The 57,671-nt window shown below is 72.2% G+C and carries 41 protein-coding genes, 1 tRNA gene, 1 rRNA gene and 3 pseudogenes; 14 read left to right on the top strand and 32 right to left on the bottom strand.

The window, feature by feature from the left end:
- Window positions 1-368 precede the first annotated feature (368 nt).
- Window positions 369-605: pseudogene (locus tag RM590_RS36115) on the top strand (glycosyltransferase); the annotation flags it as partial.
- Window positions 606-820: 215 nt separating this feature from the next.
- Here RM590_RS36115 and RM590_RS32870 read toward each other — a convergent pair.
- The 3 genes from RM590_RS32870 to RM590_RS32860 all read right to left on the bottom strand — a co-directional run bounded on the left by RM590_RS32870 (window position 821) and on the right by RM590_RS32860 (window position 2,508).
- Window positions 821-1,600, bottom strand: a complete 780-nt coding sequence (locus RM590_RS32870) for a thioesterase II family protein (RefSeq protein ID WP_311708454.1) — start codon at window positions 1,598-1,600, stop codon at window positions 821-823.
- Between the two features lie 108 nt (window positions 1,601-1,708).
- Complete coding sequence (locus RM590_RS32865; RefSeq protein ID WP_311708453.1) at window positions 1,709-2,206, bottom strand: allene oxide cyclase barrel-like domain-containing protein; 498 nt, start codon at window positions 2,204-2,206, stop codon at window positions 1,709-1,711.
- Window positions 2,207-2,295: 89 nt separating this feature from the next.
- Complete coding sequence (locus RM590_RS32860; RefSeq protein WP_311708452.1) at window positions 2,296-2,508, bottom strand: DUF5988 family protein; 213 nt, start codon at window positions 2,506-2,508, stop codon at window positions 2,296-2,298.
- 460 nt (window positions 2,509-2,968) lie between these two features.
- Here RM590_RS32860 and RM590_RS32855 point away from each other — a divergent pair, with 460 nt between their 5' ends.
- The gene (locus RM590_RS32855; RefSeq protein ID WP_311708451.1) at window positions 2,969-3,724 is read left to right on the top strand and encodes an AfsR/SARP family transcriptional regulator; all 756 of its coding nucleotides are present in this window, start codon (window positions 2,969-2,971) and stop codon (window positions 3,722-3,724) included.
- Window positions 3,725-3,744: 20 nt separating this feature from the next.
- On the opposite strand, the gene RM590_RS32850 is transcribed toward RM590_RS32855, so the two are convergent.
- From RM590_RS32850 to RM590_RS32835, 4 genes and pseudogenes are all read right to left on the bottom strand, one after another.
- The gene (locus RM590_RS32850) at window positions 3,745-6,042 is read right to left on the bottom strand and encodes a helix-turn-helix transcriptional regulator (protein ID WP_311708450.1); all 2,298 of its coding nucleotides are present in this window, start codon (window positions 6,040-6,042) and stop codon (window positions 3,745-3,747) included.
- A 78-nt stretch (window positions 6,043-6,120) separates the two neighbouring features.
- A pseudogene (locus RM590_RS36110) lies at window positions 6,121-6,426 on the bottom strand (hypothetical protein); the annotation flags it as partial.
- A 383-nt stretch (window positions 6,427-6,809) separates the two neighbouring features.
- A complete protein-coding gene (locus RM590_RS32840) occupies window positions 6,810-8,996 on the bottom strand; it encodes an MMPL family transporter (RefSeq protein WP_311708448.1) in 2,187 nt (728 codons plus the stop codon).
- 96 nt (window positions 8,997-9,092) lie between these two features.
- Window positions 9,093-9,935, bottom strand: a complete 843-nt coding sequence (locus RM590_RS32835; protein WP_311708447.1) for an SDR family NAD(P)-dependent oxidoreductase — start codon at window positions 9,933-9,935, stop codon at window positions 9,093-9,095.
- Between the two features lie 79 nt (window positions 9,936-10,014).
- Here RM590_RS32835 and RM590_RS32830 point away from each other — a divergent pair, with 79 nt between their 5' ends.
- Window positions 10,015-10,641, top strand: a complete 627-nt coding sequence (locus RM590_RS32830) for a TetR/AcrR family transcriptional regulator (RefSeq protein ID WP_394814020.1) — start codon at window positions 10,015-10,017, stop codon at window positions 10,639-10,641.
- A 103-nt stretch (window positions 10,642-10,744) separates the two neighbouring features.
- Here the strand turns inward: RM590_RS32830 and hflX are convergent, their stop codons facing one another.
- The 5 genes from hflX to miaA all read right to left on the bottom strand — a co-directional run bounded on the left by hflX (window position 10,745) and on the right by miaA (window position 17,181).
- Entirely contained in the window at window positions 10,745-12,229 is a 1,485-nt protein-coding gene (gene hflX / locus RM590_RS32825) for a GTPase HflX (protein WP_311708445.1), read from the bottom strand.
- A gap of 175 nt (window positions 12,230-12,404) precedes the next feature.
- The gene (locus RM590_RS32820; RefSeq protein ID WP_311708444.1) at window positions 12,405-14,534 is read right to left on the bottom strand and encodes a RelA/SpoT family protein; all 2,130 of its coding nucleotides are present in this window, start codon (window positions 14,532-14,534) and stop codon (window positions 12,405-12,407) included.
- 203 nt (window positions 14,535-14,737) lie between these two features.
- On the bottom strand, window positions 14,738-15,598 hold the full coding sequence (dapF, locus tag RM590_RS32815) for a diaminopimelate epimerase (RefSeq protein WP_394814021.1): 861 nt from the start codon (window positions 15,596-15,598) through the stop codon (window positions 14,738-14,740).
- 36 nt (window positions 15,599-15,634) lie between these two features.
- On the bottom strand, window positions 15,635-16,126 hold the full coding sequence (locus RM590_RS32810; protein WP_311708462.1) for a hypothetical protein: 492 nt from the start codon (window positions 16,124-16,126) through the stop codon (window positions 15,635-15,637).
- A 107-nt stretch (window positions 16,127-16,233) separates the two neighbouring features.
- Window positions 16,234-17,181 carry a tRNA (adenosine(37)-N6)-dimethylallyltransferase MiaA gene (miaA, locus tag RM590_RS32805; RefSeq protein ID WP_311708442.1) on the bottom strand — a complete coding sequence of 316 codons (948 nt, stop codon included), beginning with the start codon at window positions 17,179-17,181 and terminating at the stop codon, window positions 16,234-16,236.
- A 141-nt stretch (window positions 17,182-17,322) separates the two neighbouring features.
- Between miaA and RM590_RS32800 the strand changes: the two genes are divergently transcribed.
- Complete coding sequence (locus tag RM590_RS32800) at window positions 17,323-17,529, top strand: hypothetical protein (RefSeq protein WP_311708441.1); 207 nt, start codon at window positions 17,323-17,325, stop codon at window positions 17,527-17,529.
- A gap of 21 nt (window positions 17,530-17,550) precedes the next feature.
- The gene (locus RM590_RS32795) at window positions 17,551-17,787 is read left to right on the top strand and encodes an antitoxin (RefSeq protein ID WP_311708440.1); all 237 of its coding nucleotides are present in this window, start codon (window positions 17,551-17,553) and stop codon (window positions 17,785-17,787) included.
- Window positions 17,788-17,811: 24 nt separating this feature from the next.
- Here RM590_RS32795 and RM590_RS32790 read toward each other — a convergent pair whose 3' ends face one another.
- Window positions 17,812-18,519: a class III extradiol dioxygenase subunit B-like domain-containing protein gene (locus tag RM590_RS32790; RefSeq protein ID WP_311708439.1), complete on the bottom strand. Its 708-nt coding sequence runs from the start codon at window positions 18,517-18,519 to the stop codon at window positions 17,812-17,814.
- An 84-nt stretch (window positions 18,520-18,603) separates the two neighbouring features.
- A complete protein-coding gene (gene miaB / locus RM590_RS32785; protein ID WP_311708438.1) occupies window positions 18,604-20,094 on the bottom strand; it encodes a tRNA (N6-isopentenyl adenosine(37)-C2)-methylthiotransferase MiaB in 1,491 nt (496 codons plus the stop codon).
- Between the two features lie 87 nt (window positions 20,095-20,181).
- Between miaB and RM590_RS32780 the strand changes: the two genes are divergently transcribed.
- Window positions 20,182-21,171, top strand: a complete 990-nt coding sequence (locus RM590_RS32780) for a TAXI family TRAP transporter solute-binding subunit (protein ID WP_311708437.1) — start codon at window positions 20,182-20,184, stop codon at window positions 21,169-21,171.
- 79 nt (window positions 21,172-21,250) lie between these two features.
- The gene (locus RM590_RS32775) at window positions 21,251-24,298 is read left to right on the top strand and encodes an alpha-mannosidase (RefSeq protein ID WP_311708436.1); all 3,048 of its coding nucleotides are present in this window, start codon (window positions 21,251-21,253) and stop codon (window positions 24,296-24,298) included.
- Here the strand turns inward: RM590_RS32775 and RM590_RS32770 are convergent.
- Together RM590_RS32770 and RM590_RS32765 are read right to left on the bottom strand one after the other, a co-directional pair.
- Window positions 24,261-25,712 (bottom strand): sensor histidine kinase, encoded by a 1,452-nt coding sequence (locus RM590_RS32770; protein ID WP_311708435.1) that lies wholly within the window; start codon window positions 25,710-25,712, stop codon window positions 24,261-24,263. The genes RM590_RS32775 and RM590_RS32770 overlap by 38 nt on opposite strands.
- A 21-nt stretch (window positions 25,713-25,733) precedes the next feature.
- Window positions 25,734-26,420, bottom strand: coding sequence for a response regulator transcription factor (locus tag RM590_RS32765; RefSeq protein WP_311708434.1), 687 nt, complete (start codon window positions 26,418-26,420; stop codon window positions 25,734-25,736).
- A gap of 236 nt (window positions 26,421-26,656) precedes the next feature.
- Here RM590_RS32765 and RM590_RS32760 point away from each other — a divergent pair, with 236 nt between their 5' ends.
- The 5 genes from RM590_RS32760 to RM590_RS32740 all read left to right on the top strand — a co-directional run bounded on the left by RM590_RS32760 (window position 26,657) and on the right by RM590_RS32740 (window position 31,677).
- Window positions 26,657-27,442 carry an amino acid ABC transporter ATP-binding protein gene (locus RM590_RS32760; protein ID WP_311708433.1) on the top strand — a complete coding sequence of 262 codons (786 nt, stop codon included), beginning with the start codon at window positions 26,657-26,659 and terminating at the stop codon, window positions 27,440-27,442.
- A gap of 66 nt (window positions 27,443-27,508) precedes the next feature.
- Window positions 27,509-28,342 carry a glutamate ABC transporter substrate-binding protein gene (locus RM590_RS32755; RefSeq protein ID WP_311708432.1) on the top strand — a complete coding sequence of 278 codons (834 nt, stop codon included), beginning with the start codon at window positions 27,509-27,511 and terminating at the stop codon, window positions 28,340-28,342.
- A gap of 87 nt (window positions 28,343-28,429) precedes the next feature.
- The gene (locus RM590_RS32750; RefSeq protein WP_311708431.1) at window positions 28,430-29,104 is read left to right on the top strand and encodes an amino acid ABC transporter permease; all 675 of its coding nucleotides are present in this window, start codon (window positions 28,430-28,432) and stop codon (window positions 29,102-29,104) included.
- Window positions 29,101-30,036, top strand: coding sequence for an amino acid ABC transporter permease (locus tag RM590_RS32745; RefSeq protein ID WP_311708430.1), 936 nt, complete (start codon window positions 29,101-29,103; stop codon window positions 30,034-30,036). The genes RM590_RS32750 and RM590_RS32745 overlap by 4 nt, the downstream gene beginning before the upstream one ends.
- Window positions 30,037-30,099: 63 nt before the next feature.
- Window positions 30,100-31,677, top strand: coding sequence for an FAD-dependent monooxygenase (locus tag RM590_RS32740; RefSeq protein WP_311708429.1), 1,578 nt, complete (start codon window positions 30,100-30,102; stop codon window positions 31,675-31,677).
- Here RM590_RS32740 and recX read toward each other — a convergent pair.
- The 6 genes and pseudogenes from recX to RM590_RS32710 form a co-directional block, all read right to left on the bottom strand.
- Window positions 31,674-32,405 (bottom strand): annotated as a pseudogene (gene recX / locus RM590_RS32735) (recombination regulator RecX); the annotation flags it as partial. The gene RM590_RS32740 and the pseudogene recX sit on opposite strands and share 4 nt — an antisense overlap.
- Window positions 32,315-33,451, bottom strand: a complete 1,137-nt coding sequence (recA, locus tag RM590_RS32730; RefSeq protein ID WP_311708428.1) for a recombinase RecA — start codon at window positions 33,449-33,451, stop codon at window positions 32,315-32,317. The pseudogene recX and the gene recA, both read right to left, overlap by 91 nt.
- A 160-nt stretch (window positions 33,452-33,611) precedes the next feature.
- Window positions 33,612-33,806, bottom strand: a complete 195-nt coding sequence (locus RM590_RS32725; protein ID WP_311708427.1) for a DUF3046 domain-containing protein — start codon at window positions 33,804-33,806, stop codon at window positions 33,612-33,614.
- A 35-nt stretch (window positions 33,807-33,841) separates the two neighbouring features.
- Window positions 33,842-34,150, bottom strand: a complete 309-nt coding sequence (locus RM590_RS32720; protein WP_311708461.1) for an AzlD domain-containing protein — start codon at window positions 34,148-34,150, stop codon at window positions 33,842-33,844.
- The gene (locus RM590_RS32715) at window positions 34,147-34,836 is read right to left on the bottom strand and encodes an AzlC family ABC transporter permease (RefSeq protein WP_311708426.1); all 690 of its coding nucleotides are present in this window, start codon (window positions 34,834-34,836) and stop codon (window positions 34,147-34,149) included. Before RM590_RS32715 ends, RM590_RS32720 begins: the two co-directional genes overlap by 4 nt.
- Before the next feature lie 42 nt (window positions 34,837-34,878).
- A complete protein-coding gene (locus RM590_RS32710) occupies window positions 34,879-35,742 on the bottom strand; it encodes an AraC family transcriptional regulator (protein WP_394814019.1) in 864 nt (287 codons plus the stop codon).
- 71 nt (window positions 35,743-35,813) lie between these two features.
- Between RM590_RS32710 and RM590_RS32705 the strand changes: the two genes are divergently transcribed.
- A complete protein-coding gene (locus RM590_RS32705; RefSeq protein WP_311708425.1) occupies window positions 35,814-40,520 on the top strand; it encodes an Lhr family helicase in 4,707 nt (1,568 codons plus the stop codon).
- A gap of 27 nt (window positions 40,521-40,547) precedes the next feature.
- On the opposite strand, the gene RM590_RS32700 is transcribed toward RM590_RS32705, so the two are convergent.
- The 8 genes from RM590_RS32700 to RM590_RS32665 form a co-directional block, all read right to left on the bottom strand.
- Window positions 40,548-40,955, bottom strand: coding sequence for a helix-turn-helix domain-containing protein (locus tag RM590_RS32700; protein WP_311708424.1), 408 nt, complete (start codon window positions 40,953-40,955; stop codon window positions 40,548-40,550).
- 95 nt (window positions 40,956-41,050) lie between these two features.
- Entirely contained in the window at window positions 41,051-41,632 is a 582-nt protein-coding gene (locus tag RM590_RS32695; protein WP_311708423.1) for a CinA family protein, read from the bottom strand.
- A complete protein-coding gene (gene pgsA / locus RM590_RS32690; RefSeq protein ID WP_311708422.1) occupies window positions 41,622-42,272 on the bottom strand; it encodes a CDP-diacylglycerol--glycerol-3-phosphate 3-phosphatidyltransferase in 651 nt (216 codons plus the stop codon). The genes RM590_RS32695 and pgsA overlap by 11 nt, the downstream gene beginning before the upstream one ends.
- The gene (gene rimO, locus RM590_RS32685) at window positions 42,269-43,795 is read right to left on the bottom strand and encodes a 30S ribosomal protein S12 methylthiotransferase RimO (protein ID WP_311708421.1); all 1,527 of its coding nucleotides are present in this window, start codon (window positions 43,793-43,795) and stop codon (window positions 42,269-42,271) included. The genes pgsA and rimO overlap by 4 nt, the downstream gene beginning before the upstream one ends.
- 51 nt (window positions 43,796-43,846) lie before the next feature.
- On the bottom strand, window positions 43,847-44,659 hold the full coding sequence (locus RM590_RS32680) for a helix-turn-helix domain-containing protein (RefSeq protein WP_311708420.1): 813 nt from the start codon (window positions 44,657-44,659) through the stop codon (window positions 43,847-43,849).
- Window positions 44,660-45,018: 359 nt separating this feature from the next.
- Window positions 45,019-47,721, bottom strand: coding sequence for a DNA translocase FtsK (locus tag RM590_RS32675; protein ID WP_311708419.1), 2,703 nt, complete (start codon window positions 47,719-47,721; stop codon window positions 45,019-45,021).
- A gap of 241 nt (window positions 47,722-47,962) precedes the next feature.
- Window positions 47,963-48,640 carry a response regulator gene (locus tag RM590_RS32670; RefSeq protein ID WP_311708418.1) on the bottom strand — a complete coding sequence of 226 codons (678 nt, stop codon included), beginning with the start codon at window positions 48,638-48,640 and terminating at the stop codon, window positions 47,963-47,965.
- A 384-nt stretch (window positions 48,641-49,024) separates the two neighbouring features.
- Window positions 49,025-54,475, bottom strand: coding sequence for a HAMP domain-containing protein (locus RM590_RS32665; RefSeq protein ID WP_311708417.1), 5,451 nt, complete (start codon window positions 54,473-54,475; stop codon window positions 49,025-49,027).
- A 312-nt stretch (window positions 54,476-54,787) separates the two neighbouring features.
- Here RM590_RS32665 and RM590_RS32660 point away from each other — a divergent pair, with 312 nt between their 5' ends.
- Entirely contained in the window at window positions 54,788-57,397 is a 2,610-nt protein-coding gene (locus RM590_RS32660; RefSeq protein WP_311708416.1) for a SpoIIE family protein phosphatase, read from the top strand.
- 74 nt (window positions 57,398-57,471) lie between these two features.
- Here the strand turns inward: RM590_RS32660 and RM590_RS32655 are convergent.
- Window positions 57,472-57,544 (bottom strand) — tRNA-Thr (locus RM590_RS32655).
- Window positions 57,545-57,549: 5 nt separating this feature from the next.
- Window positions 57,550-57,666, bottom strand: a 5S ribosomal RNA gene (rrf, locus tag RM590_RS32650).
- Window positions 57,667-57,671 lie beyond the last annotated feature (5 nt).

Genomic DNA, 57,671 nt, shown 5'->3' with positions numbered 1-57,671 from the left:
GTGCGACGTCGGCTTCGTCGGCGGCAACCTGGTGCGGGAGGCCGGAAGGTTCCGCCGGCGATCTGCGGCGTCACCCTGGTCGCGTTCATGACGCCGCAGATCCCGCCGCCCGGCCTGTCCCTGAAGCCGCGCACCGGCCCGCTGGGCCGGCTGCGCGACCGCACGCTCAACGCGCCGCTGCGCCGCACCGTCTTCGCCGGCACCATCCGCGAATACGCCAAGCGGCGCGCCGAGATGGACCAGCCGCCGGTCAAGGGCACCCTCTTCGACCCCGAGGTGCTGAAGCCCGACCTGCTCATCCAGTTCTCCTCGCCGGGCGCCGAGCAGCGCGCACCGACCTGCCGCGCACCGTGCGCTTCATCGGCTCGATGCCGCTGCCGCTGGCCTCGGCCTTCGTCACCAATGGCGGCTTCGGCAGCGTCCAGACCAGCATCGGCACCGGCGTGCCGCCGGTCGTCGCCGGCAAGGTGGACGACAAGGGCGATGTGGCCGCCCGCGTCGCCTACTCCGGCTGCGGCATCGCCCTGCGCACCGACCGGCCCCGCCCGAACGCGGTCACCGACGCCGTGCGGCGGCTGGTGTCCGAGCCGTCCTTCCGGGCCGGGGCCGAGGCCATCCGGGGTCAGCGCCCGCCGGAGGAGGCCCCCAAGCGCGCGGTGTCGCTGCTGGAGCCGCTTGCCGTCACCGGCGAGCCGGTGCTCAGCAAGGAGGCGATCTGGGCCTGTTCCCGTTCACGGCACACGCGCCGGGGCCGGAGGACGTCGGAAGACGTCCTCCGGCCCCGGCGATTTCCCTTCGGGCGCGGGCGCGGGCCCGGGCGTCAGGCCACGGACGCGCGGCGCGTGCCGGTGTGCGCGATGGCGGAGCCCAGCAGCTCCAGGAAGAGCGCGGGCGAGTCCCAGGGGAAGAAGTGGCCGCCGGGGACGCGCTGGATGGAGAACGAGGCGCGGGTGTGCTGGGCCCACTCGTCGATGTCGTTCTCCCGCATCAGGGGGTCCCGGTCGCCGGTGAACACATCCACCGGGCACGGCAGCGGCTCGAACGCCTCGATGCCGTGGTTCAGGCCCAGCGCCAGGTCGTCGCGGGCCAGCGAGGCGGCGGCGCGCAGCCAGTCCGGGTAGGCGCGCAGCGTCGGGGAGATGCCGCCGAGGTCCACCAGCCGGCGGGCGAACTCCTCGTCGTCCAGCCGGTCCGCGTCCACCAGGGCGTGCCGGCGGTGCGGAGCCGGGAAGGCGCCGACCATCAGCCGCTCGGGGATCGAGCGGCCGGCGGCGGCGCGCTGGCGGGTCAGGGCGTAGGAGACGAGGCCGCCCAGGCTGTGGCCGTAGGTGACGAACGGCTGGCGCAGCCACGGGTCGAGCTGCGCGTCGAGGGCGTTCACCAGCTCGGGCAGGTGCCGGATCCGCGGCTCGTCGAAGCGGCGTTCGCGGCCCGGCAGTTGGACGGGGACGACGGATACGGCGTCGCCCAGGGCCCGCTGCCAGCCGGAGAACACGGAGGCGGAGCCGCCCGCGTGGTGGAAGCAGAACAGGCGCAGCGGCGCGGCGAGGTCGGGTTCCTGCGGGAGGTAGGGGGTTCGGTCGGCCTTGGTCGCAGTCATGGTCTGTCGTTCTCCGGCGTGTGGGCAGCAGGCCGGGAAGGGCGCCTTTGCCGTTGCCCTTCCCGGCCTGCTGTGGTCGGGGTCTACGCGGTTGTTACGCGTGGGCCCTCAGAGGCCGCACAGGTAAATGTGGGTGGCCCAGTTGACGGGGCCCTGGACGATCTCGAACTGCCGGCCGCCGACCTTGCCCGCGTAGTCGCCGCTGACGCCCCAAGCGGTGGCGTACGGGGTCAGTCCGTCGTAGGTCACGGCGTCGTGGTCGAAGACACCGGCAGTCCTGATGGTGCCGTCGGGCAGCTCGATCGTCTCAGAGATCCAGTAGTAGAAGTGCTGGTTGGACGGGTCCTGCCAGACGACGCGCACGTCGGCGTCAACGGTGCCGATCTGCTCGCCGCTGGCGTCGAAGAGGAGGCTCTGATACCAGGCGACGTCCCCGACGTCAACGCCGTCCTCGGTGCCGCCGCCCGCGACGACGAGTTCCGTCACATCGTCGTAGGACACGCAGTCCGCCCCGCGGCCCCGGGCTTCGGCGGCGGACGCCGAGGCGGGAGCCAGGAACGCGGCGACACTGCCCGCCGCGACCAGCGCGGCGGCGGTGGCGGTCATACGCCGCTTCCTCGGCGTGCCCTTCCGTTCTGTCACGTGCATCAGATACCTCTCCGTATTCGTTCAGCCAATTGCCACACCCCGGCCCGTTATTCGGCGACGAAGGTGCTACCGCTCCACTGGAAGACGAGAAGTTCCCGCCCATGATGAGGAGACGTCTGGGCAGTGGGTTCGAAATGGTCGTAGCGATGACCTCGGTACAGTTTGATCTTCTGACCGGGATCGGCTACGTAACGGACGCGCTCCTCGTCGGGCAGAGGAGTCGGGCCGCCTTCGAGAATAACGTTGGGCGCTCGATCCATGCGTTCTCCGCCCTTTCGATGCTCCGTCTTTTTGTCCGAGTTCCGACTGCGCTGCCGACCAGCATTGCGGGGGCGTCTAAAGCCGATCTAGCAAAAACCCAAGGCGCCGCGCCGGGGTCCGTTCCACCTCAGGAACGCCAACAACTGCCCAGGTGGGCACGGGTGTCAGGCCCCGGACAGCGGCTGCATGAAGGCTCCCCGACGGGGCCGGGAACGGCCGGTTTCCCCACGGTGGCCGACCGGCCGGCGTCCCGCCCGGCCCGCCCGCCGCCGTTGCGTGGAATATGCTGGACGACGTGCCATTCATTTCCCAACACTCTAAAGCCGTTCTCAGGGATCCCTTAACCAGCCCAATAGGGGATGCAAACCCGGACTAGGGGTTGGGGGACAGGTCCTGGGGTGGCAGCCTGGGGGATGTCCGCCAACAGGGACAATTCGTGCTGCTGGTTCCGGAGGGCAATTGAGATACGAAGTGCTGGGGACACTGCGGGTTCTCGACGGAGACCGAGAGTTCCTCATCAACGCGCGCAAGGTCCAGATCCTGCTGGCAGCCCTGTTGTCCCGCCCCGGTGAGGTGGTCACGACCGACCAGCTCATCACCGAGATCTGGGGACAGAAGGCGCCGCGAAGAGCCGAGGCCTCGCTGTATGTCCATGTCTCCCAGCTCCGCAAGTCGCTCGACCGCCCCGGCGGCCCGGCCAACCCGATCGTGACGCGGCCCCTGGGGTATCTGCTCGACTCCCCCGCCGAGGAGCAGGACGCGACGGAATTCCACCGGCTGCTGGACGACGGCCGCCAGGCCCTCCGCGAACTCCGGCTCCAGGAAGCCGTCATCTCCTGCGAGGCCGCGCTCGCCCTGTGGCGGGGACCGGCCCTCGACGAGCTGCCGGTCGGCCCCATCGCCGGCGCCTACGCCAGCAGCCTCACCGAATCCCGGCTGGAATGCACCGAGTTACTGATGGAGGCGTACTGCGAGCTCGGCCGCCACCGGGAGATCGTGGGACGGCTCTACTCACTCGTCGCGGAGAACCCGCTGCGCGAGTCCCTGTACCGCTACCTCATGCGCGCGCTCTATCTCTCCGAGCGCAAGGCCGACGCGCTGGAGGTCTACCGCAAGGCCCGCGCGACCCTGCGCGACGAGGTCGGCGTGGAACCCGGGCGCCGGCTCCAGGCCATGCATCAGGCCATTCTCGCCGACAGCCGGGTGGCCATGTGAGGCGTCCCCCGCCCGCCCCGTCAGACGCCGGACTCGCGCATGCCCAGCCGGGCCGGCAGGTCCACCCTGCGGGACACGTTCAACTTGCGGTACACCCGCGTCAGATGCTGTTCCACCGTGCTGACCGTGATGTAGAGCTTCCCCGCGATCTGGCGGTTGGTGTGCCCGAGCGAGGCCAGCTCGGCCACTCGCAGCTCCGCCGCGCTCAGCACCGAGTCCGACCCCCCTTCGAGCTGCGGATCCGGCGGCTGACTCGTCGAGTACGCCGCCCCGTAGGCCGGCAGCAGCTTGCGCGCCAGCGGCTCGGCACGGCAGCGCTCCGCGAGGCGCCAGGCCCGGCGCGCGGCGGTCCGGGCGTGATGCTGTTCGCCGAGGTTCTGATAGGCGTTGCTCAGATCGGCCAGCGCCCGCAGCAGCTCGAACTCGTTCTGCCAGTTGCGCTGGAGGCTGGTCGCCTCGCGCAGCAGCGATAACCGCTGGCGCGGCTCCGCCGTGGCCGCCCGAACCCGCAGCGCCGCCCCGCGAATGCGCGGGTGGTAGCCCGTGGGCCGCTCCAGTTGCTCGTCCAAATGCTGCCGCGCGCCGGTCTTGTCGCCGAGCCGCACCAGCGCCTCGGCGGCGCCGGTGCGCCACGGCACGAGGATGGGCACGTCCAGGTCCCACTCCCGCATCCGGCGCCCGCAGATGAGGAAGTAGCGCAGCGCGGCCTGGTGCCGGCCGGTGGCCAGGTTGTAGTGGCCCTGCGCCTCCAGATAGTGCAGGCCGTAGCGGGTCTGGAACATGGCCTCCGGCACGGAGCGCTCCAGATAGATGTCGGCCTCCTCGTACTCGCCCTTGGCCGTGGCGGCGACGACGAGGTTGGCCAGCGGCAGGCCCACCATGACACCCCAGGAGCGCGGCGAGACCTGGTCCAGGGCGGCCCTGGAGTTCTCCTCGGCCTGGAGGATCTGCCCGTTGCGCCGGGCCATTTCGCCGCGGATCGCGAAGATGATGCCGCGCCAGCTTCGCACGCCGCGCGCCTCGGCCTCCTGGAGCAGCCGGGAGCACCACCGCTCGGCGCGCTTGAGCTGGTCCGCGTAGACCAGGTCGAGGATGGCGGCGCTCGGCGGGGCCAGCCACCAGTCGCCCATGCGGTAGTTCTGGAGAACGTCCTCGGCGTGCCGGACGAACGCCCCGTCACCCTCGCTGCTCAGGGCGGCGGTCAGCGGGCGGCCGGGCGGATTGGCGTCGTTGATGACGGCGGCGTCCGTGGCGTGGGCCAGGCGCGACTCGAAGAAGTTCTGGATGCCGTAGAACAGCTCCGGGTAGGAGGCGCGCACCCAGTTCCGCATGCTGGCCAGGTCGGTGGCGGAGTCGCCGTCCACCAGGGACTCGCCAGTGCCCTTCAGCACCTCGATGGCGTCGGCGATACGCCCGTACCAGAGTTGGGCCTTCACGACCGTGAGGGCCTCCCGGTCGGGCAGCCCGTGCTGCCGCCAGGTGTCCATGAGCTCGGCCAGGTAGGTGTTGGCGCGGGCCGGGCTGGTCTGCCATTCGGCACGGATCAGCATTCCGATGAGCTCGGTGCGCTCGGGTCCCGGAGGGCATTCCCGGTGCGCGAGTTCGAGGCAGCGCAAGGCGAATCCGACATCGTTCCGGCGCAGCGATTCCCCGGAGGTCTCCAGGAGAACGGCGATGCTCCAGGGCGTGCTCGCGCGGTTCGCGGCGACCAGATGCTCGGCCACCCTTACCGGGGGTACTCCTTCGGCTTCGAGGAGTTCCGCCGCGCGGTAATGCCATTCCGGCAGCGCTTCGAAGGCCGGGTCCTTGAGCACGGCCGTGCGGACCGCGGGATGGCGGAACTGCATGGCCTCCAGAAAACCGCCCGCGTTCAGAATCTGCACGGTTCGGTTCAATTCGGTGAGGTCGGTGGCCAGCAGCCGGGCCAGCAGCTCCGGGGTGACGTCGTGGCCGAGCACCGCGATGCCGCGCGCCACGTCGAGCGCGACGGGTCCGCCGCGGTGCAGACAGGCGAGGGCCACCTCCGTGAACACCCCGCCGGCCACCGGGCCGGCCGGGGGCCGCCCGTCCCCGGCCACGCTCCGCGCCTCCTGCCGGAAGGCCCGGATGAGCAGCGGGTTCCCGCCGGTGAAGGCGTGCCAGTCCAGCGCGAGCTGGTCGGCCCGCGCCACGTCCATGTCGGCGGCCAGCAGCTCACCCACGCCGGACGCCGTGAGCGGGCCCAGGGTGATGCGGTGGCAGTGCGGGCTGCGCAACAGTTCCGCGTGCAACGCGGGATTCGCGGGCGTCGGGTGCTCCAGGTATGTCATCAGGAGCATGACAGCGGCCCCTCGAATTTGCCGCATCAGATGCAGGACGCCATGCAGGGATTCGCTGTCGATGAAGTGAATATCGTCGATGACGATCAGCAGCGGCTGCCCGGCAGCCGAATTCAGCAGCTCGGCGGAGATCGCCCGGGTCAGTCGATAGGGATCCATTCCATCCGACGGAATAGGCCCGGCCAGTTGCCGCAGCACACCCAGCGGAATATCATTTTCCTCGGCGGATCCAAAAGCGTTGAGGACCCGGACACCGGTGGCCGCCGCTTTTCTCGAAAAAGCAATGGACAGCTCGGTCTTGCCTGTCGCCACCGGACCTGAAATCAGAACAACCTTACCGGCACCTTCGCGAGCCTCAATGAGAAGTTGGTCTAGACTCCTCATCTCCCCGGCGCGCTCAACTAGCGCCATTACCACTCACTCCCCCTTGTGACTGATTGGTAACATGACCTTTCGGTAGCTGTCGGACGGGACCTGCCTGCAATGATTATACGAGGTCAGGCATTACGTCAACATTGACCCTTCATGACAGTCGCTCGACTGGCCCGCGCGGCCACATCGGGCTTTCACGGCACATATACACCCCCTTCACATCAGCCCCGCCGTTGTTTTTTGTTGAAGCGTTTAATTTCAACAGCCAGTGACGAGAATGCGAACCGGAACTCGGAGTTCCCCGGGGATTAAGCATGATCGGGCCAACCCTCGGGCGGTCGGGGGAGTAATCTCGCCCAACCGTCCTGGGGCTGGCCCGATCGGTCCTCGGGGTGTCAGCGCTGTGTTTGCAGGTGCGTCTCCGCCTTCGTCGTGTCGTCGGTCTCCTCGGCGGGGGCGTTCTCCCGCGGCGCCGGCTTCTCCGGCGCCTCGACGGACAGGTGGGGCAGAATCCGGTCGAGCCAGCCCGGCAGCCACCAGTTGGCCCGGCCGAAGAGATGCATGGCCGCCGGCACCAGCACAGTCCGCAGGACGAACGCGTCCAGCGCCACCGCCACCGCGAGTCCGACACCGAACATCGCGATCACCCGCTGGCCGCCCAGGATGAAGGCGCAGAACACGGCGACCATGATCGTGGCGGCGGCCGTGATGACCCGGCCGGTCTCGGACTGGCCGACGATCACCGCGCGGCGGTTGTCCTTGGTGTGCACCCACTCCTCGTGCATCCGGCTGACCAGGAAGACCTGATAGTCCATCGAGAGCCCGAAGAGCACCGGCAGCATCAGCACCGGCAGGAACGGCTCGACCGGCCCGGACCCCATCCCGACCGCGTCGGAGACCCAGCCCCACTGGAAGAACGCGACCACGACGCCGAACGAGGCGAGCGCGGCCATCAGGTTCATCACGGCGGCGGTGAGCGGGATGACCACGCTGCGGAACGCCAGCAGCAGCAACAGGCAGCCGAGCAGGACGATCACCCCGACGAACATCGCCATCTTGCTGGCGAGTTCACCGGCGAAGTCGTCGTTGATGGCCGTCTGGCCGCCGACGTAGACCTGGAGTCCGGTGTCGGCCTCCGCGGGCGGGATCACGTCCTGGCGCAGCGTCTCGATCAGGTCCGAGGTCTCCTCGTCCTGCGGCGAGAACTCCGGGGTCACCTGCATGATGCCGATCGTGGCCCCCTCGGCCACCGATCCGCCGACCACGTCGGCCACCCCGTCCACCGCGGCGATGTCCTCCGCGAGACCGGCCAGCGCATCCCCGGCCTCCGCCGAGGGCACCTCGGCGACCAGCACCAGAGGCCCGTTGAAACCGGGGCCGAATCCCTCGGCCAGCATGTCGTACGCCCGCTTGCTGGTGAAGTCGTCCGGGTTGGTGCCCTGGTCCGAGCTGCCCAGCCGCATGGACAGCGTCGGCAGCGCCAACACCACGATCACCAGGATGGCGAGGGCCGACAGGGCCAGCGGGCGGCGCTCGACCACCGCGGCCCAGCGGGCCCAGAACCCGGAGGTGTCGGCACCCGTGACCGGCCCATGCTCGGCGAGGGAACGCCGCTCCTTGCGACTGAGGACCCGCGGGCCGAAGAAGGCGAGCAGCGCGGGCAGCAGGGTGACCGACGCGGCCGCCGTGCACAGCACGGTCAACGAGGCGGCGAGCGCGGCCCCGTTGAGGAAGCTGAGGCCCAGGGTCAGCAGGCCGAGCAGCGCCAGGACCACGGTGATGGCGGCGAACACCACGGCGCGGCCGGAGGTGTTGAGCGCCGTGACCACCGACTCCTCGGGATCGACGCCCGCCCGCAGCCCGTTGCGGTGCCGGGTCACGATGAACAGCGCGTAGTCGATGCCGACGCCGAGACCGATCAGCACGCCGAGCGTGGGCGCGATGTCCGAGATGGTCACCGCGTGGGAGAGCAGGCTCACGGTCAGCACCGCGGTGCCCACGCCCGCCAGGGCGATCACGATGGGCAGGACCATGCCGAGCAGCGAGCCGAAGGCGATGAAGAGCACGACCGCCGCCGCCACGATGGCCACGAGCTCGCTGGCCGCCGCGGACGGTTCCTCGGCGGCCGTGATGGCCGAGCCGCCCAGCTCCACCCGCAGCCCGTCGGTCCCGGCGCCCTGCGCGACCTCGATGACGTCCTCGACCAGGCCCTTGTCCAGCTCATGGCTCTGCTCGGGGAACGCAACCTGGGCATAGGCGATGGTCTCGTCCTCGCCGATCTGACCGGCGCCCTGCTCGTCCCAGGGGCTGATCACCGAGCCCACGCCGGGCATGTCGGCGATCTCGGCCAGCGCGGCGGCGACCCGCTCACGCGGCTCGGCGTCGTTGACCGAGCCGTCCGACACCTCCCACACCACGTTCGCCGTGGCGCCGGCCGTGTCGGGGGTCGCCTCCGTCATCATCTCGAGAGCCGTGTTGGACTCGCTGCCGGGCAGGTTGAACACGGTGCTGTAACCGTTGCCCGCCGCCCCACTGGCGACGCCCAGCCCCACCAGCGAGGCCACCCACAGCAAAAGCGTCATAAGCCGATGGTGGTAACACCAACGGGCCAGACCGAGCATCAGTATCTCCAGAGGTTTCTATGGGGGTTGGGAATGGGAACCGGCGGGTGCGGGCCGTCAGATCGAGAAGGGGACGACGGCCAGGGGCCGTGGGAGCAGTTGCGGTGGTTCGTCCTGGGAGAGCATGCGCAGCGACCGCCTCCAGAACGTGACGGCCGCCCGGCGGTCCTTCGCCCGCAGCCGGGGCCCCCGGGGCACCGGGCACGAGCGGCCCAGCGGACCGGGAGCGTAGACAAGACCTGAGGCGGCGTCCGGATCGGTCGCCGCGCGCAGGGTGGTGCGCGCCGTGTCGACCGCCCCGCGCGCCCAGGAACGGAGCTGGGTGCTGCCCGGCGCGGCGGCCAGCGACAGCGTGCCCTGGCCGGCCGCGGCGAGCCTGCGGGCCAGCTCGACGGCGAAGAGCACGGCCACCGATCCGGTGCCGCGCAGCCCGCGCGGGGGCCCGAGCCGGCGCCCCTGATCCGCGACGGTCACCACCCGGGATCCCCGGGTGCCGACCAGCAGGGGCAACAGCCCCAGCGTGAGCGCCATATGACCGAGATGCAGGACACCGACCGATGGCTCCACACCCGGCACGGGACGCTGTGGGGAACCGGAACGCGCACCGGTATCGTTGATGAGCAAGTCCAGGCGGTCACAGGTGCGGAGGAGCTTTCCGACGAACAGATCGATGCTGAGCTGGTCCGTCAGATCCAGCGCCCATGCCTCCAGTCGCTCGTCGGCGACTCCGGTCGTGCCCAGCACCTGCCGCTTGGCGGACTCGGCGGTGCCCAGATCGGAGCAGGCCATCACCACTCTGGCGCCATTGACGGCGAGACGATGCGTGGTGGCGAGGCCGGGCCCCGAGTCGGCTCTCGTGACAATCGCCACGCGGCCGGTGAGGTCCGGAATGTCTGCCACGCACCACTCGGTCATCTCGCCCCCTAACCTGAACGTCGACTCACCTTCTATAGTGAACCACCACTCAGGTTGAGTGGCAATGCCATCTTTGTTGGGATCACACCGGAGGACGGGAGGTGGGCCGGTGACCGCACCACACCGGCTACGCGCCGATGCTGCGCGTAATCGCGCGAACATTCTGCGTGCCGCACGGACCTTGTTCGCGGCACGCGGAGAAGTCGTCGGCATCGACGAGATCGCCCGCGAGGCGGGCGTGGCCGTCGGCACGCTCTATCGGCACTTCCCCACGAAGGCCGACCTGGTGAACGCGATCGTCGGCGATCTCGCGCACCGGATCTTCACGGCGCTCGACGAGGCGGTCGCCCGGATCGACGCGGGGGGCAGCGCGTTCGCGGAGCTCACCGTGCTGACCGAGCGCATCAGCGACGCGGCGGGCGTGGACCGCACCATCAAGGCCGCCATGCACAACCTCGGCGTCCAGGCGGACCCCGGACTGGCGGACAAGGGCAGAAACGGCCTGGCCCGCATCGTCGAGGCCGGCCACGCCGAGGGCTCGCTGCACCCGGACGTCACCGCGGCGGACCTCATGCTCATGATGAGCACCATGCCCGGCGACGAGCTGCCGGAGGAGGCGCGCCGCCGCTGGGTCCAGTTGATCCTGCGCGGGCTCGCCGCCGACCCGGCCCGCGTCGACACCGGCGGCTGAACCATCGCGGGAGCGGGCCGCCCCCTCCAAGTGCTGGTTCATACGTGAGGCTCCACCCCCGGCGGGGGCGGAGCCTCACGTATGTGTCAGTCGTACTCGGCGGTCAGCGGCGCCCGGCCGGAACGTACGGCTCCAGCAGGGCCGCGAGCTCATGGTGCACCTGCGCCTTGAGCAGCGTGCCCTCGGCGGTGTGCTCCTCGGAGAGCACCTCGCCCTCGGCGTGCACCCGGGAGACCAACGCCCCCTGGGTGTACGGCACCAGGGCCTCGAGCTCCACGGCGGGCCGCGGCAGCTCGCTGTCGATCCAGGCCAGCAGCTCGTCGATGCCCTGCCCGGTCCTGGCCGAGACGGCGATCGCCCGCTTCTCGGCGCGCAGCAGGCGCTGAAGCGTCAACTCGTCGGCGGCGTCCGCCTTGTTGACCACGACGATCTCCGGGATGTCCCGGGCACCCACCTCGCCGATCACCTCGCGCACGGTGGCGAGCTGCTCCTCGGGCGCCGGGTGGGCTCCGTCGACCACGTGCAGGATCAGGTCGGCATCGCCGACCTCCTCCATCGTCGAGCGGAAGGCCTCCACCAGGTCGTGCGGCAGGTGCCGCACGAAGCCGACGGTGTCGGCCAGCGTGTACACCCGGCCGGTCGGCGTGGTGGCCCGGCGCACCGTCGGGTCCAGCGTGGCGAACAGGGCGTTCTCCACGAGGACCCCGGCGCCCGTGAGCTGGTTCAGCAGGGATGACTTGCCAGCGTTGGTGTACCCGGCGATCGCGACGGACGGCACCTTGTTGCGCTGCCGCTCCTGCCGCTTGAGCTCCCGGCCGTGCTTCATGTCCGCGATCTCCCGGCGCATCTTCGCCATCTTCTCGCGGATCCGCCGCCGGTCGGTCTCGATCTTGGTCTCACCGGGACCACGCGTCGCCATCCCGCCGCCGCCGCTGCCGGAGCCACCGCCGCCCATCTGCCGGGACAGCGACTGACCCCAGCCGCGCAGCCGCGGCAGCATGTACTGCATCTGGGCCAGCGACACCTGCGCCTTGCCCTCCCGGGACTTGGCGTGCTGGGCGAAGATGTCGAGGATCAGGGCGGTGCGGTCGACCACCTTGACCTTGACGACGTCCTCCAGGTGAATGAGCTGGCCGGGGCTCAGCTCACCGTCGCACACGACGGTGTCGGCGCCGGTCTCCAGCACCAGGTCGCGCAGCTCCTGCGCCTTGCCGGAGCCGATGTACGTGGCCGGGTCGGGCTTGTCGCGGCGCTGGATCACGCCGTCGAGCACCAGCGCACCCGCCGTTTCCGCCAGGGCGGCGAGCTCCGCGAGGGAGTTCTCCGCGTCCTGGGCCGTACCTGAGGTCCACACGCCCACCAGCACCACGCGCTCCAGGCGCAACTGGCGGTACTCGACCTCGGTGATGTCCTCGAGCTCGGTGGACAGTCCCACGACGCGGCGCAGCGCGGCGCGCTCCTCGCGCTCGAACTGCTCGCCGTCCGCGTGGTCGGGCTCGCTCCGGGTGACGTCCTCATCCATCAGGGCGTCGGCCCGGCGGCTCGCGGTGCGGCGCTGGTGGTCCTGAGGAAGGGAAGAAAAGGTCAATGCGTTCCTTACGTCGGATGAGCCAGCGGTCCACACGGGCCGGCGGCATGGAGATGGGGCCGTGTTCGCAACGTCCCAGCGATCCGGAACATTCCCGGCGGCGCACGCCCATAGTGGCACGGCCACCCCGGGCCGTCACCCGGATTAGCGGCCACGCCGGGCATTCCCGGCGGCGCTATGACTGCAACCGGGCGGCGCGCGTGACGTCATACACGCCGGGTACCCGGCGCATGGCCCGCATCAACCGGGGCAGCCCCGCCGAATCGGGCAGCCGCAGCGTGTAGGTGTGCCGCACCCGCTGGTCGCGCGGCGGCTCGACCTCGGCGGCCAGCACCGCGGCGCCGTGCGCGGCCAGGGCCTCGGTCAGATCGGCCAGCAGCTCCGGGCGGCCCAGGGCCTCGGCGTGCAGCGTGACCCGGCAGCCCACCGAGCCGGAGCGCCAGCTCACGGGGAGCGGCGCGCGCCCGGCGGCGGCCATCCGCACGGCGGTCGGACAGTCCTCCCGGTGCACGGTGACGGCACCGCCGCGGACCGCGAACCCCCGCACGCTGTCCGGGGGCACCGGCGTGCAGCAGCGGGCCAGCCGCACGGGCGCCTCCGGCGCGGCGGCGACGATGGCGGCGGCCTCCTCCCCCGGGTCCTCCTCCGGCCGGCGGCGGCTCCCCGGGTGCGCGGTGGCGCCCGGCCCGGCCGGCGCGACCCGCTCGGTGCCGGGCTCGGCCCCGGCCGCCTGGGTGCTGTCCAGCCAGCGGCGGATCGGGATGCGGGCCGCCGGGGTGGTGGCGTATTCGAGCCACTCCGGGGACGGGCTCGAACTGCCGTCCGGGGCAAGCAGGAGATGCACGGTGTCGCCGTCGCGCAGCACCGTGCGGAGGGTGGCGAGGCGGCCGTTGACCCTGGCGCCGATGCAGGCGTGGGCGGCCTGGCCGTGCCGGGCGTAGGCGGCGTCCACACAGGTGGCGCCCACGGGCAGTTGCAGCGGGCCGGCGTCCGCCGCCTCGCCGAACACGGTGATCTCCCGGTCCTGGGCCAGTTCGTCCCGCAGCGCGGTCCAGAACGTGTCGGGGTCGGGGGCCTGCCGCTGCCAGTCCAGCAGCCGGGACAGCCAGCCGGGCCGGGTGGGGTCCACCCGCTCGCCGTCGTCGGCGCTCTCGCCGTCGCCGCCCCGGAGCGGATCCCCGAGCGCCACCACCCCGGCCTCGGCGACCCGGTGCATGGCTTGGGTGCGCACGAGCACCTCGGCGACCTGTCCGGACCCGGCGGCGAACGCGGTGTGCAGCGAGCGGTACAGGTTGAACTTGGGCGCCGCGATGAAGTCCTTGAACTCCGAGACGACCGGGGTGAAACAGGTGTGCAGCTCGCCCAGCGTGGCGTAGCAGTCGGCGTCCTCGGCGACCAGGATCAGCAGCCTGCCGTAGTCGTAGGGGCCGAGGTCGCCGCGTTTGAGCCGGATCCGGTGCACGGACAGCACATGCCTCGGCCGGATCACCACCTCCGCGCCGATCCCGGCCTCGCGCAGCACGCCGCGCACCGCCTCCGCGACCTCGGCCAGCGGGTCGGGCCCCATGCCGTGCCGGCGGATCAACTCCCGTGCCCCGGCGTGCTCCTCGGGGTGCAGGATGGCGAAGACCAGGTCCTCCAGCTCGGTCTTGACGGACTGCACGCCCAGCCGCTCGGCGAGCGGGATGAGGACGTCGCGCGTGACGCGGGCGATGCGCGCCTGTTTCTCCGGGCGCATCACGCCCAGCGTCCGCATGTTGTGCAGCCGGTCGGCGAGCTTGATCGACATGACCCGGACGTCGCTGCCGGTGGCGACCAGCATCTTGCGGAACGTCTCGGGCTCGGCCGCGGCGCCGTAGTCCACCTTCTCCAGCTTGGTGACGCCGTCCACCAGATGGCCGACCTCGTCGCCGAAGTCGGCGCGCACCTGATCGAGAGTCACCTCGGTGTCCTCGACGGTGTCGTGCAGCAGGGAGGCCGTCAGGGTCGTGGTCTCGGCGCCGAGTTCGGCGAGAATGAGCGTGACGGCGAGCGGATGCGTGATGTAGGGCTCGCCGCTCTTGCGGAACTGCCCGCGGTGCGCGGACTCGGCCAGCAGATAGGCGCGGCGCAGCGCGTCGAGGTCGGCGCGCGGGTGGTGCCGGCGGTGGGCCTGCGCGACATGCTCGATGGCGTCGGGCAGTCCGCCCCGGACCGTGGAGCGGAAGACGGCGGCGCGGCCGAGCTGACGCAGCCTCAGCACGTCCTTGCGGTGGACCCGGCGTTCCCGGGCGGTACCGCCCGGCGTGGTCGCCTCTGCGCTCATGGGGTGGGCACCTCCCGCGGTCTCCTGACCGGACCGCGGCCGGGTGTCGAACGATCCCCGTGATCCTCGTGATCCCGCAACGGCGCCGGTGCTTGATGCTACCGAGCCCACCACGTGCCGCATGCCGACGGCCGCCCCGATCGTGGTGGATCACCCATTCGAGTTACTTATGTTCTCGGAAACGTGGCCGAAATGAGAGGTAGTCAGGCGAGGTTCAGCCAGTGGTGATCGATGGTGCCCTCGGCCACGATGACCGCCGGGCCGGCCATCGTGATCCGGCCGTCCGTGTCCTCGGTGATCCGCAGCCGGCCGCCGGGCACGTCCACCACATAGGTGGCCGAACGGCCGTCGGCCGCCGGGTCGCGCCCGTCGCGCCGGGCGGCGGCGACCATGACGGCGCAGGCGCCGGTGCCGCAGGAGCGGGTCTCGCCCGAGCCGCGCTCGTGCACGCGCAGGGCCACCCGGCCGGGCCCGCGGTCCACCACGAACTCGACGTTGGTGCCCCGCGGGTACGCGGTGGCCGGGTGCACGGCGGGCGGGTCGAAGAGGCGGCCGGCGTCGGCGAGGTCGTCGACGAACGCGACCGCGTGCGGGTTTCCCATGTCGATGTGGCGGGCGGGCCAGGTGCGCTCGCCCACGGTCACCGTGACCGTTTCGCCCGGGCCGGAGGGGAAGGCGGCGACGCCCATGCCGACGGAGATGTCGCCGTCGTCCTCGAACCGCACCCGGCGCACGCCGGCGCGGGTGGCGATGGGCAGGTCGTCGCCCTTGGCGAGCCCGGCGCGCTGGAGGTAGCGCGCGAAGACCCGCACGCCGTTCCCGCACATCTCGGCGACGCTGCCGTCGGCGTTGCGGTAGTCCATGAACCACTCGGCCTCGGCGGCGGCCTCACCGGTGGCGCGCACCACGCGCAGCAGCCCGTCCCCGCCCAGGCCGGCGCGCCGGTCGCACAGCCGCGCGACGTCGGCGGGCGACAGGTCGAGGCGCCCGTCCGGGTCGGGGAGGATGACGAAGTCGTTCTCCGTGCCGTGTCCCTTGAGGAACGGCACAGGCTGCTGTGCGATGCTCACCCGCCCGATCGTAACGGATCGTGACGGCGGTCAGCGCAGCGCGGCCACCCGCAGGACGGCGAGGACGGCGAGCAGGAGCACGCCGAGGCCGTAGAGGAGCAGCAGCCGCCAGTCCGGGCGGCGGCCGGAGCCGCGCGGGGGCAGGCCGGGCCAGGTGTAGCCGACGCGGCGGGCGGCCATCATGCCCCAGCCGGCGGCGCTGCACCCGATGAGCAGGCCCAGCATGGCGACCACCGCGCCGGCCTCGTCGAAGGCGAAGGCCAGCGGGAAGGCGAACATCAGCGAGCCGAGGAGGCTCAGCAGCACGATCGGGGCGAAGAGGGTGAGCCGGAGCCGGCGGGGCGGCCGCAGGTCGGCGTAGGACTCGTCGCGGTTGAAGTCGTCGATGATCTCGACGGACTCCCCGACGGGCTCGGCGGGCGGCAGGCCGTCCTCCGCCGGGTCCCCGAGGGGGGTGTCGGTGACCCGTCGTGAGGGGACACCTTCCGTCGTACCGTTGCTCTCCCGAGGGCCGGCCTCCATCGCCACGCGCCCTCCAGACTTCACGGTTCACGGCTGCGCATTGCTCGATGATGGCACGCCTGGAGTCCGCTCCCGGCCGCTTGGAGCGTCCCGATGCCATCACGTGATCAGGATGTGACCGTCCGTTCGAGCAAGCCCCAGGCGCGCTTCTCAAGCTCCCCGCGGGCCTCACGCGCCCCGCTCAGCCAGCGCACGCGCGCATCGCGCCGGAACCAGCTCTCCTGCCGGCGGGCGAAGCGCCGAGTGGCGCGAATCGTCTCCTCGCGCGCCTCCTCCAGCGTGCACTCCCCGGCCAGCGCGGCCAGCACCTGCTGGTAGCCCAGGGCCCGGGAGGCGGTGCGGCCCTCGCGCAGCCCGGCCGCCTCCAGCGCGCGGACCTCCTCGACCAGCCCGGCCCGCCACATCCGGTCCACGCGGGCGGTGATCCGCTCGTCGAGCTCGGGGCGTTCGACGCCGACGCCGATCTGGAGGGTGCGGTAGGCGGCGCGTTCCTCGTCGGGGCCGGGCATCCGGGCGGTGAACGGCTGCCCGGTGATCTCGATGACCTCCAGGGCGCGGACGATCCGCCGGCCGTTGCTGGGCAGGATGGCCCGGGCGGCGGGCGGGTCGGCGGCGGCCAGCCGGGCGTGCAGCACACCGCTGCCGTGCCGGGCGAGCTCGGCCTCCAGCCGGGCCCGGACGGCGGGATCGGTGCCGGGGAAGTCCAGCGGGTCCACGGCGGCGCGGACGTAGAGCCCCGAGCCGCCGACCAGGACGGGGACGCGGCCCGCGGCGAGCAGCCGGTCGATGCGGTCCCGGGCCAGCCGCTGGTACTCGGCGACGCTTGCGGTGCGGGTGACGTCCCAGATGTCCAGCAGATGGTGGGGCACGCCCCGCCGCTCGGCCGGGGTCAGCTTGGCGGTGCCGATGTCCATGCCCCGGTAGAGCTGCATCGAGTCGGCGTTGATCACCTCGCCGCCCAGCCGGCCGGCCAGGGCGACGCCGAGGTCCGACTTCCCGGCCGCGGTGGGCCCGACCACGGCGACGACCTGGGGAGCTGCGGGTCCGCTGTTCACGCCAGGAAGTGTCCCAGATCCGGTGGCGGCCCTCGAACGAGCGACGTGACGCGGCACCGGGCGGGTCGTTTGCCGTTCCGGAGTTCCATCCGCCCTCTCCGGGGCGGAATGTCACCCAGCCAAGTATGGTCAGGAGTAGATATGGGAGTGTTTGCCTGGATCCGCCGCCGTGGTCGGGGTACGGAGCCGCCGCCCGTCCCACCGGCCGGGGCGGTCGGGGCGCCGCCGGACGAGGCGCCGGGCGAGGCGCCCGCCGAGACCGGCGGCGAGGCCGTCGGCATTCCGAAGCAGACCGCGGCGGCGGAGGCGGCCGACAGCGAGGCGGGCGAGGGAGCGGCCCGCCCGTAGGTCAGAGGGAAGGTGGCCACGATGGGCTTCATGGACCGGCTCAAGGACAAGCTCACGCAGAACCGTGACAAGGTCGAGACCGGCATGGACAAGGCCGCGAAGGCGGCGGACTCCATGACCAAGGGGAAGTACCGCGACCGGATCGAGAGCGGCACCGACAAGGCCAAGGGAGCCCTCGGCCGCTTCACCGGCGGCGACCGGCGCGACGACGGCCCGTCCGGGACCGACGAGGGCGGCCGGGGCCCGGACCGGGGCTGAGGCCCGGACCGGCCCGGCCGCCGCTCAGGACCAGGACGCCACGAAGTAGCCGACGCCGTAGGGCGCCTCGTCGTACAGAAGCCGCCCGACGAGGCCGGCGCCCTCGGCGGCTCCGGCAAGAAGCTGCCAGCCGGAGCGCCCGGCGGCGTGCAGCGCCTCGGCGAGCGCGGGATCGAGCGCGGCGAGCGCGCCGGTGTTCGCCTCGCCGAGCGCCCGCGCGGCGGCGGCGTCGAACGCCGCCGCGCGCTCGTCGAAGGAGCCGGGGGCGCGCGGCGAGCGGCAGGCGCTGCCGTCGCCCATCACCAGCAGAGCGAGCCGTTCGGCGCCCGCCGCCAACTGTCGGCCCAGTTCGGCGCAGCGCTCCGGCTCCAGGGACTCGGCGAGTCCGAGCGCCTCCACCGGGGCGGCCTGCCACGCGGTGCGCTCCAGCAGCCAGGCACCCACGGTCAGCGAGGGCGGCAGTTCGCGTTCGCCCGGCTCGCCCGCGCCGAGCGCGGCCTCGACGGCCACTCCGAAGCCGCGCAGCGAGCCGCGCGTACCGGCCGGGAAGGCGCCGCGGCCGGACTCCTCGGCCGGGCCGACGACCACGAGCCGGTCGGGGCGGGCGGCGGCCAGGACGCCGACGGCGTCGTAACTGGCGGCGCGGGCCTCATCCAGCTCGGCGGCGGCACCGGCGGCCAGGTCGGGCACCAGCAACGGCGGACAGGGGCAGACAGCAGCGGCGACAAGCATGGCCGCAGCCTAGGCCCTGGCCGGCCCATCGCCCGGGACCGCCCGGGCCCCGTCGCGGGGCTCGGGTCGGTGCGTCCGGTGGGCTCAGTGGGCGTGGCAGCCGCCGGCCGGCTCGGCCGACGGCGCCGGGGCGCCGATCGTCGGCAGGCCGAGCATGACCCCGGCAGGCGCGGGGGCGGGCGCGGCGGTGCGCCGTTCCCACGCGTCGCCGGAGCGGGTACGGCGCACGGCCTTGACCGGGCCCTCGGCGAGCAGGTGGTGGGGCGCGGCGTAGGTGATCTCCACGGTGGCGACATCGCCGGGGCGGATGGGCTCGGCGGGGCGGTCGAAGTGGACCAGCCGGTTGTCGGGGGCCCGGCCGGACAGCCGCCGGGTGGCGTCGTCCTTGCGGCCCTCGCCCTCCGCGACCAGCACCTCGACGGTGCGGCCGACCTGCTTCTTGTTCTCCTCCCAGGAGATGTCGTCCTGGAGGGCGACCAGCCGCTCGTACCGCGCGCGCACGACCTCCTTGGAGATCTGGCCCGGCATCTCGGCGGCCGGGGTGCCCGGGCGCTTGGAGTACTGGAAGGTGAACGCCTGCGCGAAGCGGGCCTCGCGCACCACGTGCAGCGTCTCCTCGAAGTCCTCCTCGGTCTCGCCGGGGAAGCCCACGATGATGTCGGTGGTGATGGCGGCGTCCGGGATGGCCGCGCGGACCTTCTCGATGATGCCGAGGTAGCGCTCCTGCCGGTAGGAGCGGCGCATCGCGCGCAGCACGCGGGAGGAACCGGACTGGAGCGGCATGTGCAGTTGGGGCATCACGTTCGGCGTCGTGGCCATGGCCTCGATGACGTCGTCGGTGAAGTCGCGCGGGTGGGGCGAGGTGAAGCGGACGCGCTCCAGTCCCTCGATCCGGCCGCAGGCGGTCAGCAGCTTGGAGAACGCCTGCCGGTCGCCGATGTCGGAGCCGTAGGCGTTGACGTTCTGGCCGAGCAGGGTGATCTCGGTGACGCCCTCGGCGACCAGCGTCTCGATCTCGGCGAGGATGTCGCCGGGGCGGCGGTCCTTCTCCTTGCCGCGCAGCGCGGGGACGATGCAGAAGGTGCAGGTGTTGTTGCAGCCGACGGAAATGGCGACCCAGGCCGCGTAGGCGCTCTCGCGGCGGGTCGGCAGCGTGGAGGGGAACGCCTCCAGCGACTCGGCGATCTCGACCTGGGCCTCGCGCTGGACGCGGGCCCGCTCCAGCAGCACCGGCAGGCTGCCCACGTTGTGGGTGCCGAAGACGACGTCCACCCAGGGCGCCCGGCGGACGATGGTGTCGCGGTCCTTCTGGGCCAGGCAGCCGCCGACGGCGATCTGCATGCCGGGGCGGGCGGCCTTCTTGGGGGCGAGCTGGCCCAGGTTCCCGTAGAGGCGGTTGTCGGCGTTCTCCCGGACGGCGCAGGTGTTGAAGACGACGACATCGGCTCCGTCGGCGCCCGGGGCGGCCGGGACGTAACCGGCCTGTTCGAGCAGCCCGGCCATCCGCTCGGAGTCGTGGACGTTCATCTGGCAGCCGAACGTCCGGACTTCATAGGTGCGCGTGACTTCGGGCATGCGAGAGCTCAATCCATTCGACTTCCAAGACCGGATACGCAGGTCCCCAAGTCTACGTTCCGCTGATAGCTTGCTCGGGTGCTCTCGGTGCGTTCCCTCCGGCGGCCCTCCGTGCCGGTCCTGCTGGGCCTGGCCGTCGCGCTGGCGGTGCTGGCCGGGCTGCTGTGGCGGCCGGTCCTGGGGAGCGACGACCGGCCCTCCGGCTCGGTGACGCTGAGCACCGGGGTGACCACCGGTGTCTACGCGCGCTACGGGCAGTTGCTGCGCGTCCAGCTCGCGCGCGACGCCCCCGGCCTGGACATGACGCTGACGCCGAGCGCCGGTTCCGTGGAGAACATCCGGCGGCTGATCTCGGGCGAGGCCGACTTCGCCATCGCCACCGCGGACTCGATCGCGGCCTATCAGGCGGGGGGCGGCGAGGGCGCCGAGCGGCTGCGGGCCTGCGCCCGGCTCTACGACGACTACATGCAGCTCGTGGTCCCGGCGGACTCGCCGGTGCGCACGACCGAGGACCTGGCCGGGCTGCGGGTGGGCGTCGGCCAGGACCAGTCCGGGGTGCAGCTCGTGACGCGGGAGCTGCTGGCGGCGGCCGGACTGGACATGGACGCGGACATCGAGGCCGTCCGCGAGGGCATCAACGACATGCCCCGGATGCTGGAGGCGGGCCGGGTCGACGCGTTCTTCTGGTCCGGCGGGCTGCCCACCTCGGCCGTGACGCGGCTGGCCGGGCGGCTGGACATCCGTCTGGTGCCGCTGGGCGATCTGCTGCCCGCGCTCGGCGGGCGGGGGCCGCACACCGACTTCTACCGGGCGGCCGTGATGCCGCCCGACGCGTACCCGGACATCGCGGGGTCCGAGGTGGTCGACACCATCGCCGTGGCCAATCTGCTGGTGACGACCGAGGACACGGACGCGGAGCTCACCGAGCAGATCACCCGCTCCGTGATCAACGGCCGGGACCGGATCGGGCAGGAGGTGCACGCGGCACAGCGGGTGGACCTGCGGACCGCGATCTACACCCAGCCGCTCGAACTGCACCGGGGAGCCCGCGACTACTACCGGTCGGTCAAGTCCTGAACAGCGCCACCCCGTCTTCCCTTCGACGCCTCTGACATCACGCACGCCACGACAACGCGACGACAACGGAGTCAACGCCATGCATGACGACCGAAGCCTCCTCGAAGACCGCCTGCACCGGGTTCTGACCGAACGCGTCCGGCCCGCCGTCCACCGCGACGCCGTGCCGCTGACCGTCGAGCGCTGGGACGCGCCGGGCGAGCCGGTCCCGGTGGCCGAGGGCCTGGCCGCGCCGTACGGCCCGGCCGCTGCGGGCGAGGCCTGGGGCCCGGCCTGGGGCACCACCTGGTTCCGGGTCACCGGGCGGGTGCCGGCGGACTGGGCGGGGCGGACGGTCGAGGCCGTCCTCGACCTCGGATTCGACCGGCTGATGCCCGGCTTCCAGTGCGAGGGCCTGGTGTACCGGCGCGACGGCGGGGCCGTGAAGGGCCTGCACCCCTACAACGACTGGGTGCGGATCGCGGACGCCGCGGCGGGCGGCGAGGAGGTGGAGCTGTATGTCGAGGCGGCGGCCAACCCGGTGCTCAACGAGCCCCGGCCGAGTTGGCGGGGCGACCGGCTGACGGCCGGCGACGAGCCGCTGTACCGCGTGGCGCGGATGGACCTGGCCGTCTTCGAGCCGCAGGTGTGGGAGCTGGTGCAGGACCTGGACGTCGCCGGCGGGCTGATGAAGGAGCTTTCGCCGGACGACGCCCGGCGCTGGACGCTGCTGCGGGCGATCGAGGGCGCGCTGGACGCACTGGACCTGGCCGACATCGCGGGCACGGCGCCGGCCGCCCGCGGGCGCCTGGTGGGGGTGCTCGCCTCCCCGGCGCACGCCTCGGCGCACCGGCTCAGCGCGGTGGGCCACGCGCACATCGACTCGGCCTGGCTGTGGCCGCTGCGCGAGACCGTGCGGAAGGTGGCGCGCACCACGGCGAACGTGGTGGCGCTGATGGACGACCACCCGGAGTTCGTGTTCGCCATGTCGCAGGCTCAGCAACTCGCGTGGCTGAAGGAGCACCGCCCGGAGGTGTACACGCGGGTGGTGGCGAAGGTGGCGGACGGGACGTTCGTGCCGGTGGGCGGCATGTGGGTGGAGTCCGACACCAACATGGTGGGCGGCGAGGCGATGGCCCGGCAGTTCGTCTACGGGAAGCGGTTCTTCCTGGAGGAGTTCGGCATCGAGACGGACGAGGTGTGGCTGCCGGACTCGTTCGGCTACACGGCCGCCCTTCCCCAGTTGGTGAAGCTGTCCGGCTCGACGTGGTTCCTGACGCAGAAGATCTCCTGGAGCGCCACGAATCCCTTCCCGCACCACACGTTCTGGTGGGAGGGCATCGACGGCACGCGCGTGTTCACCCACTTCCCGCCGGTGGACACCTACAACTCCGATCTGAGCGGCCGGGAGATGGCGCACGCCGCGCGCAACTACCGGGAGAAGGGGCGGGGCACGCGGTCGCTGGTGCCGTTCGGCTGGGGCGACGGCGGGGGCGGCCCCACCCGGGAGATGCTGGCCCGCGCGGCGCGGCTGCGGGATCTGGAGGGCTCGCCCCGGGTGGAGATCGAGCGGCCGTCGGCGTTCTTCGCCAAGGCGCACGCCGAGTACCCCGACGCCCCGGTGTGGGTGGGCGAGCTGTATCTGGAACTGCACCGGGGCACCTACACCTCGCAGGCCAAGACCAAGCAGGGCAACCGGCAGAGCGAGTCGCTGCTGCGCGAGGCCGAGCTGTGGGCGGCGACGGCGGCCCTGCGGGTGCCGGGCTACGCCTATCCGTACGCGGATCTGGAGCGGATCTGGAAGACGGTGCTGCTGCACCAGTTCCACGACATCCTGCCCGGGTCGTCCATCGCGTGGGTGCACCGGGAGGCACGGGAGACCTATGCCCGGCTGCGCTCGGAGCTGCTGGCGATGATCGATGCGGCGCAGCGGGCGCTGGCCGGGGACGGGCCGGGCACGGTGGTGTTCAACGCGGCGCCGCACGCGCGCGGGGGCGTGCCGGGCGGTGGCGCGCGCCCGCGCGAGGGCGGCCCGGAGGCGCTTCCGGTGACGGTGACGCCCCGCGAGGGCGGCGGGTTCACGCTGGACAACGGGCTGCTGCGGGTCGGCGTCGACGGCCGGGGCCTGGTGGTCTCGGCGGTGGACCTGGCCGGCGGCCGGGAGGCGATCGCCCCGGGCCGGGCGGGGAACCTGCTCCAGTTGCACGCCGATCTGCCCAACCACTGGGACGCCTGGGACATCGACGAGTTCTACCGGAACGGCGTCAGTGACCTGACCGAGGCCGACTCGGTGGCACTGGCCGAGTCCGGCGGCGCGGACGCGACGGTGGAGGTGACCCGTTCGTTCGGCGCCTCCCGGGTGGTGCAGCGGCTGACGCTGCGGCCCGGGGCCCGCGTCCTGGAGGTGGAGACCGACATCGACTGGCGGGAGCGGGAGAAGATCCTCAAGGCCGCCTTCCCGCTGGACGTCAAGGCCGACCGGTCCGCCGCGGAGACCCAGTTCGGGCACGTGTTCCGGCCGACGCACACGAACACCTCGTGGGAGGCCGCTAAGTTCGAGATCTGCGCGCACCGCTGGATCCATGTCGAGGAGCCGGGCTGGGGCGCGGCCGTGGTCAACGACTCGACGTACGGCCACGACGTGACGCGCGAGGTGCGGCCCGACGGCGGCCAGACCACGACCGTGCGGCTGTCGCTGCTGCGGGCCCCGCGGTACCCGGATCCGGAGACGGACCAGGGCACGCACCGGCTGCGGTACGCGCTGGCGCCGGGGGCGACGCTCGCCGACGCGGTCGCCGAGGGCCACTGGATCAACCTGCCAGAGCGGTCCGTGCCGGGCTCGGCCGCCGTGGAGCCGCTGGTGACCGTGGTGGACGACGGCGGCCGGATCGTCGTGGAGACGGTGAAGCTGGCCGACGACCGCGGCGGCGACGTGGTGGTCCGCCTCTACGAGTCGGCCGGCGGGCGGGCCGCCGGCCGGCTGGTGACCGGCTTCCCGCTGGCCTCGGCGACGGTCACCGACCTGCTGGAACGCCCGCTCGGCGAGAGCCCGGACCGCCCGGTCGCGGCGGACGGCGGCGTGGAGCTGGCGCTGCGGCCGTTCGAGATCGTCACTCTTCGCCTGCGGCCGGCTGCCGCTGCGGACTGAGCGCGTCCGGCCCGTCCTCCTCGGGCGCGTGGCGGGGCAGGGTGACGGACACCTTGAGGCCGTGCGGCTCGTTGCGGGCGTAGGCGATCGTGCCGCCCTGGGCGGCGAGCAGGGCGGCGACGATGGACAGGCCGAGGCCGGACCCGGAGACGTTCTGGTGCCGGCCACTGCGCCAGAAGCGGTCGCCGATCCGTTCCAGCTCGGCCTCGTCCAGCCCCGGGCCGTCGTCGGCCGTCTCGACGGTGACGGTGTCGCGGCCCGGGGTGACGGTGACGCGGACCCCGCCCCCCGCGGGGGTGAACTTCAGCGCGTTGTCGACGATCGCGTCCAGCGCGCTGGAGAAGCCGATCGGGTCGGCCCAGCCGGTGACGGCCGCGGGCCCGGCCAGGCGCAGCGCCACGTCGCGCTCGTCGGCCAGCGGCCGCCAGGCGTCGACCCGTTCCGCGACGAGCGCGGCCACGTCCGTGATCCGGGGGTCGGCGGCGCTGCCCTCGGCGAGCGCGAGGTCGAGCAGGCCGTCCAGCACGCGGGCCAGCCGCTTGCCCTCGGCCCGGACCGAGGCGACCTCCTCGTTCCCCTCGGGCAGCTCCAGGCCGAGCAGGTCGATGCGCAGCAGCAGCGCGGACAGCGGGTTGCGAAGCTGGTGGGAGGCGTCGGCGACGAAGGCGCGCTGGCGTTCCAGGACCTCCTCGACGTTGTCAGCCATCTCGTTGAACGACCGTGCCAGTCGGCGCAGTTCGGGCGGGCCGCCGGCCTCGGCGACCCGGGCGGTGAGGCTGCCGGTGGCGATCTGGTGCGTGGCCTTGTCGAGCACCCGGACCGGGCGCAGCAACCAGCCGGTGAGCCGCACGGCGGCGGCGACGGCCAGCAGCATGGCGCCCGCCTCGCCGGCCGCGATGCCCAGCCAGCCGCGCAGGATGCGGGAGCGCAGCGGGCCGGTCGGGGAGTCGATGACGACCACGGCGATCACGTCGCCGTCGCGGATGACGGGTGAGGCGACGACGAGCCGCCGGTCCAGGTTCCAGGGCCACACCTGGGACGGGCCCTGGCTGCGGCGGCCGGCCAGCGCCTCGGTGAACTCCTCGCCGGTGGCCCCGCCGGGCACCCGCCAGCCCGCGGGGGCCGCGGCCATCGGCCGGCCGTCGCGCTGGAAGACGCCGGCCCGGATTCCGTAGACCTCGTGGTAGGCGGCCAGTTCGTCGCCGAGGGTGGACAGCCGCGGGCCATCGGTGCCGGTGGCGGCGGCGTCCGCGACGAACTGGGTCAGCGACGCGAAGCGCGCGGTGTCGTCGATGCGGTCGACGACGACGCGCTGCTGTTCGCTGCGGGCCTGGCTGGTGGCCAGCGGGACGCCGAGGGCCAGCAGCACACCGGCCAGCAGCACGATGAGCAGGGGAAGGAGGCGGGAGCGCATGGTGCCGGGACCGACGCGGGCTCAGGCGGCCGGCAGGGCCAGCCGGTAGCCGACGCCCCGCACGGTCTCGACGAGCTCCGGGCGGCGCAGCTTGGCCCGGAGTGAGGCGATGTGCACCTCCAGGGTGCGGCCGGTGCCCTCCCAGCTCGTCCGCCACACGTCGCTGATGATCTGCTCCCGGCGGAACACCACGCCCGGGCGCTGGGCCAGCAGCGCCAGCAGGTCGAACTCCTTGCGGGTGAGGGCGATCCGGTGGCCGTCCACGGACACCTGCCGGGTGGCCAGCTCGACGGTGATCGGCCCCAGGGCCAGCACCCCCTCCGGCTCCTCGGCGTCGCCCGCCTCCTCCGGTCCGGTGCGCCGGCTGACGGCGTGGATGCGGGCGAGCAGTTCGCCCGTGTCATAGGGCTTGACGATGTAGTCGTCCGCCCCGAGGTTGAGGCCATGGATGCGGGAACGCACATCGGCGCGGGCCGTCACCATGATCACGGGTACGGAGCTGATCCGCCGGATCCGGCCGCAGACCTCGAAGCCGTCGACGTCCGGCAGCCCGAGGTCGAGCAGCACGACGCCGAAGGCCCGGTCGTGCAGCAGCGTGATCGCTTCCTCACCGCCGCGGGCCCGGACGACGTCGAAGCCGTGCTTGCCGAGCACGGCGACGAGGGCGGCGGCGACATGCTCGTCGTCCTCGACAAGAAGCAGTCTCATACCCGCCCTCCTTTCCAGCTATCCGAGCATCCACCCCGATGGGACCCCCGCGAGTCAAGGGCCGCCGGTGGAGCTGAACGCTTCCGTTATGCGGCATATACAGCGGGCAACGTCCGGTGACACGCCGCAATCGAGGGCGACCGGATCGTTATGCTCAATTTCCGCTCAGATCTGATGACGGCCTGTTTACCGCTGGCTAGGGTCCACGCAACCGACGAGGACGGAGCTACATCACGATGAGCGATGCACCGCTGACCAAGGACGCCGCCGACGCGGCGCCCACGGCGGATGATCTTGTCGTTCTGGACAGCGTGAACAAGCACTTCGGCGCGCTGCACGTGCTCCAGAACATCAATCTGACCGTCAAGCGCGGCGAGGTTGTCGTTGTCATCGGTCCCTCGGGGTCCGGCAAGTCCACCCTGTGCCGGGCGATCAACCGCCTGGAGACGATCGACGACGGCGTCATCACCATCGACGGCAGTCCGCTGCCCGAGGAGGGGCGGGAGCTGGCCCGGCTGCGCGCCGACGTGGGCATGGTCTTCCAGTCGTTCAATCTCTTCGCGCACAAGACCGTGCTGCAGAACGTCATGCTCGGCCCCATCAAGGTGCGCCGCAAGGACAAGGCCGAGGCCGAGACCAGGGCGCGCGCGCTGCTGGACCGGGTCGGCGTGGGCAGCCAGGCCGACAAGTACCCGGCGCAGCTCTCCGGCGGCCAGCAGCAGCGAGTGGCGATCGCCCGCGCGCTGGCGATGGAGCCCAAGGTGATGCTCTTCGACGAGCCGACCTCCGCTCTGGACCCGGAGATGATCAACGAGGTCCTGGAGGTCATGCAGCAGCTCGCCCGTGAGGGGATGACCATGATCGTCGTCACTCACGAGATGGGCTTCGCGCGCTCGGCGGCGAACCGCGTGGTGTTCATGGCCGACGGCCGGATCGTCGAAGAGGCCGATCCCCACCAGTTCTTCGACAACCCGCGCAGCGACCGGGCCAAGGACTTCCTGTCCAAGATCCTCCAGCACTGAGCGCGGCCGTCGCCCCCGCTCGCCCACACGACTTCCGGAATACAAGCAAACAAGGGGAAGCCCACCATGAGACTCCGCAAGGCAAGCGCGTTCACCGCCGCCGTCATCACCCTCTCCCTCGCCGCGACGGCCTGTGGCGGTGGCGATGACGAGGGTGACGGCGACAACGCCGACGGCATCACCATCGGCATCAAGTTCGACCAGCCGGGCCTCGGGCTGCGGGACGGGAACAACGAGTACTCCGGTTTCGACGTGGACGTGGCCACCTACATCGCGGGCGAGCTCGGCTACGAGCCCGACCAGATCACCTGGCGCGAGGCCCCGAGCCCGGACCGCGAGAACCTGCTGCGCCGCGGCGATGTGGACATGATCGTCGCCACCTACTCGATCAACGAGGAGCGCGAGGAGCAGGTCGACTTCGCCGGCCCGTACTTCCTGGCGCACCAGGACCTGCTGGTCCGCGCCGACTACGAGGTGCCGGACGTCGAGGCCATCAACGACATGACCCTGTGCTCGGTCGTCGGCTCCACCTCCGCGCAGAACGTGCAGGAGGACTTCGCCCCGAACGCCCGGCTCCAGGAGTTCCCCACCTACTCCGAGTGCCTCAACGGCCTGGAGGGCGGCGCGATCGACGCCCTGACCACGGATGACTCGATCCTCGCGGGCTACGCGGCGCAGGAGGAGCACCAGGACAAGTTCAAGCTGGCCGAGCTCGACCTGAGCGACGAGTACTACGGCGTGGGTCTGCCCAAGGACTCCGACCGGCTGGAGGACGTGAACGCCGCGATCGAGCAGATGGTCGAGGACGGCTCCTGGGCGCAGGCCGTCGAGGACAACTTCGGCCCGGCCGGCTACGAGGCGGAGGACGCCCCCGAGATCGGTGCCCGCCCGACCGACTGACGGCTTCGGTGGCGCGCCGCCGCACCGGCGGCGCGCCACGTTCCACACGCGTCCTCACGCGTCCTCTGACCGAGACTGCGAGATACCGTGTTCGACTTTCTAGACCTCGAAGAGTACGACCTGTTCGGGGCGTTCTGGATGACGGTGCAGCTCACCGTCGTCTCGGGGATCGGTTCGCTGATCCTCGGCACCATCCTGGCCGCGATGCGCGTCAGTCCGGTCCCCGTCATGCGGGCGTTCGGCACCTTCTACGTGCACATCGTCCGGAACATCCCACTCACCATCGTGATCGCGGGCTGCTCGCAAGTCCTCGCCATCGAGCTGAGGGTGACGCTGGGCGCCGATATCGCCACCGACTCCCTCAACTTCCGGATGGCGGTCCTCGGACTGGTCGCGTACACCTCGACGTTCGTCTGTGAGGCGATCCGCTCCGGCATCAACACGGTCCCGGTGGGCCAGGCGGAGGCGGCCCGCGCGCTCGGGCTCAGCTTCCGCCAAGTGCTGATCCTGGTGGTCCTGCCGCAGGCGTTCCGCTCCGTGATCGGCCCGCTGACGAACGTCCTCATCGCGCTGACCAAGAACACCACGGTGGCCGCGGCCATCGGCGTCGCCGAGGCGGCCTACCTGATGGCGGAGATGATCGAGACGGAGGCCCAACTGATCCCGATCGCCATCCTCTTCGCCTGCGGCTTCATCATCTTGACCCTGCCGACCGGGCTGCTGCTCGGCCGGCTCGCCAAGCGCCTGGCGGTGAAGCGATGAGCGATCTGTCCGTTCTCTACGACGCCCCCGGACCACGCGCCCGGCGGCGGAACCGGCTCTACACCGCGCTGTTCCTGGTGGTGCTCGGCCTGATCGCCTGGTGGGTGCTGGCGACCCTGGAAACGAACGACGAGCTGGTCTGGGCCAACTGGGAGCCGCTCTTCACCGAGTCCCAGGTGTGGACGACGTTCCTGCTGCCCGGCCTCCAGGACACCATGATCGCCGCGTCGCTCTCCATGGCGATCGCGCTGCCGCTGGGCGCGCTGCTCGGCATCGGGCGGCTCTCGGACCACCGCTGGGTCCGGGTCCCCTGCGCCACGGTCGTGGAGTTCTTCCGGGCCATTCCGGTGCTGCTGCTGATGCTGTTCGCCAACGAGGCGTACTTCCAGTGGTCCAACGTCGACAGCGAGACCCGCCCGCTCTACGCCGTGGTGACCGGCCTGGTGCTGTACAACGCGTCGGTGCTGGCCGAGGTGGTGCGCGCCGGGGTGCTCTCGTTGCCCCGGGGGCAGTCGGACGCGGCCCAGGCGATCGGCATGCGCAAGGGTCAGATCATGACCAACGTGCTGCTGCCCCAGGCCGTGACCGCGATGCTGCCGGCGATCGTCAGCCAGCTCGTGGTGATCGTCAAGGACACCGCGCTCGGCGGCCAGGTCCTCGGCTTCACCGAACTGCGGTCCGCTATCAACGACCTCGACAACAACTACTCGAGCCTGCTCGCCGCCTTCACGGTCGTCACCATCATCTACATCGTGGTGAACTTCCTGCTCACGAGTTTCGCGAGCTGGCTGGAGATGCGCCTGCGCCGGGGCAAGCGCAGCACGGGCACGGTGCTGTCGACCGACATGACCGACGAGATGGCCATGGCCGGGGATGTGCCCGGACAACGCCCCGGCGGCGTGGACGACGCGGCGGTGAAACGGGACGGGTAGCCGAACCGGCCGTACAAGAGGCCGACTTGACGCCCGATCATCCGCTGCCGTTTGCTACGTCCTGTGCTGCCCGTGATCATTGCCGGCGCGGGCCCCGTGGGGCTCGCGCTGGCTCTCGCCCTGGCCGGGCACGGCGTCCCGACCGTCGTTCTCGACGGCGCCGAGGGGCCGCCACCCACGCGCCTCGCCCGCACGTGTGTCGTTCCGCACGACCTCGCGCACTGGGCCCGGGCGGCGGGCGGCGACGCGGCGGCCCCGGCCTGGGCCGCCTGGCGCGTCACCCACCGGGGCCGGACGGTGCTGCGGCACGAGCACACGCCGGACACGGCGCCGCGGCATCTCCCGCAGCACGCGCTGGAGCACGCGTTGCGGGAGGCCGCCACCCGGGAGGGGCTGATCCGGATCGCCCGGCGGCACCGGCTCACCGATCTGGAACAGCGCGGCCCCGAGGTCATCGCGCACTCGATGGCGAACGGCCCGGAGGGGCGGCCGGGCGTGGTGCGGCAGTGGCGCGGCAGCCATCTCGTCGGCTGCGACGGCCCCCGGTCCACGGTGCGCAAGCTGCTCGCCATCCCCTTCCCCGGCCGCACCGGGGTGGAACGGCTCGCCGTGGCCACGCTCCGCGCCGAACTGCCCTGGCCGGACGAGGCCGGGCTGCACCGCGGGCTGCCGGCCGGCGAGGTCACCGCCCGGCCGCTGGCCGACGGGCTGTGGCGGCTGGACTGGCCGCTGCCCCCGGACGGCGGCCTGGTCACCCCCGACTCCCTGCTGGCGCGGGTGCACGCGACGCTGGCCGCCTGGCACGACGGCGAGGTGCCTGCCTACGAGCTGCTGGACACCGGGGTGCATGTCTGCCATCAGCGGCTGGCCCGGGGCTGGCGATCCGGCCGGGTCTTCCTGGCCGGGGACGCGGCGCACCTGCTCGGCGCGCTCGGCACCCAGCAGGTCGCCGAGGGGCTGCGCGACGTGGACAACCTCGCCTGGAAGCTGGCCATCGCCTGCCACGACCGGGACGCCGAGACGCTGCTGGACAGCTACGAGGCGGAGCGGCGCGCCGCCGTCGGCACCCGGCTGCGCGCCGTCGACCAGGCACTGCCGCTGGTGCGCGGCCGGGGCGGGCTGGGCGCGCGGCTCACCGGCCGGGGCCGGGGGCGGCTGGCGCTGCTGACGGACAGCCATCTGGGCCTGGGCACGCTGGGCGCCCCCGCCCGGTACGCGGCGTCTCCCCTCGCGCCGACGCTCCGGACGGCCAGGAGCACGGCCACCCCGGTGGGCGCGCCGGTCGTGGATGTGCCGGTGATCACCCTGGCGGGAGAGCGGGAGCGGCTGCGGGACCGGCTGGGCGGCCCGCTGCTGCTGGTGCTGACGGCCCCGGGCGCCCGGGTATGGGACGCCAAGCACTGGCTGTCGGCCGGGCTCATGCCCGAACTGGCCGCCGCCGCCGACACGTTGCCGCTGTCCGCGGAACTGCTGGTCACCGAGGAATACCCCGGCGCCGGACCGCACACCCTGCTGCTGGTCCGCCCCGACGGCCACCTGGCCGCCGCCCTGCCCGGCGCCGACCTGGCGGCCCTGCGGGCCTGCGCGGCGGCACTGCGCGGCAAGATCCCCGCCGGGGCCGACCCCGGCAGTGACCGTTAGGGCGTCTCGTCGAAGAACGCCCCGGCCGGGTCGTCTCCGCCGGGGAACGCGTCCTCGGCCTCCCGAGCCTCCGCGGCCTCGGCGTCCAGAGCCGCCCGGATCACCCGCAGCGCCAGCTCCTCCGCGTACCCCCGGCGGGCCAGCATGGCGGCCAGCCGCCGCATCCGCTTCTCCCGGGGGAGGCCCCTGGTGGAGCGCAGCTTCCGCACCACCAGGGCCCGGGCGGTCTCCGCCTCCCGCTCCGGGTCGAGCTGCGCGACGGCCTGGTCGACGACGGCCGGTGCCACACCCTTGGTGCGCAACTCGCGGGCCAGCGCGCGGCCGGCCAGGCCCCGGCCGTGGTGCCGGGACTCCACCCAGGCGTAGGCGAACGCCGCGTCGTCGATGAGCCCGACCTCCTCGAAGCGGCTCAGCACCGTGGCGATCGCGGACTCCGGGATGTCCCGCCCGCGCAGAGCCGTCTCCAGCTCGCCGCGGGTGCGCGGGGTCCCGGTGAGCAGGCGCAGGCAGACCGCCCGCGCCCGCTCGGCCGGATCCCGGGGAATGCGCGGTGGCCTTTCACCGGCCCTCGACGAGGAAAGACCACCGCTGCTCTCGGGCGCCGCGGGCTCGGGCCACTCGCTGCGTCGCGTCACCGTCAGCTCTTGGCGGCCGCCGCGGGCTTGGCGGCCCGGGACGCCTTGGCGGGAGCGGCGACGGCGACGGCCGGAGCCCCGGCGGCCGCGTCCTTGCCCGGCTCACCCGCGGGGGCGTCTCCCCCCTGCGGGGGAACGTCCGCCTTGGGCCCGATGCCCAGCTTCTCCTTGATCTTCTTCTCGATCTCGTTGGCCAGGTCCGGGTTGTCCCGGAGGAAGTTCCGCGCGTTCTCCTTGCCCTGGCCGAGCTGGTCGCCCTCGTAGGTGTACCAGGCACCGGACTTGCGGATGAACCCGTTCTCCACGCCCATGTCGATCAGCCCGCCCTCACGGCTGATGCCGATGCCGTAGAGGATGTCGAACTCGGCCTGCTTGAAGGGCGGCGCCACCTTGTTCTTGACGACCTTGACGCGGGTGCGGTTGCCCACGGCGTCGGTGCCGTCCTTGAGGGTCTCGATGCGGCGGATGTCCAGCCGCACCGAGGCGTAGAACTTCAGCGCCCGGCCGCCCGTCGTCGTCTCCGGCGAGCCGAACATCACGCCGACCTTCTCACGAAGCTGGTTGATGAAGATGGCCGTGGTCTTGGACTGGTTGAGCGCGCCGGTGATCTTCCGCAGGGCCTGGCTCATCAGCCGCGCCTGGAGGCCGACATGGGAGTCGCCCATCTCGCCCTCGATCTCCGCGCGCGGCACCAGGGCGGCCACGGAGTCGATGACGATCAGGTCCAGGGCGCCGGAGCGGATCAGCATGTCCGTGATCTCCAGCGCCTGCTCGCCGTTGTCCGGCTGGGAGAGGATGAGCTGGTCCACGTCCACGCCGAGCTTCTTGGCGTACTCGGGGTCGAGCGCGTGCTCGGCGTCCACGAACGCGACCGTGCCGCCCGCCCGCTGGGCGTTCGCCACGGCGTGCAGCGTCAGCGTGGTCTTGCCCGAGGACTCCGGGCCGAAGACCTCCACCACGCGTCCGCGCGGCAACCCGCCCACGCCGAGCGCCACATCGAGAGCCGTGGAGCCGGTGGGGATGACCTCGACCGGCTCGTTCGGCCGCTCCCCCAGGCGCATCACGGCGCCCTTCCCGAACTGCCGCTCAATCTGCGCGAGAGCGGCGTCGAGCGCCTTCTCGCGATCCGTACCTGCCATCGGTGCCACCCGGTCCGTCTGATTCGATCGCTTCACACCACGGACGCTAACGCCCGCCACTGACAATCGCTGATTGCCCTCCCATGAGAATGGCTGTTCGATTTTTGTGTCAAGCCATTCCCCGCATTCGGGGCGATCGGAAAACCGCAGGTCAGCGACGTCAGCGCAGGTGCGGGGGCACGTCGGTGGCGGCACAGACCGCCCGCCAGACGTCCTTGGCGTCCCAGCCCTCCTCCAGCGCCTGGTGCACCGTGCGACCGCCCAGCTCGGACATCACATGGTCCCGGGCGAACGAATCCGCGTAGGTGGCACCGAAGTGCTCGGTCATCCGCTCCCAGAAGTCCGTCAGCCGCATGGGCCCCAGTATCCCGTGCCGCGCGGCGTCCCCGGTCAGCCCCCGACCGCCCGCACCCCCGCGGTGACCGCCACCGCGACGGCCACGACCAGCAGGAAGGGCGCGCGCAGCAGCAGGGCGACGCCCGCCGCGGCCAGCCCCGCCGCCCGGGCGTCCAGGACGGGCGCGCCGCCGTCGTCCACGGTCTGGAGGGCGGTGAGGGCGGCCAGCAGGGCGACCGGCAGCAGCGCGGCGAGGCGGCGGACGGCGGGCCGTTCCAGCGCAGCGGCGGGCACGGCCAGGCCGAGGAGCTTCACCAGGTAACAGCCCACGGCGGTGAGCGCGATCGCGGTCCAGGCCGTCATCGGACGACCGCCTCCCCGGCCGACCGGCCGCGGCGCCCCAGCAGCACCAGCGGCGCGGCCAGCGCCGCGGCGAGCACCGGGACCCCGGCGGGCAGCAGCGGCAGGGTGCCGACCGCGATGAGCAGGGCCAGCGCGGCGGTGGCCCTCTCCGCCGTGCCGCGCAGCATGGGCGCGAGCAGGGCGAGGAAGACGGCCGGGCCCGCGGCGTCCAGCCCCCAGGCGTCCGGGTCGCCGAGCGAGCCGGCGCCCAGCGCGCCGAGCAGGGTGGTCAGGTTCCAGCAGAGGTAGAGACTCAGACCGGTGACCGCGAAGCCCAGGCGCGCCCGCCGCCGGTCGGGCTGGGCCAGCGCCACCACCGAGGTCTCGTCGATGACCCAGTGGGCGGCCAGCGGGCGTATCCGCCGGGGCAGCGCCAGCAGCGTGGACAGCCGCAGGCCGTAGAAGCAGTTGCGCACGCCGAGGAAGAACGCGCCGGCCGCGGCGGTGAACGGGCCGCCGCCCGCGGCCAGGGCGCTGACGAGGGCGAACTGCGAGGCGCCGGTGAAGACGAACAGGCTGAGCACACAGGTCTGCGGAACGCTCAGCCCGCCCGACACGGCGGTCACGCCGAAGGCGAACCCGGAGAGCCCGACGGCGACTCCGACGCCGAGCGCGTCCCGCACCGTGTCCCGGCTCGTCCGGTCCACCGGCAACGTACTTTCTGTCGCATTGTTGGTCACACGCGGACGCTATGCGGGTGGATCGGATCGCGTCTTGTACGTTCTTGCACGGTGGGCGGCCCGTTCCCGCTGGTAGGCGCCGGGTGTCACCCCCACGGTCCGGGTGAAGTGCCGGTGCAGATGCGGCTGATCGGTGAAGCCGACCGCCACGGCGGCCTCGGCCGGCCGGACTCCGGCGTCGAGCAGGCCACGGGCGCGGTGGACCCGCGCGTCGGTCAGCCAGGCGTGCGGGGGCAGCCCGTACCGGTCGCGGAACGCGCGCAGCAGGGCGAACGGACTCACCCCCAGGCCGGCGGCGAGCCGTTCCAGCGTGGGCGGGTCGGCCATGCGGTCCTCCAGCACCTCACGGGCGCGCTCCGCCACATGCGCGCCGGCACTGCGTATCTCGCGCTCCGGAAGCGCTCCACCCGCCCGGCGCAGCAGCCGCGCCACGACCACCCGCAGCAGGCTGTCGGCGGCCAGCGCGTTGCCCTCGTCCGCCGCCCGCAGCACCCGCGCGACCAGCCGCACCGCCGCGGGGTCGTGCACGACGGGCGAGGAGAACCCGGCCGCGCCGCGCAGCCCCAGCGTCTCGGCGGCGATGGCGTCCACCAGTCCCGGCGCCGGATAGAGGGCGCCGTACGTCCACCCCTCCGGAACGCCGGCCTGCCCCGTGTGCGGGGTGTCCGGATTGATCAGCGCGAGACCGCCCGCCCCGGCCCGCTCGACGGTGCCTTGGTGGTGGAACGCCTCCACACCCTCCGTGATCCCGGCGATCACGAACGTCTCGTGCGTGTGCCGGATGAACGCGCGCCGCACGTACCGGGCGCGCAACAGGTCCACGTCCGGCAGCGCGGGATGGCGCCAGTGCCGCGCCTGCTCCTTGGGTGCCATCCCGCCATTGTGCGCGCCGCGGCGGGGGGAGGCGGGGCGTCACTGTCAGTGCGCGGGTGCACGATGGGGGCATGGACAAGCCCTCCACCCTCGACCTGTTCTCCGCGGCCACCCGCGCGTGGTTCTCGCGGGCCTTCTCCGCGCCCACGACCGCGCAGGAGGGCGCGTGGCGGGCGATCGCCGAGGAGTCGGACGCGCTGGTCGTGGCCCCGACCGGCTCGGGCAAGACGCTGGCCGCGTTCCTCGCCTCGCTGGACCGGCTCGCGGCCACCCCGCCGCCGGCCGAGGCGCACAAGCGGTGCCGGGTGCTGTACGTCTCCCCGCTGAAGGCGCTGGCCGTCGACATCGAGCGGAATCTCCGCAGTCCGCTCACCGGCATCCGGCAGGAGTCGGTGCGGCTGGGACTGCCCGAGCCGGACATCAGGGTCGGCATCCGCACCGGCGACACCCCGCCCGCCGAGCGGCGCTCGCTGGCCAGGCGCCCGCCGGACATCCTCATCACCACCCCCGAGTCGCTGTTCCTCATGCTGACCTCGGCGTCTCGGGACGCGCTGACCGGCGTGGAGACGGTGATCCTCGACGAGGTGCACGCCGTGGCCGGCACCAAGCGCGGCGCGCACCTGGCGCTGTCGCTGGAGCGGCTGGACGCGCTGCTGCCGCGGCCCGCCCGGCGCATCGGCCTCTCGGCGACGGTGCGGCCGGTGGACGAGGTGGCCCGGTTCCTGTCGCCGCAGCGCAAGGCGAAGATCGTCCAGCCGCCGGCCGACAAGGAGTTCCGCCTCTCCGTGGTGGTGCCGGTGGAGGACATGGGCGAGCTCGGCGGCTCCCCCGTGCCGGACGCCGGGGGCCCGGGGGCGGCGGGCGATGTGCCGTCCATCTGGCCCTCGGTGGAGGAGCGCATCGTCGATCTGGTCCAGGCCCACCGCTCCACCATCGTCTTCGTGAACTCGCGCCGGCTGGCCGAGCGCCTGTGCAACCGGCTCAACGAGATCGCCCACGAGCGCGCCACCGGCGAGCCCCTGCCCGAGGAGCACGGGCCCGCCGCGCTGATGGGCGGCTCGGGCGCGGCCCGCGGCGCCGCGCCCGTGCTGGCCCGGGCGCACCACGGCTCGGTGTCCAAGGAGCAGCGGTCCGCCATCGAGGAGGATCTGAAGGCCGGCCGACTGCCCGCCGTGGTCGCCACCTCCAGCCTGGAGCTCGGCATCGACATGGGCGCGGTCGACCTCGTCGTCCAGGTCGAGTCGCCGCCCTCGGTCGCCTCCGGGCTGCAGCGGGTGGGCCGCGCCGGGCACCAGGTGGGCGCCGTCTCGGCGGGCGTGGTGTTCCCCAAGTACCGGGGAGATCTGGTGCAGTCCGCGGTGGTCACCGAGCGCATGCGCGCCGGGGCGATCGAGAGCCTGCGCGTGCCGGCCAATCCGCTGGACGTCCTGGCCCAGCAGTTGGTGGCCATGACGGCGATGGACACCTGGGACGTCGACGAGTTGCTGGCGCTGGTCCGCCGGGCCGCGCCGTTCGCCGCGCTGCCCGAGTCGGCGTATCACGCGGTGCTCGACATGCTCGCCGGGCGCTATCCGTCCGACGCGTTCGCCGAGTTGCGGCCCCGGCTGGTCTGGGACCGGGTGGCGCACACGGTGACGGGCCGCCCCGGCGCGCAGCGGCTGGCCGTCACCTCGGGCGGCACGATCCCCGACCGGGGCCTGTTCGGGGTCTTCCTGGCCGGGGCGGACCCGCGCAAGGGCGGCGGCCGGGTCGGCGAGCTGGACGAGGAGATGGTCTACGAGTCGCGGGTGGGCGACGTCTTCACGCTGGGCACCACCTCCTGGCGGATCGAGGACATCACCCGCGACCGGGTGCTCGTCACGCCCGCCCCCGGCATCCCCGGCCGGCTGCCGTTCTGGAAGGGCGACCAGCTCGGCCGCCCGCTGGAGCTCGGCCGCGCGCTGGGCGCGTTCCTGCGCGAGATCGGCGGGCTGGCGCCGGAGGCCGCCCGGGAGCGGCTGGCCGCGGCCGGCCTGGACGCCTGGGCCGTGGACAACGTCCTGGCCTATCTCGACGAGCAGCGCCAGGCGTGCGGCCACATCCCGGACGACCGGACGATCGTGGTGGAGCGGTTCCGGGACGAGCTCGGCGACTGGCGCGTGGTGGTGCACTCCCCCTTCGGGGCACAGGTGCACGCACCCTGGGCGCTGGCCCTGGGCGCCCGGCTGAGCGAGCGCTTCGGCCTGGACGCCCAGGTGCTGCACGCGGACGACGGGATCGTGCTGCGGCTGCCGGACGCCGATCTGCTGGCCGCGGAGACCGGGTTCGACGACACCGGCACCGGGCTCGACGCGACCGCGCCGGGCCTCCCACCGGCCTGGCTGGAGGGCACCCCCGCCCAGTCCCCGGTCGGCGCGAGCGACGTGCTGTTCGACAAGAGCGAGGTCGACCAGATCGTCACCGACCAGGTGGGCGGCTCGGCCCTGTTCGCGGCCCGCTTCCGGGAGTGCGCCGCCCGCGCGCTGCTGCTGCCCCGGCGCAGCCCGGGCAAGCGCACCCCGCTGTGGCAGCAGCGCCAGCGCGCACACCAACTGCTTTCGGTGGCCGCCGAGTTCGGCTCGTTCCCCATCGTGCTGGAGGCTGTCCGGGAGTGTCTCCAGGACGTCTTCGACGTGCCGGGGCTGACCGAGCTGATGGCGGACATCGAGGCCCGGCGCGTGCGGCTGGTCGAGGTGACGACCCAGGAGCCCTCGCCGTTCGCCCGCTCGCTCCTCTTCGGCTATGTCGCCCAGTACTTGTACGAGGGCGACTCCCCCCTCGCCGAACGACGCGCCGCCGCCCTGTCGTTGGACTCCCGGCTGCTCGCCGAGCTGCTGGGCCGGGCCGAGTTGCGGGAGCTGCTGGACGCCGGCGTGCTCGCGGAGCTGGAGCGCGAGCTCCAGTGGCTCACCGACGAGCGCCGGGTCAAGGACGCCGAGGGCGTCGCCGATCTGCTGCGCGTGCTTGGCCCGGTCACCGACGCCGAGCTGACCGCGCGCGGCGCCCGGCCGGAGTGGGCGGCCGAGCTGGCCGCCGCCCGGCGCGCGCTGCGCATCCGCATCGCGGGCGAGGAGCACTGGGCCGCGATCGAGGACGCCGGGCGGCTGCGGGACGCCCTGGGCGCCGCGCTGCCGGTGGGCGTGCCCGAGGCGTTCACCGAGCCCCTTCCCGACCCGCTGGGCGACCTGCTCGCGCGCTACGCCCGCACCCACGGCCCGTTCACCTCGGCCCAGGCCGCCGCCCGCTTCGGCCTCGGCACGGCCGTCGCCGACGGCGTGCTGCACCGGCTGGCCGCCGACGGGCGACTGGTGCAGGGCGAGTTCAGGCCGGGCGGCGTGGGCCACGAGTGGTGCGACCCGGCCGTGCTGCGCCGGCTGCGGCGCCGCTCCCTGGCCGCGCTTCGGCAGGAGGTCGAGCCGGTGCCGCCCGCGACCCTGGCCGCGTTCCTGCCCCAGTGGCAGCACGTGGGCGACCCGGGGCGCGGCGGGCTGCGCGGCATCGACGGCCTGGTCCGCGCCGTCGAGCAGCTCCAGGGCGCCCCCGTCCCGGCCTCCGCGCTGGAGCGTCTGGTGCTGCCCTCACGGGTCGCCGGATACGCCCCGCCGCTGCTGGACGAGCTGACGGCCTCCGGGGAGGTGGTCTGGGCCGGCGCCGGGGCGCTCCCGGGCACCGACGGCTGGCTCTCGCTCTACCCGGCCGACGCCGCGCCGCTGCTCCTGCCGCCGCCGCATCCGCTGGAGCTGTCGCCGCTGCACCGGGCCGTGCTGGACGCGCTGTCCGGCGGGTACGGGCTGTTCTTCCGGCAGATCGCCGAGCAGGTCCGGGCCACCGGCCTGGAGACGACGGACGCCGCCCTGGCCGAGGCGGTCTGGGAGCTGGCCTGGTCCGGCCGCCTGACCAACGACACCCTGGGCCCGCTGCGCGCGCTGCTGAGCTCCGGGCGGACGGCCGGCTCGGTGGCGCACCGGGGCCGGCGCGCGACGCCGCGCGGGCGGTATGGCTCGGCCCTGGCCGCGGGCCGCCCGGCCGCGCCGCGGAGCGGCCCGCCGACCGTGGCCGGCCGCTGGTCGCTGCTGCCGGCCCGGGATGAGGACCCCACGCTGCGCGCGCACGCGCTGGCGCGTACCCTGCTCGACCGGCACGGCGTGGTCACGCGCGGCGCCGTCGCCGCGGAGGGCGTCGAGGGCGGCTTCGCCGCGGCCTACCGGGTGCTGGCCGCGTTCGAGGAGAGCGGCCAGGCGCGCCGCGGCTATGTCGTCGAGGGGCTGGGCGCCGCCCAGTTCGCGATGGACGGCGCGGTGGACCGGCTGCGGGCGCTGAACACGGCCGGCGAGCGCGGCGCTCCCGGCCCGGGCTCCGGGGGCCTGGTGCTGGCCGCCGCCGACCCGGCGAACGCCTACGGCGCGGCCCTGCCCTGGCCGGAGCCGCCCACGGCCGGGCGGCCGGGGACGACGGCGCACAAGCCGGGGCGGAAGGCGGGGGCGCTGGTGGTGCTGGTGGACGGCGAGCTCACGCTCTATCTGGAGCGCGGCGGACGGACACTGCTGGGCTGGCCCGCCCGGGAGGCGCCGGAGGGGGACGACTGTGCCCTGCGGATCGGTGTCGAGGCCCTGGCCCGGGCTGCGAGGGATGGCGCGCTGGGGACACTCACGGTGGAGCGGGTGAACGGAGTACCCGCGCTCAGCGACCCGTTCTGGACGGGCCTGCTGGAGGCCGCCAGCTTCCACGCGTCGCCGCGCGGACTGCGCCTGCGGCCCTGAGACGGGGCATGGCCCCGAAGACCGGGATCAGGCCGCGACGACGTCGACGGCCTCGGTCGGGGCCTTGATGGTGACGTGCTCGTCGGGCCGGTGGGTGACGGACGTCACGCGCACCGGGTTGAGCATGGGACGCTCCCCCAGGCTCCGCCCGGGAGGGACCCCCAGGGACGGCACCGTATCGCTCGCGGCGGACTGGGCCAGCTCGGCAAGGGCCAGCTCGTCGCTGACCTCCCGCAGCAGCTCCGACATCCGCAGGTCCAGCGCGTCGCAGATGGCGGAGAGCAGCTCGGAGGAAGCTTCCTTCTGCCCACGCTCCACCTCGGAGAGGTACCCGAGGGAGACGCGGGCGGAGGAGGACACTTCGCGCAGGGTGCGGCCCTGACGTTGGCGCTGCCGACGCAGCACGTCACCCAAAAGGCGACGGAGCAGGATCATCGGTGGCTCCCTCCTCGGACCGTTGGCCTCGCTTGCTTCATGCCCCACCGTACCGCCTCGGACTCCAACCGGGCGGGGAGCGATGTCTTGTTCACTCAGGGCTGCAAACATCCATCATCTCCGTTCTGTTCCGTATCCTGCCCCGCCGCGGCGCCCCACTGCGCCGCGCCCTCCCGGGGGAGGATCAGCTCGTTCCGCAGCAGGGCCAGCGCAGCGCGCACGCTCCCGGACCGGATCGCGAATCGGTCCCCTCGCAGATTCAGCCGCTGAGCCACGACTCCCCCGGTTCCGGGCGCCGAAACCGCGACGTGGACAGTGCCCACCGGCTGCCCGTCCTGCGGCTCGGGTCCCGCGACCCCCGTGGTGGCCACTCCCCAGTCGGCGCCCAGCAGATCCCGCACCCCCGTGGCAAGCTGCCGGGCGACCTCCGCGTCCACCGCTCCGCGCTCGGCCAGCACCGCGCCGTCCACGCCCAGCAGGTCCCGTTTGACGCCGGTGGCGTACGCCGTGACCGATCCCCGGAACGCGCGCGAGGCGCCGGGAACGTCCGTGAGCGCGGCGGCGACCATGCCTCCGGTCAGTGATTCGGCGACCGCCACCGTCTGCCCGCGGCCGACCAGCAGCCTCAGCACCTGTGTGGCCAGCGGCGGCTCGGCCGGCTCCCCGTTAGCGGCCACCGGCCGCCCCGCCCGCCGCCCGCTCGCGGGCCAGCCCCGCCCGGCGCAGCACGATCGCCTGCCGGATGTAGTCCAGTCCGGTCACCACGGTGAGCACGACGGCCACCGCCATCACCCACCAGCGCAGCGTCGCCAGCGGCCCGGTGAGCGACAGGATGTACATGCCCACGGCGATGCCCTGGGTGAGCGTCTTGGCCTTGCCGCCCCGGCTGGCCGGGATGACGCCGTGCCGGATCACCCAGAAGCGCAGCAGCGTGATGCCCAGCTCGCGGGCCAGGATGACCACGGTCACCCACCACGGCAGGTCCGACAGGACGGACAGACAGATCAGCGCCGCGCCCATGATCGCCTTGTCGGCGATGGGGTCGGCGATCTTGCCGAAGTCCGTGACCAGGTTCCGCCGGCGGGCGAGCTCCCCGTCGAAGAGGTCGGTGATCATGGCGATGGTGAACGCGGCCCAGGCCAGCGACCGCCAGGCCGGGTCGTGGCCGTCCTCGGCGAGCATGAGCAGCACGAACACCGGCACCAGCAGCAGGCGCACCATCGTGAGGATGTTGGCGATGTTCCACAGGCCCGGGGCGGTGTCCCGGGTCCGGGTCGGCGGTCCCTTTCCGGCGGCGGCGGCCGGCGATTCCGTCATCTCCCGGCCCCTGCGGGGCTGCCCCCGGCAGCCGGCCGCAGCACGGCCATCAGGTCCACGCCCCGCGCGGCGACGATCTCCACGTCGGCGAACTCCCCGACGCGCGGCGGCTCCTGGCCGTCCCCGGCCAGCGGCCCGGTGATCAGAACGTGGCCATCGGTCTCGGGGGCCTGGTGCGCGCCGCGGCCGACGGCGATCACCTCGGCCTCCTCCTCGTCGTCGCCGTCCCCGGGCAGCGACTCGATCAGCACCCGGGCACGCTCGCCGACCCGCTCCTCGGCGCGCTGTCCGATCAGCTCCTCGGCCAGCCGCGACACCCTCTCCAGCCGCTCGGCGATCACCTCGGGATCGTGCTTGCCGTCGTAGGACGCCGCCTCGGTGCCCTCCTCGTCCGAGTAGCCGAAGACCCCGATGGCGTCCAGCCGGGCCTCGGTGAGGAAACGCTCCAGCTCCGCGACGTCCGCCTCGGTCTCGCCGGGGAAGCCGACGATGAAGTTCGACCGGACTCCGGCCAGCGGCGCCTTGGCCCGGATGGTGGCCAGCAGGTCCAGGAAGCGGTCGGTGTCGCCGAAGCGCCGCATCGAGCGCAGCACCGAGGGCGCGGAGTGCTGGAAGGACAGGTCGAAGTAGGGCGCGACCTTCTCCGTGCCGGTGAGCACGTCGATCAGGCCGGGCCGCATCTCGGCGGGCTGGAGATAGCTCACCCGGATCCGCTCCAGCCCGTCCACGGCGGCCAGTTCGGGCAGGAGGGTCTCCAGCAGCCGGATGTCGCCCAGGTCCTTGCCGTAGGAGGTGTTGTTCTCGGAGACGAGCATGATCTCCTTGACGCCCTCCCCCGCCAGCCAGCGCGCCTCGCCCAGCACATCGGAGGGGCGCCGGGAGATGAACGAGCCGCGGAAGGACGGGATGGCACAGAAGCTGCACCGCCGGTCGCAGCCGGAGGCCAGCTTGACGGAGGCGACGGGCCCGGTGCCCAGCCGCCGCCGCAGCGGGGCGCGCGGCCCCGAGGCGGGCGCGACGCCCGCGGGCAGGTCCGCGATGGCGCCGTGCCCGGGCAGCGCCACCTCGGCGCCCTGCCGGTCGGCCGGGCTGATGGGCAGCAGCTTGCGCCGGTCGCGTGGTATGTGGGGAGCGTGCACCCCGCCGGACAGGATGGTGCGCAGCCGCGCCGAGATGTCGGCGTAGTCGTCGAAGCCGAGCACCGCGTCCGCCTCGGGCAGCGCGTCGGCGAGCTCCTTGCCGTACCGCTCCGCCATACAGCCGACGGCGACCACGGCCCGGGTCCGCCCGCCGCCGTCCGCGGCGGCGGTCTTCAGCTCGCCGGCCTCCAGCAGCGCGTCGACCGAGTCCTTCTTGGCCGCGTCCACGAAGCCGCAGGTGTTGACCACCGCGACCTCGGCGTCGGCCGCGTCGTCGACCAGGTCCCAGCCGTCCGCGGCCAGCCGCCCCGCGAGCTCTTCTGAATCCACCTCATTACGGGCGCAACCAAGGGTGACCAGGGCAACGGTGCGGCGTTCGGACATGCCCTCAGCCTACTTCGTTCCGCGCACCCCGCCTGCCCGGGCCGGACGAGGTCAGCCCTCGCTGGGGTCCCCGGGGGTGTAGCTGAGGCGCTCGACCTGGCCCATCTCGAAAACGTCCTCGATCTCCCGGCCGTTGACGTGGAGCTGCACGGCTCCGGCGTTGCCCAGCACGAGGTCGATCTGCTCGTCGTCGGTGAAGGTCTCGGAGTCGCCCTCCTCCAGCACGCCCTCGAAGAGCTCCCGGCCGTTGCTGTCCTTGGCCGAGATCCAGCTCGACCCGCCCTCGGCGGTCGCCCTGACGGTGACCTTGTCGGCCGGAACGGCGGCCACCGCGCTCTCGGACGGCTCGACTGTCTCGGGCTCGGTCGGGTCCGGGGTCCGCTCGGGATCCTCGGTCTCCTCGCCCTGGGTGGGGGCGTCGGTGGCGCCGTCGGCGTTCGCGCCCGGCTCCTCCTCGCCGCTGCTGAAGAAGGTGAAACCGACGAACGCGACCACCACGACGATGGCGGCGACCATGGCGGCGGTCCAGTTCGGCCGGCGCGGCTCGGGCCGGATGCGCTCGGCCTCGAACAAAGGTCCGGAGGAGAGGGGCTGCGGTTCGGTGCCCTGCTGGGCGTTGAACAGTTCGATGAGCTCCGCGGCGTCCGCGCCCACCGCACGGGCAAGCGTACGAATATGCCCACGGGCGTACACGTCTCCACCACAGCGGGAGAAGTCGTCCTGCTCGATGGCATGGACGATCGGGATGCGCACACGCGTGGACGAACTGACATCGTCCACGGTCAGCTTTGCGTCGATGCGCGCCTGCTGGAGGATTCGACCGACGGAAGGCCGGTCCTTGGCGGAAGAGTTGCCGTTGGACACGGGGGCGCCTTTCGAGCGTGAAGCCACGTGCTGTGCTTATAAGTCTAGGGGGGCTGTGAAAGGAACGGGCAACCGGGCCGACAGCATTTGTCCGCCAACAGGATGGCCCGCCCCGGCCCACCGCGGGGCGACCTAGGGCCTGTATCGAGTTCCCGGTCGGATCAGCCCGCGGCGTCAGACGCGGTGCCCCCCCAGGCCCTTGGGGGCCTGGGAGGTACCCCCAGCAAGGCACCGGATCGCAGCTCATACCCGGCCGTATTCGCGCGATTCGGCTGGGGGCACCTCCCAGACGGAGTCTGGGGGAGCGGCGAGGTGCCGTGACTGGCGTCGCGGGCCCGGGCGGGAACTCGATACAGGCCCTAGGAGGGAGTCTCCCCTCGGATCACCGCCAGCACTCCATCCAATTCATCGGGCTTGACCAGCACGTCCCGCGCCTTGGATCCCTCGCTCGGCCCGACCACGCCACGCGACTCCATCAGGTCCATCAGCCGCCCCGCCTTGGCGAAGCCCACCCGCAGCTTGCGCTGGAGCATGGACGTGGACCCGAACTGGGTGGAGACGACGAGTTCGGCCGCCTGGCACAGCAGATCGAGGTCGTCCCCGATCTCCTCGTCGATCTCCTTCTTCCTGCTGGTGGATACGGTGACGTCGTCGCGGAACACCGGCGCCATCTGCGCCTTGCAGTGCTCGACGACGGCCGCCACCTCCTCCTCGGTGACGAACCCGCCCTGCATCCGCGTCGGCTTGCTGGCGCCCATGGGCAGGAACAGCCCGTCGCCCTTGCCGATCAGCTTCTCGGCCCCCGCCTGATCGAGAATGACGCGGCTGTCGGCCAGCGAGGAGGTCGCGAACGCCAGTCGCGACGGCACGTTCGCCTTGATCAGGCCGGTGACCACGTCCACGCTGGGCCGCTGGGTGGCCAGCACCAGGTGAATGCCCGCGGCGCGCGCGAGCTGCGTGATCCGCACGATCGCGTCCTCGACGTCCCGCGGCGCGACCATCATCAGGTCCGCCAGCTCGTCCACGATCACCAGCAGATACGGATAGGGCGCCAACTCCCGCTCGCTGCCCGGCGGCGCGCTGACCTTCCCGGCCCGCACCGCGGCGTTGAAGTCGTCGATGTGCCGGTAGCCGTAGGCCGCCAGGTCGTCGTAGCGCAGATCCATCTCGCGCACCACCCACTGGAGGGCCTCGGCCGCCCGCTTGGGGTTGGTGATGATCGGGGTGACCAGGTGCGGGATGCCCTCGTACGCCGTCAGTTCGACCCGCTTGGGGTCGACGAGCACGAGGCGGACGTCCTCCGGCGTGGACCGCATCATGATCGAGGTGATCAGGCAGTTGATGTTGGAGGACTTGCCGGAACCGGTGGCCCCGGCGACCAGCATGTGCGGCGCCTTCGCCAGATTCGCCATCACATAGCCGCCCTCGACGTCCTTGCCGAGCCCGACCAGCAGCGGATGGTCGTCGCCGACCGCCTCGGCGGTGCGCAGCACATCCCCCAGGTTGACCATCTCCCGGTCGCTGTTGGGGATTTCGATGCCGACTGCGGACTTCCCCGGGATCGGGCTGATGATCCGCACGTCCGGACTGGCCACTGCGTAGGCGATGTTCTTCGTCAGCGCGGTGATCTTCTCGACCTTCACCGCCGGCCCGAGCTCCACCTCGTAACGCGTGACCGTCGGGCCGCGCGTGAACCCGGTGACCCGGGCATCCACCTTGAACTCGCTGAAGACGGTGGTCAGCGCGTCGACCACCGCGTCGTTGGCGGCGCTGCGGGAACGGCCCGGGCCGCCGCGGTGCAGCAGGTCCAGCGAGGGCAGGGCATAGGTGATGTCGCCGGCGAGCTGCAACTGCTCGGCCCGCGGCGGCAGCGGACCGGCGGGCTCGGGGGCGCTCTTGGTCAGATCGGGAACGCCGCCGCCCTCCGGCTCAGGCGGCGCGGCCGGCGCGCTGTGCCGCGCGACGGCCTCCTCGGCCGGCTCGGGCGGCGCGGACCGCTCACCGCGCCCCGTCCTCCCGGTGACGACACGGCTGCTGAGGTCGGCCACCACCGGCGAGGGCTGCACACCGTGCCGCACGGCCCCGTCGAGCGCCGCGCCGTCCAGCGCGGCGGCGGCCTCGGCGGCCACCTCCAGCGGGTCGCCACGCCGGGGTGCGGCCCGCCGGGGCGCCCGGCGCTGCTGGCGCCGCCTGCTCTCCAGCGCGGCCCGCTCCGCCAGGTCGGGCGCGCCCGCGAACGGATCGTCATCCTCGTCGTCCCGGTGGCCACCGGCCACGAACTCGGTCCCCGTGCCGGGCTCGTTGCCCGCCAGCAGCCCGAGCCGGATGGCGCCCTCGCGCAGCCGCCGCGGAATCGTGTTCACCGGGGTCGCCGTGACCACCAGCAGCCCGAAGACGGTCAGCAGCGTCAGCAGGGCGACCGCCAGCGGCTCGCCCATCGCCAGGATCAGCGGCCGGGACGCCGCCCAGCCGATGTGCCCACCGGTGTCGCGCAGCGCCTGCGCGCCCTCGCTGCGCCCCGGGGCGCCCGTGGCGATGTGCACCAGCCCCAGCACGCCCACCAGCAGGGCGCTGAGCCCAATGACGATGCGGCCGTTGGCCTCCTGCTTCTCCGGATGCCGGATCAGCCGCACCGCGATGAAGCCGAGCACCAGCGGAAAGACCAGGTCCAGCCGGCCCAGGGCGCCGGTGACCAGCATGGTGACCAGCTCGCCCACCGGGCCCTTGAGGTTCGACCAGGTGCCGGCCGCGACGACCAGGGAGAGGCCGAGCAGCAGCAGCGCCAGCCCGTCCTTGCGGTGCGCCGGGTCAAGTCCCTTGGCGCCTCGCCCTATTCCGCGCAGCAGCGCGCCCACCGGGTGGGCGATGCCCAGCCACAGGCCACGGGCGATACGGAAGACGATGTTCCGGGCGGGGGCGGCCTTCTTCGCCGGAGGGGCCGCCTTCTTGGCCGCGCCCTTCTTCGCCGCCGCCTTCTTGGCGGGCGCAGCCTTCTTGGCTCCCCCGCCGCCGCGCCCGGCGCGCGCGCTCGGGGAACCCTTGCCGGACGTACCTGAGGCCATGGAGGTGAGGTTACCGGGGCGGGACGACCGGGGCACGGACCACGTGCCCCTCCGCACCCACCCGGCGAGGGCCCGTCTTCAAAGAGGTCGCCCTACCCACGACTCCCCCAGACTTCGTCCGGGAGGTACCCCCATGCGGGCAGGAGGGGCCCAGCGATCGCACGCACCTGGGGGTACCTCCCAGGCCCCCAAGGGCCTGGGGGAGCCAAGGGCGGACGGACGCCCCCTTCGAAGACGGACCCTAGCCCGCCTGGGGCTCCACGGACTTCTGCTCGGTCACCCCCGGCTGCAACGCGTCAAGCGCCCTGCGCAGCCCGGAGAGTTTGCGTTCGAGATGGGCGGCCGTGGACACCGCAGGGCCGGCGCCCGACTCGGACAGCTCCTTGGTCAGCACCTCCGCCTGCTCCTCGACGGCGGCCAGCCGCGCGGACAGCTCCGGCAGCAGGCCGCCCGCGGACCGCTCGGCGTCGGTGCTGGCCAGGCCGCCCTCCAGCTCGCGGCGCAGCAGCAGGGCCTGTTCACGCAGTTGCATGTTCTTCATGTGCAACTCGACGAAGACCGACACCTTCGCGCGCAGGACCCACGGGTCGAACGGCTTGGAGATGTAGTCGACGGCGCCCGCCGCGTAGCCGCGGAACGTGTGGTGCGGGCCGTGGTTGATCGCGGTCAGAAAGATGATGGGGATGTCCCGCGTGCGCTCCCGCCGTTTGATGTGAGCCGCCGTCTCGAACCCGTCCATGCCGGGCATCTGGACGTCGAGCAGGATCACCGCGAAGTCTTCCGTGAGCAGCGCTTTGAGCGCTTCCTCCCCTGACGATGCCCGGACCAGCGTCTGATCGAGCGCCGAGAGAATCGCCTCGAGCGCCAGCAGATTCTCGGGCCGGTCATCGACCAGGAGGATCTTGGCCTTCTGCACCATGGCCCGTCCTCCTTGCCCCTGCGGCACGCGAGCGCGCCGCCGTTGTGGACGGCACCCTCACGCCGTCCGGTCCTGTGCCGGACATGTTGACATTCTCCCCGGCGTCATTGCCAGCGAGCACGGAACTCCCCGCGAGCATGCGCGGTGGCCCCGACGGGCCCTCGCCCCGTCGCGAGAAGCCGAAAACATCCGGCCTGACCCCCGCTTAACCAGAAAACGTCCTGTCCGCTCGTTCAGCGACCAGTAGCGCAAGGCAACCGGTGATCAGTGCATCGCGCTGCGTCACGATACCATGCACTCCGTACCTCGGCTAACTGAGCCGCACGCACTGGCAGAACGATCGAGCCACGCCGGGGGTTCCGTCAACAGGGCTTTCCACACCGGTTACTTCGCGCCACTCTCCATCCACTGGCTCATCACCGTCAGCAGGTGATCGGTGTCCACCGGCTTGGTGACGTAGTCGGAGGCTCCGGACTCGATGCTCTTCTCCCGGTCGCCCTTCATCGCCTTCGCCGTCAGCGCGATGATGGGCAGCCCGGAGAACTGCGGCATCCGCCGGATCGCCGCCGTCGTGGAGTACCCGTCCATCTCGGGCATCATGATGTCCATCAGCACCAGCGCCACGTCCTCGTTGGACTCCAGCACCTCGATGCCCTCCCGCCCGTTCTCGGCGTAGAGCACCCGCAGACCGTGCTGTTCGAGCACGCTGGTGAGCGCGAACACGTTGCGCACGTCGTCGTCGACGATCAGCACCTTCCGGCCCCGCAGCCCGCGCAGCGCGGCCCGCCGCTCGGCCTCGTCGGCGGCCGACTCGCCGATCTGCTCCGGCTCCCGGTCGCGGTCCCGCGCATGGCCGTTGTCGAGGAAACGCCCCCGGTGCCGGCGCGCCAGCGACTCCGCCGCCCGCTCCGCGGCGATCGACGCCTCGCGCGTCCTGCGCTCCTGGCGCTCCACCGCGCGCTCCTCCTCCGCGCCGTCCGCGCGCCCCTCCTCGCCGGCGGCCGGCGCCGCCTCCAGGGCCGGCGGCTCGCCGCGGCTCTCGTCGGCGGACAGCGTGTTGTTGGCGAGCTGCCCATAGCCGGGCGGCGGCAGCTCGGCCGGCTGGAGCGGCAGGAAGAGGGTGAACGTGGACCCGCGCCCCGGCTCGCTCGCCGCGTGGATCTCGCCGCCCAGCAGCCGGGCGATCTCCCGGCTGATCGACAGCCCCAGCCCCGTCCCGCCGTACTTGCGGCTGGTGGTGCCGTCCGCCTGCTTGAACGCCTCGAAGATGACCATCATCTTGCCCGCCGCGATCCCGATCCCGGTGTCCGAGACGGCGAACGCGATCAGCGGCGCGTCGGCGCTGAGCACCGAACCGCTCTCCAGCATCTGCTCGCGGATCTCGTTGGGCACCTCCGGACCGGCCGGCCGGATCACCAGCTCCACTGAACCCGTATCGGTGAACTTCACCGCGTTCGACAGCAGGTTCCGCAGGACCTGGAGCAGCCGCTGCTCGTCCGTGTGCAGCGTGGCCGGCAGCTCCGGGGAAACCCGGACCGAGAACTCCAGGTTCTTCTCCGCCGTCAGCGGCCGGAACGACGCCTCGATGTAGTCCACCAGCTGCACCAGCGCGATGCGCGCCGGGCTGACGTCCATCTTCCCGGCCTCGACCTTCGACAGATCGAGGATGTCGTTGATGAGCTGGAGCAGGTCGGAGCCCGCCCCATGGATCGTCTCGGCGAACTCCACCTGCTTCGGCGAGAGGTTGCCCTCGGCGTTGTCGGCCAGCAGCTTGGCGAGGATGAGCAGCGAGTTCAGCGGGGTGCGCAGCTCGTGCGACATGTTCGCCAGGAACTCCGACTTGTACCGCATCGAGACGGCGAGCTGCTCCGCACGCTCCTGGAGCCCGCGCCGGGCCTCCTCGATCTCCGAGTTCTTCACCTCGATGTTGCGGTTGGTCTCGGCGAGCAGGTCCGCCTTGTTCTTCAGCTCCGCGTTGGACTCCTCCAGCGCCCGGCGCTGCCGCTCCAGCTCCGCCGTCTGGTCCTGGAGCTTCGTCGCCAGCTCCTGCGACTGCTTCAGCAGCATCTCCGTACGGGTGTTGACGCTGATCGTGTTGACGCTGGTGGCGATCATCTCGGCCATCTGTGTCAGGAAGTCGCGCTCGATATTCGTGAACGGCTTGAACGACGCCAGCTCCAGCACGCCGAGCACCCGGTCCTCGAACAGCACCGGCAGGATGATCACGGTGACCGGCGGCGCCTCGCCGAGTCCGGAGGAGATCCGCAGATACCCCTCCGGCGTCGGGCCGAACAGCAGGGTGCGCTGCTCCGCCGCGGCGGTGCCGATCAGCCCCTCGCCCGGCCGGAACGACAGCGCCTGCGCGTCCGGCGCGTACCCGTAGGCGGCGATCATCCGCAGCTCGTAGTCGTCGCCGTCGCCCGCCCCGGCAATCACGTTCTCGTCGCCGTCGACGGGCACCGACAGGTAGAAACCGCCGTGCTGCGCGGCGACCGCCGGGCACAGCTCGCTCATGATCAGCTTGGCGACGTCCTTCAGATCGCGCCGGCCCTGCATCAGGGCGGAGATCCGGGCCAGGTTCCCCTTGAGCCAGTCCTGCTCCTTGTTGGCCTGGGTGGCGTCGCGCAGGTTCCGGATCATGGCGTTGACGTTCTCCTGGACGACCAGGATCTCGCCGGCGGCGTCGGTGTCGATGCGCACGTTGTGATCGCCGCGAGTCACGAACGTGGCGACGCGGGCGATGCCGCGGACCTGACCCGTCAGGTTCCCCGCCATCTCGTTCACCGAGTCGGTCAGATCCTTCCAGGTGCCGGCCACGCCGGGCACCCGAGCCTGGCCGCCGAGCTGCCCCTCGGTCCCCACCTCGCGGGCGACCTTCGTCACCTGCTCGGCGAACAGGGAGAGCTGGTCGACCATCGTGTTGAGAGTCTCCTTGAGCTCCTGGATCTCACCGCGCGCGTCGATGTCGATCTTCCGCGTCAGATCGCCCTTGGCGATCGCCGTCGTCACCATGGTGATGTTGCGGACCTGGCCGGTGAGGTTGGACGCCATCGAGTTCACCGACTCGGTGAGGTCCCGCCAGGTGCCCGAGACTCCCGGCACCTTGGCCTGGCCGCCCAGCCTGCCCTCCGTGCCCACCTCGCGCGCCACGCGCGTGACCTCGGCGGCGAACGACGACAGCGTGGTCACCATGCGGTTGACCGTGTCGGCGAGTTGCGCCACCTCGCCGCTCGCCTCGACGGTGACCTTGCGCGACAGATCGCCGTTGGCCACCGCCGTGGCGACCTCGGAGATGTTCCGCACCTGAATGGTCAGGTTCCGCGCCATGAGGTTGACGTTGTCCGTCAGGTTCTTCCAGGTGCCGGAGACGCCGCGCACCTCCGCCTGACCGCCCAACTGGCCCTCGGTGCCCACCTCGCGGGCCACCCGCGTCACCTCGTCCGCGAACGAGGACAACTGGTCGACCATCGTGTTGACCGTGGTCACCAGTTGCAGGATCTCGCCCCGGGCGTCCACCGTGATCTTCTTGGTGAGATCGCCCTTGGCGACCGCGGTCGTGACCTCAGAGATGTTGCGCACCTGCGAAGTCAGGTTGTTCGCCATGCCGTTGACGGACTGGGTGAGGTCCTTCCAGGTCCCGGCCACGCCCTCGACCTCGGCCTGGCCGCCGAGGCGGCCCTCCGTGCCCACCTCACGCGCGACCCGGGTGACCTGCTCCGCGAACGACGAAAGCTGATCCACCATCGTGTTCAGCGTGTCCTTCAGCTCCAGGAACTCGCCGCGCGCGTCCACGGTGATCTTCTGCGACAGATCACCGCGCGCCACCGCGGTGGCGACCTGCGCAATGTTCCGCACCTGGTCGGTCAGATTGGACGCCATGCCATTGACGGAATCGGTCAGGTCGCGCCACACACCGGCAACGTCCGACACCTGCGCCTGGCCGCCGAGGCGGCCCTCGGTGCCCACCTCACGCGCGACCCGCGTCACCTGCTCCGCGAACGACGAAAGCTGATCCACCATCGTGTTCACGGTGTTCTTGAGTTCCAGGATCTCGCCCCGGGCGTCGACCTCGATCTTCTGCGACAGATCGCCGCGCGCCACCGCCGTCGTCACCTGCGCGATGTTCCGCACCTGGTCGGTCAGGTTGAACGCCATCTGGTTCACGGAGTCCGTCAGGGCCTTCCACGTGCCGCTGACGCCGTCCACCCGGGCCTGGCCGCCCAGCCGCCCCTCGATGCCCACCTCGGTTGCCACGCGCGTGACCTGATCGGCGAAGGACGACAACTGGTCGACCATGCGGTTGACCGTGTTCTTCAGCTCCAGCATCTCGCCGGAGACGTCCACCGTGACCTTCTGCGACAGATCACCATTCGCCACGGCCGTCGTCACCGAGGCGATGTTGCGCACCTGCCCCGTCAAGTTCCGGAAGGCCGTATTCACCGAATCGGTCAGATCCTTCCAGGCGCCCGCGACCCCCATCACCGACGCCTGACCGCCCAGCGCGCCCTCATCGCCGATCTCCCGCGCGACCCTGGTGACCTCCGACTGGAACGACGAGAGCTGGTCCACGGTCCGGTTGACGGTGGTCTTCAACTCCAGCATCTCGCCGGAGACATCGACGGTGACCTTCCGGGACAGATCGCCGTCCGCCACCGCCGTCGTCACCTGCGCGATGTCGCGCACCTGATCCGACAGGTTGCGGAAGGCCGTGTTCACCGAATCGGTGAGCTCCTTCCACACCCCCGCCACGCCCTGCACCCGCGCCTGGCCGCCCAGCGTGCCCTCGGTGCCGATCTCGGTGGCCGTCCGCGTCACCTCGTCCGCGAACGACGACAGCGTCTCCGTCATCGCGTTGATCGTGTCGGCCAGCCGCGCCACCTCGCCGCTCGCGCTGACCGTGATCTTCTGCGACAGGTCACCGTTGGCCACCGCCGTCGTGACCTGCGCGATCTCCCGCACCTGCTTGGTCAGGTTCCCCGCCATGAGGTTGACGGAGTCCGTGAGGTCCTTCCACACGCCGGCCACGCCCTGCACCTGCGCCTGGCCCCCGAGCACCCCGTCCGTGCCCACCTCCCGGGCCACGCGCGTCACTTCGGACTGGAATGAGGAGAGCTGGTCGACCATGGTGTTCACGGTCTCCTTCAGCTCCAGCAGCTCGCCAGCCACATGCACCGTGACCTTGCGCGACAAATCGCCGTCCGCGACCGCCTTCGTCACCACGGAGATGTCGCGGACCTGCGCCGTCAGCCGCGCGGCCATCATGTTGACCGAGTCGGTCAGGTCCTTCCAGGACCCCGACATGCCGCGCACCCGGGCCTGCCCGCCCAACTTTCCCTCGGTGCCGACCTCCAGCGCGACCCTGGTCACCTCGTCGGTGAACTCCGTCAACTGGTCGACCAGCCCGTTGACCGTCCGCCCCACGCGCAGGAACTCCCCGCGCAGCGGCCGGCCCGCGCCCTTCCCGCCACCCTGCGCGCGCAGATCCATGCGCTGCCGCAGATCGCCCTCCGCAACGGCGGACAGCACCCGGCCGACCTCGGCGACGGGCCGCACCAGGTCGTCGACCAGCTCGTTCGCGTCGTCAACGGCCTTGGCCCAGGCCCCCTCGCACAGCCCGTTCTCCACACGCTCGGTGAGCTTGCCCTCGCGGCCCACCACCCGCCGCACGCGCGCCAACTGGCCCGTGACGTGCAGATTGCGGTCGGCAACCTCGTTGTAGACGGCGGCGATCTCGGCCATCGGCCCATCGCCCGCGACCGTCAGCCGTTTACGGAGATTGCCGTCCCGCATGGCCTCCAGCGCCGAGAGCAGGCGGTTCAGAGCGGCGGCATCCACCTCGACGGTGCCTCCGCTCCGGGACCTCCTCGTCCGCGCGGGCTTGCCGGCACGCGCAACTGCTCCGTCAGACACCACTGTGTCCCTCCCGCAGGATCGACCATTCCGCCCGGGCTTTCACAACGGGCCCTCCCAGTGTTTCACTCCCGACCGACCGGGCGATAACAGTTCGGCAGCATCGCATACCACTGATTTCCCGGTCAGGGGGAAATCAACGGATGCGCTGTCCGCGGGGGCGGTCGACGTCAGTAACCTGGCTTCCGGCTGTCCATCGAGACACCGGGTACGACGAGAGACCTTTGGGGGAGTGACGTGATCACCGCGCGAGCTGCGGCCACCTTCGAGCCGGTTGGACGCTCGGTCGCCACCGCGCGGGGCTTCGTCCGGGACACCCTCCAGGGCTGGGGGCTGACCGACCTGATCGAGGACGCCGTGGTCCTCACCAGCGAACTGGTCACCAACGCCGTCGTGCACGCCGGCACCTCCGCCGACGTCCGCTGCCTGCGCGACGCGGAAGGCGTGCGTGTGGAGGTCATCGACCGGCACCCCGAGCGGGAGCTGCCGATGGCCGAGGTCTCCCGCGGCCGGCTCGACCTGAGCAGCGAGGGCGGCCGCGGCCTGCTTCTGTGCGCTGCCCTCGCGTCCCGCTGGGGCGTCGACTACACCACCACCGACAAGTGCGTGTGGTTCCGGCTCGACCAGCAGGCGCTGCCCGTCGGCACCCGGTCCGCGGGCCCGGCCCTGCCCGCCGAGGCCCTGCCGGTCAGCGAGACCCGGGTGCGGGTCGCCGTCGTCCAGGTCGACCGCGCGGACACCATCACCGTCTGGAACGACGACGCCAGGGAGTTGTTCGGCTACACCGGCGAGCAGGTCATCGGCAAGCCGCTCGCGGACCTCGCCGCCTGGCCGCAGACCCCCGGCACCGGCACCGGCATCGCCGAGGCGCTGGCCCTCTCCCGCTGGGAGGGCAGCTACGGCCTGCGCGACTCCGAGGGCCGCACCATCCCCGTCTACGCGTGCCATCTGCGCGTCCGGGACGCCCATGGCGAGCCGTCCACCGTCTGTCTGATCGTCCGCGACCAGGAGCGCGCGATCCTCCAGAGCCCGTCCCGGCTGCCGGTCCACGGCACCGCCCCCGACGCGCTCGACCGCCCCGGCGGCGACCCCCTGGACGCGCTCATCGGCTCCCCGCCGCCGGACGACCTCGACGGCCTGCTGCAACGCACCGTGGAACGCGCCCGCGACATGCTCGACGGCGACGCCGCGTTCCTGCTGCTGGCCACCGACGACGAGACCGAGCTCGAGGTGCGGGCCACGACCGGACTCCCGTCCGCCCGCCAGCGCTTCGCCCGCGTCCCGGTCGAAACGGGCAGCGGGCGTTACGGATCCGCCCGGATGCCGTCCGTCCACGAGGACCTGGCGACCGCCCCGGGCGCCGTACCCCTGCTGTCCGGCACGGGAATGCACGCCGTCGTCACCGTTCCGCTGAAGGTCGAGGGCCGGCTGACGGGCTCCCTGGGCGTGGCCTCGGAGACCCCCGGCCGCTACAGCAACGAGGAGGCGCTGCGCCTCCAGTTCGCCGCCGACCGTATCGCACTGGCCGTGGAGTCGGCGCGGCTGACAGAGCTGGAACGCCTGCGCCGCGGCTCCCTCGCGTTCCTCGTCGAGGCGTCCGAGCTGCTGGCGGGCACGCTCGACCACAACCAGACCCTCGCGCTGATGGCGCAGATGACCGTGCCCACGCTGGCCACCTGGTGTGCCGTCTACACGATCCCGGACGCCGGCTCGGAGCCCGTGCTGTCCTACGTCCTGCACGAGGACGAGGAGCGCATCGACGGCATCAAGGCGCTGCTGGAGCGCGTGGATCCGCCGGACCCGGACATTGCGCTCGGCGCGCGCCCCTGGACGGCGCCCGCCGACGCCGCGCACAACACCGCCCTGCGCAGCTCGTTGCGCAGCCTCGCCCTCGGCACGCTGCCCTCGCCCAGCTCCCCCGGCACCAGCCTCAGCACCGCCTCCGCCGTCGGCGGCGAGACGGTAGTGCTCCCGCTGGTCGCGCGCAACCGCGTCATCGGCCTGCTGGCGCTGGGCAAGCCGACCGACGAACGGTTCCGCCAGGACATCCTGGAGCTGGCCGAGGACCTGTCCCGCCGAGCCGCGCTCGCCCTGGACAACGCGCGCCTCTACAGCGAACGCACCGCCATCAGCCAGTCGTTGCAGCGCAGTCTGCTGCCGCCGGAGCTGCCCGAGATCGACGGTGTGGACGTCGAGGTCATCTACCGCGCGGCCGGTGAGGGCAACGAGGTGGGCGGCGACTTCTACGACGTCTTCCCCATCCGCGAGGGCGCCTACGGATTCGCCATCGGCGACGTCTGCGGCACCGGCCCGCTGGCCGCCGCGGTCACCGGCCTCGCCCGGCACGCGCTGCGGCTGCTGGCCCGCGAGGGCCTGGGCGGCCCGGCCGTCCTGGAGCGGCTGAACGCGGCGATCCTGGAGGAGGGCCCGCGCGCCCGTTTTCTCACCCTGCTGTACGGGGAGTTGTGGCCGCAGTCGTCGGGCGGCGCGCTGCTCAAGATGGTCTGCGCCGGCCACCCGCTGCCGCTGCGCCTGACCCCGGACGGCATGGTGTCCGCCGCGGCGAGCCCGCAGCCGCTGCTCGGCGTCATGGACGATCTCGAACTGTACGAGCAGAGCACCATGCTCAACCCGGGCGACGTCCTGCTGTGTGTGACCGATGGCGTGACCGAACGCCGGGAAGGCACACGCATGTTGGGCGACGACGGCCTGGCGGATGTGCTGAGTTCCTGCACGGGCCTGACGGCGGGCGCGGTCGCCGCCCGGGTGCTCCGTGCGGTGGAACGATTCGCGTCGGACGCCCCGTCGGACGACATGGCCATTCTGACGCTGCGCATTCCGGAATGAGGCGCCCGGCCCGGTCGGCCAGAAAGGGAAACAATAAAAAGGCTCTCGCCGAAAGGCGAGAGCCTGATTGAAAGAGCCCCAAAACGGAATCGAACCGTTGACCTTCTCCTTACCATGGAGACGCTCTGCCGACTGAGCTATTGGGGCGAATTGTCCGGCGGTGTCCTACTCTCCCACACGGTCCCCCATGCAGTACCATCGGCGCTGGAGGGCTTAGCTTCCGGGTTCGGAATGTAACCGGGCGTTTCCCCTCCGCCATGACCACCGGAACCCT

It is taken from the genome of Streptomyces litchfieldiae (assembly GCF_031845365.1).
Lineage (GTDB): Bacteria > Actinomycetota > Actinomycetes > Streptomycetales > Streptomycetaceae > Streptomyces > Streptomyces litchfieldiae.
Note: the sequence above shows the minus strand (reverse complement) of the source record. Positions and strands in the feature narration are given on the sequence as shown.

Excerpts from the sequence above, each read along its gene's own strand:
- RM590_RS32820 (WP_311708444.1), bottom strand. The coding sequence starts at position 14,534 with ATGAGCGCAGAGGCGACCACGCCGGGCGGTACCGCCCGGGAACGCCGG.
- RM590_RS32705 (WP_311708425.1), top strand. The coding sequence starts at position 35,814 with ATGGACAAGCCCTCCACCCTCGACCTGTTCTCCGCGGCCACCCGCGCG.
- RM590_RS32745 (WP_311708430.1), top strand. The coding sequence starts at position 29,101 with ATGAGCGATCTGTCCGTTCTCTACGACGCCCCCGGACCACGCGCCCGG.
- RM590_RS32850 (WP_311708450.1), bottom strand. The coding sequence starts at position 6,042 with ATGCTCCTGATGACATACCTGGAGCACCCGACGCCCGCGAATCCCGCG.
- RM590_RS32720 (WP_311708461.1), bottom strand. The coding sequence starts at position 34,150 with ATGACGGCCTGGACCGCGATCGCGCTCACCGCCGTGGGCTGTTACCTG.
- RM590_RS32810 (WP_311708462.1), bottom strand. The coding sequence starts at position 16,126 with ATGGAGGCCGGCCCTCGGGAGAGCAACGGTACGACGGAAGGTGTCCCC.
- RM590_RS32710 (WP_394814019.1), bottom strand. The coding sequence starts at position 35,742 with ATGGCACCCAAGGAGCAGGCGCGGCACTGGCGCCATCCCGCGCTGCCG.
- RM590_RS32725 (WP_311708427.1), bottom strand. The coding sequence starts at position 33,806 with ATGCGGCTGACGGACTTCTGGGAGCGGATGACCGAGCACTTCGGTGCC.
- RM590_RS32760 (WP_311708433.1), top strand. The coding sequence starts at position 26,657 with ATGAGCGATGCACCGCTGACCAAGGACGCCGCCGACGCGGCGCCCACG.
- RM590_RS32775 (WP_311708436.1), top strand. The coding sequence starts at position 21,251 with ATGCATGACGACCGAAGCCTCCTCGAAGACCGCCTGCACCGGGTTCTG.
- RM590_RS32840 (WP_311708448.1), bottom strand. The coding sequence starts at position 8,996 with ATGACGCTTTTGCTGTGGGTGGCCTCGCTGGTGGGGCTGGGCGTCGCC.
- RM590_RS32770 (WP_311708435.1), bottom strand. The coding sequence starts at position 25,712 with ATGCGCTCCCGCCTCCTTCCCCTGCTCATCGTGCTGCTGGCCGGTGTG.
- RM590_RS32670 (WP_311708418.1), bottom strand. The coding sequence starts at position 48,640 with ATGGTGCAGAAGGCCAAGATCCTCCTGGTCGATGACCGGCCCGAGAAT.
- miaB (WP_311708438.1), bottom strand. The coding sequence starts at position 20,094 with ATGCCCGAAGTCACGCGCACCTATGAAGTCCGGACGTTCGGCTGCCAG.
- RM590_RS32830 (WP_394814020.1), top strand. The coding sequence starts at position 10,015 with ATGCCATCTTTGTTGGGATCACACCGGAGGACGGGAGGTGGGCCGGTG.
- RM590_RS32790 (WP_311708439.1), bottom strand. The coding sequence starts at position 18,519 with ATGCTTGTCGCCGCTGCTGTCTGCCCCTGTCCGCCGTTGCTGGTGCCC.
- RM590_RS32800 (WP_311708441.1), top strand. The coding sequence starts at position 17,323 with ATGGGAGTGTTTGCCTGGATCCGCCGCCGTGGTCGGGGTACGGAGCCG.
- rimO (WP_311708421.1), bottom strand. The coding sequence starts at position 43,795 with ATGTCCGAACGCCGCACCGTTGCCCTGGTCACCCTTGGTTGCGCCCGT.
- RM590_RS32700 (WP_311708424.1), bottom strand. The coding sequence starts at position 40,955 with ATGATCCTGCTCCGTCGCCTTTTGGGTGACGTGCTGCGTCGGCAGCGC.
- RM590_RS32755 (WP_311708432.1), top strand. The coding sequence starts at position 27,509 with ATGAGACTCCGCAAGGCAAGCGCGTTCACCGCCGCCGTCATCACCCTC.
- RM590_RS32860 (WP_311708452.1), bottom strand. The coding sequence starts at position 2,508 with ATGGATCGAGCGCCCAACGTTATTCTCGAAGGCGGCCCGACTCCTCTG.
- pgsA (WP_311708422.1), bottom strand. The coding sequence starts at position 42,272 with ATGACGGAATCGCCGGCCGCCGCCGCCGGAAAGGGACCGCCGACCCGG.
- RM590_RS32865 (WP_311708453.1), bottom strand. The coding sequence starts at position 2,206 with ATGACCGCCACCGCCGCCGCGCTGGTCGCGGCGGGCAGTGTCGCCGCG.
- RM590_RS32765 (WP_311708434.1), bottom strand. The coding sequence starts at position 26,420 with ATGAGACTGCTTCTTGTCGAGGACGACGAGCATGTCGCCGCCGCCCTC.
- recA (WP_311708428.1), bottom strand. The coding sequence starts at position 33,451 with ATGGCAGGTACGGATCGCGAGAAGGCGCTCGACGCCGCTCTCGCGCAG.
- RM590_RS32870 (WP_311708454.1), bottom strand. The coding sequence starts at position 1,600 with ATGACTGCGACCAAGGCCGACCGAACCCCCTACCTCCCGCAGGAACCC.
- RM590_RS32675 (WP_311708419.1), bottom strand. The coding sequence starts at position 47,721 with ATGGCCTCAGGTACGTCCGGCAAGGGTTCCCCGAGCGCGCGCGCCGGG.
- RM590_RS32795 (WP_311708440.1), top strand. The coding sequence starts at position 17,551 with ATGGGCTTCATGGACCGGCTCAAGGACAAGCTCACGCAGAACCGTGAC.